Source organism: Mycobacterium paragordonae, from assembly GCF_003614435.1.
GTDB classification, from domain to species: Bacteria; Actinomycetota; Actinomycetes; order Mycobacteriales; family Mycobacteriaceae; genus Mycobacterium; species Mycobacterium paragordonae.
The window spans coordinates 972610-1028633 of record NZ_CP025546.1 but is presented as its reverse complement, the minus strand read 5'-3'; the positions used below and the strand labels follow the sequence as shown (position 1 = coordinate 1028633).

Genomic DNA, 56024 nt, shown 5'->3' with positions numbered 1-56024 from the left:
CGCTTCAACCGGTCCAGGCTGATTTCGGCGCCTTCCTCGAGGTGGGCATCGAAGGGCACCACCCGGACCGCCCGGCACCGCCGCGCGAAGTGGTCGATCACCTTGTCCATGTCGACCTTGCCGGAGCGCGACCGCACCGCGTTGATCACCGCGACGGAGTTGCGCACCAGGTCTTCGTAGCCGTGGGCTTCCAACCAGTCCAGAGTCGCCGAGGCGCTGCGGGCACCGTCGATGGAGCCGGAGGCGACCACGATCAGCACGTCGGACTTCGCCAGGACGGCCGACATCGTCGAATGGAGCAGGCCCGTGCCGCAGTCGGTGAGGACCAGGCCGTAGAACCGCTCGAGGATGTCGAGGGCCCGGGTGTAGTCGTCGCCGTTGAAGGCCTCCGATACGGCCGGGTCGCTTTCGGAGGCCAGGATTTCCAGGCCGTCCGCGTTCTGCGAGGTGTAGCTGCGAACGTCGCTGTACCGGTCGATGCTGTCCGCGTCGCGCAGCAGGTGCCGCACCGTCGCCGGCGTCTCGAGCGGAACCTTCTGGCTCAGCGTTCCGCGGTCCGGGTTGGCGTCCACCGCGACCACCCGGTCACCCCGCACGGACGCAAAGGTGGACCCTAGTGACGCGGTGATGGTCGTCTTGCCGACCCCGCCCTTCAGCGACAGCACCGCGATGCGGTAGCAGCCGCGCAACGGCCGGTTGATCTGGGCGACCAGGTTGTTGTGCCGCATCGCGCGCGGGCCCTCACCCAGGTTGATCAGCTGACCCGACATCACGTAGAGGGCCCGGCGCCAGCCCTCCGATGGCGGCGGCTTGACCGGGCGCAGCAGCACGGTCGTGGACAGCTCGGGGTACGGCGCGTGCGGTAACGGTTCCGGACGGAACTGGGGCCGCTCCGGGGTGCTGGGGGTTTCCGGTGGCCCGGGGTAGTACGCGCCGTAGGCGGTCGGGTCCACTCGGGTGACACCGGTCACCGGACCGGTCGTCGGGCCGGCATCCCACTGGGGACGCTCCAGCTCGGCGGTCTGGTGCGGTGCCGGGCCGGGCTCGGCGGGGGTGTTACGCCGCTCGGTGCGGAACCCGCTGAACGCCCGGGTGGGCGCCTCGCCGACGGCGTCGGCGGCCGGCTTGAACTCCGTGGTCGGCTGATCCGGACTGACGTTCGGGCTGCCCGTGCCTTCTCCATTGCCCGGGTGAACCCGCGGCGCCCCCGCGCCCGGCGTCGGATGCTCTGACACTCCACTCCCCCTCTCTCGCGTGGCCTGTCTCGCGTGGGTCAGCCAACGCCCGCGTAGGAGTGCAGGCCGACCGTCACCAGGTTAACGAAGAACAGGTTGAAGACCATGGCGACGAATCCCACGACGTTGATCCAGGCGGCCTTGCGATCCCGCCAACCCGCGGTTGACCTGGCATGGAGGTAGGCGGCGTACACCACCCATGCGATGAAGGACACGGTTTCCTTGGGGTCCCATCCCCAGTAGCGGCCCCACGCCTCCTCCGCCCAGATCGCCCCGAAGATGACCCCGAATCCGAACACCGGGAAGGCGAAGATCGTGGTGCGGTACGCGATCCGGTCCAGCGTCTGGGCATCCGGGAACCGCTGCACCAGCCGCGGTAGCCGGCCTCGGGCGTCCGGCTCGCCGAACCGCGACGTGCGCAGCAGGAACAGGATGCTGGCGATACCGGCGACCATGAAGACCCCCGAGCCGAGACTGACCACCGACACGTGGATGGGCAGCCAGTAGGACTGCAGGGCCGGCATCACCGGCGCGGCGTTGGCGTAGAGCCAGCGGCCGGAGACGGTCAGCAGGATGAGGATCGGCAGCAATAGGAATACCCACAGCGGCCGGTACTGCGGGCGGCGCAGCACGACCGCGCCGGCGATCAACCCGGACATGCAGGTCAGGTTGATGAACTCGTACATGTTGCCCCAGGGCACCCGCATGGTGGCCAGTCCCCGCAACACGATGCAGGCGAACAGCAGACCGATGCCGAGGTAGAGCACGGCCAGGCCGGCCCGGCCGACACGTTCGTCGAGCGGCCGCTGCTGCGTCTCGGCCACGATCCCGGGCGCGACGCTGTCGGTGGTCACCGTCCCGGCGGCCACGGCCACCGGTTCGAGCTTGCGCGCGCGGACGTAGGCGAGCTCGTAGGCCAGCAGCAGCAGTGCCACCACCAGCGCCACCACCGCCGACGTGAACGCCCAGTCGGAGTACCGGGCCAGGCCGATGTTGATGTGCTGGGTGTTCATGTGACGTCCACTTTCGTTTCGGCTTGCTCGGGGACTTTGCCGAACCCGGCCACCAACCGCTCGGTCAGCCGTTCGAACTCGTCGCCCCATCCGGAGTTGTCGGTGCGCGCCAGACCGCCCAATTCGACGTCAACCGTAGCTGGAGTACCGGTTGTGGGCGTCAGGCGAACCCAGACCCGGCGCCGGCGCACCAGCAGTGACACCAACAGCCCCGCCATCATCGAGATCGCGAACACCAGCACCCAGATCTGCCCGGGGTCGTGCGAGACCTGCAGGTTGACGAACGGCACCGCGCCGTCGAAGCGGACCGTCGTGCCGGCCGCGGGACCCTGGTCGATACGCACCTGGTCGCCGACGCGCAGATTGACCCGCTTCTCCTTGGTCAGCCGGCCCTGTTCGATCAGCCGCGGATCGAGGTTGAACAGCGACTGGGGCCGTCCGGTGTCCAGGCCGGTGTCGCCGCGGTAGATGTCGATGGCCACGGCCGGGTCGTTGAGCGCCGGGAACTGCGACGACAGCAGGGTGCCGTCGAGTTGCTCGGTGGGCGCCAGCAGGCCCTGGATGGCGATCTCGTGTTGCCGGCGCTCCTCGGCGGTGGGGTAGCTCCCGGCCGGCGGGTCGATGCGCGCCACGCCGGAGGACAGCAGCGTCTGCGGATTGTCGGGCCGCCACTGCACGGTCGAGGTGCGGGTCTGGCCGTTGGGGAACGTGACGGTGAAGGTGGGGGCATAGCCGTGCCCCTGTAGGTACACCCGGTTGCCGCCGATGCGCAGCGGGTGGTTGACCTCCAGCCGGTAGGGCCGCCAGGTGTTGGACGTCAGGTCGTCCCCGGCCTGGTAGGCGATGTCGGCGGCGAACGAGGTGGCCTGTCCCGAGGGCAGGTAGTTGGCCTGGAAGTTGTTGACCCGCAAGCAGATCGGGTGCAACGACGTGCCGTCGACGGTGTTGCCGGCGCGGAACGAGTCGAACACCGCCGGCGACGCCGAGCAGAATCCCGGTCCGCCGTCGGCGATGACGATGACGTTGCCCTCGTAGCCGAACAGCTTGCCGGCGGCGACGGCGACCAGCAAACCCAGCAGCGAGAAGTGGAAGACGAGGTTGCCGAACTCCCGCAGGTAGCCCTTCTCGGCAGAGACCTCGACGGTGTCGCCGGTGCGACGGGTGGTGGTGCGCCAGCCCCGCAGCCGGTCGGTGACGGTGGTGGCCAGGGCCTCGGCGTCGCCGGTCGCCCGGGCTTCGGCGTGCTTGGGCAGCCTGGACAGGTTGCGCGGCGCGGCCACCGGCTTGGCCCGCAGGCTGCGGGCGTGCTCGAAGATCCGCGGGGTCAGGCAGCCGACCAGCGACACGAACAGCAGCACGTAGATGGCGGTGAACCAGAAGCTGGAGAAGACGTCGAAGGCCTGCAGCTCGTTGAGCCACGGCCCGATCATCGGGTGGGTGTGCAGGTATTCGTCGACCTTGCCGGCGTTGAGGCTGCGCTGCGGCAACAGTGCGCCGGGAATCGCGCCGAGCGCCAGCAGGAACAGCAGCACCAGCGCGGTGCCCATGGACGTCAGCGACCGCCAGGTGTTGCGCACCCTCCCCGCGAGCGCTCTGGGCGCGAGCAGACGCAAAATCGCATCAAAACCCCCGGTTTTGTGCGATTTTGCGTCTGCTCGCCCCATCAGATCGGCAGCCTGACATCGGAGACGAAGGCATCACGCAGCCAAGACACGAAGTCGTTCCACACCCCGGTGACCAGCGCGGTGCCGACCGCGATCAAGAGCACACCGCCGAACACCTGGATCGCCCGGGTATGCCGGCGCAACCAGCCCAATCCCGCCATCGCACTGGCCGAGCCGAACGCCAGCAACACGAACGGAATGCCCAGCCCCAGGCAGTACGCGATCACCAGCGCGATCCCGCGGGCCACGTTCGCGCCGTCGGTGGCCGAGGCCACCGTGATCACCCCGGTCAGCGTCGGCCCCAGGCACGGAGTCCAGCCCAGCGCGAACACCGCACCCAACAGCGGGGCCCCGGCGACCGAGGTCCATTGCCGGGGACTGAACCGGGCCTGGCGCTGCAGCGCCGGGACGAGCCCGACGAACACCAGTCCCATGACGATGGTCAGCACACCGCCGACTCGCTGCAGCAGCAGCTGGTTGGTGATCAGCGTGGTCGTCATGCCGAGCACGACCACGGTGCCCAGCACGAACACCGCGGTGAACCCGGCGACGAACAGCGCCGCCGATCCGGCGATCCGCCAGCGCGCGGCGGGCGGCGCCTTCAGGGTCCCGGCGCCGTTTCCGGCCGGCTCGCCCTCCTCGACGCCCACCACCGCCGCCAGATAGGACAGGTAACCGGGCACCAGCGGCACCACACACGGCGACGCGAACGACACCAGCCCGGCCAGCAGACACACCCCGAGCGCCACCACCAGTGGCCCGGCGGAGGCGATGTGGGCGAAACCGGTCACTGCGACCCCGAACTCGCTTTGGCCGGGGACTCCGCGGCGACCCGCTGAACCACCGGTTGCAGGTCCTCGGCGAGCAGTTCACGCAGGAACACCGCGGCCACCCGGTGTTGCCGGTCCAGCACCAGCGTCGACGGAATGACGGTGGTCGGATACTTGCCGCCGAAGGCGATCAGGGTGCGCATCGGCGGGTCGTAGATCGACGGAAACGTCACGTGCCGGTCGTTGACGAAGTCCTGGGCCGCTTCGCGGCTGTTGTCCCGGACGTCGATCCCGAGGAACGAGACGCCGGAATCGCGGGTCGCGTCATACACCCGCTGCAACTGCCCGATCTCGGCCCGGCACGGGCCGCACCACTGGCCCCACACATTGATGACGACGACCTGACTGGCGAAGTCGTTCAGCGACAGGGTCCGCGCCGGGTCGGTCAGACTCGGCCCCGACAGCGGGCCGGGGCGACCTCGGCTGTCCGGCGGGTCGTAGAAGATGTCGGTCTTGCCCCCCGGGGAGACGAACTCGAAGGTGCCGCCCTGCGCAACAGCGTCGCGCCCGGAGCAGCCCGTCAACAGCCCCGTCACCACCGCCGCGGCGAGCACCCAGCGCCGAACCGTCATCCGGCCGCCGGTTCTGCATATTCGACCGTGACCAACCGATCGTCCTCGTAGACCAGCGAGGTCACCGACGCCAACCCACACTCTCGCCGCCGCGGGTCGTGCCAGAGCCGGCGGCCCGTCACGTGCATGCGCAGCGTCCACACCGGCAGCTGGTGACTGACGCACACCACCTCGTGGCCGGCGGCACGCGCCCGGGCCTTGTCTGCCGCCGCCGCCATCCGGGCGGCGATCTCGCTGTACGGCTCGCCCCAGGACGGGGTGAACGGATTACGCAGCTGCCACCACACCCGCGGGTCGCGCCAGGCGCCGTCACCCGGACCCACCTTGCGGCCTTCGAAGAAGTTGGCCGACTCGATCAGGTCGGGATCGGTGTCCACCGGCAGGTTGTGCCGGGCGGCGATGGGGGCGGCGGTCTCCTGTGCCCGCTGCAACGGCGATGCGACCACCGCCACGATGTCGCGGTCCGCGAGAAAGTCAGCGACGGCGGCGGCCTGCGCGGCGCCGTTCTCCGACAGGCGGAAACCGGGCAGCCGGCCGTAGAGGACGCCGCCGGGGTTGTGCACCTCGCCGTGCCGAATCACGTGCACCCGGGTTTGTTCGGCCATCAGGGTCGTTCCTCCTGTGCCGCGGCGGCCGCGGCGGGTAGCGCGTCAGCGATCCGTTCGAAGGCGCTGTCGTCGAGAGCGGCCGAGACGAACCACGCCTCGAACGCGCTGCACGGCGGGTAGACGCCGGCGTCGAGCAGGGCATGAAAGAACGGCGCGTAACGCCAGGTCTGGCTGGCCCGCGCGGACGCGAAGTCGGTCACCGGTGTGTCGGTGAAGAACACGCTGAACATGTTGCCGGCGCGCGGAATCTGATGCGCCACACCGGCCTTCGTCAAAGCGTCGGTCAACAGCGCAGTCAGCCGGTCGGCGTTGGCGTCCAGCGCGCCGTACACGGAGTCGTCCGCGGCCCGCAGGGTGGCCAGCCCGGCCGCCATCGCCACCGGGTTACCCGACAGCGTGCCGGCCTGATAAACCGGTCCGAGCGGGGCCAGTCGCTCCATCACCTCGACCCGGCCGCCGAACGCCGCGGCGGGCAGGCCGCCGCTCATCACCTTGCCGAAGGTGAACAGGTCCGCGTCGACGGGATCGATTCCGTACCAACCACTTCGGCTCACCCGGAACCCGGTCATCACCTCGTCGGAGATCAGCAGCGCACCGTGTTCGGCGGTGATCGACCGCAGTCCCGCGTTGTAACCCGGCGCCGGCGGGACGACACCCATGTTGCCGGGGCTGGCCTCGGTGATCACCGCCGCGATCTGTTCACCGAACCGGGCGAACGTCTCCCGGACAGCGTCGATGTCGTTGTAGGGCAGCACAATCGTGTCGGCCGCAGCCGCGCCGGTGACGCCGGGCGAGGACGGCAGCCCCAGGGTGGCCACCCCCGAGCCCGCGTCCGCGAGCAGCGCGTCCGCGTGCCCGTGATAGCACCCGGAGAACTTGACGATCTTGGACCGGCCGGTGAACCCGCGCGCCAGCCGGATCGCGCTCATGGTGGCTTCGGTGCCGGAGTTCACCAGCCGGATCCGCTCGACGGGTGCGACCCGCCCGATGATTTCGGTGGCCAGTTCGGTCTCGGCGGGCGTCGGGGCTCCGAACGACAGTCCGTGGGCCGCCGCCCTGCTGACGGCGTCGACGACGGCCGGGTGTGCATGACCCAGGATCATCGGGCCCCAGGAGCAGACCAGGTCGACGTAGGTGTTGCCGTCGGCGTCGGTGAGCCGGCAGCCATGGGCCTCGGTGATGAACCGCGGAGTGCCGCCCACCGCGGTGAACGCCCGCACCGGCGAGTTCACCCCACCGGGTATCACCTCGCAGGCATCGGAGAACAGCTGCGCCGAGGCGCGCACCTGCGCGGTTGCCTGGTCGATCCCCATGCCGACCAGTGTCCCAGCCGTGCCGACAGGTTCAACTACAGGGTGTAAGAGTTACGTCATGCAACTCCCCCAATGGCTGGCGCGGTTCAACCGCTATGTCACCAATCCCATCCAGCGTGTGTGGGCAGGCTGGATCCCGTTGCACGGCATCCTCGCGCACGTCGGGCGCCGCTCCGGCAAGCCGTACCGCACTCCGCTGGTCGTGTTCACCGCTGTTGACGACGGACGGCCGGGGGTGGTGATCATGCTGACCTACGGGCCCGACCGGGACTGGCTGAAGAACCTCAAAGCGGCCGGTGGTGGCCGTCTGCAGCGTTACGGCAGGACCTTCGGCGTCACCGACCCGCGGGTGATGACCAAGAAGGAAGCGGTGCCCTACGTCACCCGGGGGTTGCGTCCGCTGTTCGCCAACCTGCCGTTCGAACAAGCAGTGCTGCTGCGGAAAAGCGAGTGACGCAACTCACCGAGATCCGGGAGCGGGCGGTCGCGTTGCAGGGCGCTGCCGGCAAAACGCCGGCAAATTCCCGGGTCAATTTCGCCGGCCACACCGTCTCGCTGGTGGCGCTGGTCGGCGTCCGAAACGGCAGGCGCGTGACCGGTGTCGCCTTCGATTCGATCGGCAGGTTCGCCCAGAGCGGGATTCTGCGGGACCGAATGATTCCCCGGGTGCTTGCCGCGGATCCGGACACGCTGCTGGACGACTCGGGACGGCTCGATCCGGCGGCCTTGCTGGCCTGCGCGTTGCGCGACGAGAAACCGGGCGGACACGGCGACCGGGCCGCCGCGGCCGCCGCGCTGGAACTGGCGTGCTGGGATCTGAACGCCAAACTCGACGACGAACCCGCCTACGAGACGATCGCACGCCGGTTCGGGCGTGAGCCCCTGGGTTCGGTTCCGGTGTACGCCGCCGGCGGGTACTACTACCCGGGCGCCGGCCTGGACACATTGCGCGATGAGATGAAGTCCTACCTCGACCTGGGCTACGGCGCGGTCAAGATGAAGATCGGCGGGGCGCCGATGCCGGAGGATCTGGCCCGGGTGGAGGCCGTCATCGACGTGGTCGGCGAGGGCGGCCGCGTCGCGGTGGACGCCAACGGCAGGTTCGACCGATCGGCGGCTGTCGAGTGGGCCCGGGCGCTGGCCGGGCATCGGCTGCGCTGGTACGAGGAACCGGGCGACCCGCTGGATTTCGAATTGAACCACGCGGTGGCGGACTGCTACGACGGCGCGATCGCCACCGGGGAGAACCTGTTCTCGGTGCCCGACGTCGTCAACCTGGTCCGGTACGGCGGCATGCGGCCAGACCGCGACATCTTCCAGATGGACGCCGGACTGAGCTACGGACTGGTTGAATACGCTCGCATGCTCGAGGTGCTCGAATCACATGGCTTCGACCGCCGCTTCGCCTTCCCGCACGGCGGGCATCTGATCAACCTGCACATCGCGGCCGGACTGGGCTTGGGTGGCTGCGAGTCCTACCCCGGCGTCTTTCAGCCGTTCGGGGGGTATTCCGACGGCTGCGCACTGTCCGATGGCAGGATCGCGCCGACGGACGCACCGGGCTTCGGGCTGGAGCGCAAGAGCGGCCTGGCCGAGGCGATCGTCGACCTGACGGCTTAGGAGTGTAGCGATGAAGATTGCCGTAATCGGTTGTGGCGCGATGGGTTCCATTTATGCCGCGCGGCTGGCCGGTGCGGGCAACGAGGTGCTGGTGGTCGACCGGTACCAGCCCGGCATCGACCAGATTGCGCGGCACGGGCTGCGGGTCAGCGGGCCGGGCTACGACCAGACGGTGCAGCTTCGGGCCGACACCGTCGCACCGGCCGAGACCATGGATCTGATCGTGCTGGCCGTCAAGGCCGCTGACGTGAGCGCCGCTGCGCAGCAAGCACTTCCGATGCTGGGCGAGGGCACCTCGGTGCTGACTATCCAGAACGGCCTGGGCTCCGCGGAGACTGTTGCCGGCATCGTCGGCGACGAGCGGCTCGCCGTCGGCATCGCGAGCGGGTTCGGCGCTGCCCGCCTGGCGCCCGGACATGTCCACCACAACGCCATGCGCGCCATGCGTTTCGGCGCCTATTCGGAGCTGGACCGGTCGACGGTCGAGTCGATCGCGCAAGTGTGGGCCGATGCCGGCTTCGACGCCGCGGCGGTGCCCGACATCGCCGCCATGCAGTGGGAGAAACTGATCTGCAACGTCGCCTACAGCGCGCCGTGCGCGCTGACCGGGATGACGGTCGGCCAGGTGATGGACGACCCGGACATGGGCCCGGTCAGCCGGGCCGCGGCCAAGGAAGCGTGGCGGGTGGCCTTCGCCTCCGACATCAACATCGATGTCCCCGATCCGGTCGAACACGTGCGCGCCTTCGGCGCCGGAATGCCGGACGCCAAACCATCGGCGCTACTGGATCACGAAGCCCGACGCGTCAGCGAGATCGACGTCATCAACGGCGCCGTACCGCGCCAGGGCGCTCGCGTGGGCGTGGACGCCCCGGTGAACGCCACGCTCACCGCGTTGGTCAAGGCTATCGAAAACCGTTGGGAAACAACGTCTTGACCTACAGAATCGGCCGCCCCCCGGTGACTGCGACCCGCGCGCCGGAGATGTAACTGGCGTCGTCGGAGGCCAGCAGCACGTACACCGGAGCCAGTTCGGCCGGCTGCCCGGCTCGGCCCAGCGGTACGTTGTCGCCGAACGACTTCACCTTCTCGGCGGGCATGGTCGCGGGAATCAGCGGCGTCCAGATCGGGCCGGGCGCCACACTGTTGACCCGGATACCTTTGGGCCCCAACATCTGGGCGAGGCTGGCGGACAGGTTGGCGATGGCCGCCTTAGTTGCCGCATAGGGTGCCAGAGTCGGATTCGGCGAGTCGGAGTTGACTGACGAACTCCCGATGATCGAGGAGCCGGAACCCATATGCGGCAGAGCGGCTTTGGCCAGGTAGAAGTAAGCCCCCACGTTGAGCCGGAAGGTGTGGTCCCACTCCTCGTCGGAGATCTCTTCGAGGGTCTCGTGTGTCATCTGATAGGCGGCGTTGTTCACCAGCACGTCGATGCGACCGAACTCCGAGACGGCCCGGTCCACGACAGCGCGACAATGCTGCGGGTCGGACAGATCGCCGGACACCAGCACGCATTTACGTCCCGCGTCCTCGACGTAGCGGGCGGTGTCCCGCGCGTCTTCGTCCTCGCTCAGATACGCCAGCAACACGTCCGCGCCCTCGCGGGCGAACGCGATCGCGACGGCGCGACCGATCCCGCTGTCTCCTCCGGTGATGATCGCTCTCTTGCCGGTCAGCTTCCCGGAACCGGAGTAGCTGTTCTCGCCGCAGTCGGGTACGGGATCCATCTGCCCTTGAACGCCCGGCACCGGTTGTTGTTGTTCGGCAAATCCCACGAAAGGTTCCTCTCTCGAACGCACTACAGGCGTGGCTGGGTAGCCGGTCCCGGCAGCGATAAACCCACCGACGTCGTCCGTTTGACCCGGAGGCTCGCGGGTATCCGCAGTCCGCGCGTTCTTCAACCAACAGGAACGGGTTTCCGCGCCTCGTCGACGCCTTCCTCGAAGCATGGTCCGTCGAACCGGTGCATAGCTCGACAACCATGGAGGAACGTCATTGCTGCGTGTCGCCTCGGTACCGGCATCCCACGTCTACGTCCGCCATCTGGCCGATCCGGACGGCGATTGCGTTGTGCGCCTGGATGATCCGATCCCGGCCGACGGCCGCATCGTGCCGGGGGGCTGGTGGCCGCCGCTGATGCTGGAGCCGGGTTGGGTCTCCGCCCACCACACCGAATTCGAGGTTTTCCACCTTCATTTCGGTTTCGACGCGATCGGGCCCGAGGCGTTGAGCGACGTGGTCCAGGAACTGAAGATGCATGACAAGCCGCTCGTCTACACCGTGCACGACCTGCGCAATCCACATCACCCCGAGCCGGAGGACCACGCAGGCCAACAGGAGGTCCTGGTCGCCGCGGCCGTTGAGCTGATCACCTTGACCCCCGGTGCCGCGCAGGCGATCTGGCGGCGCTGGCAACGACACACTCACGTGTTGCCACATCCCCATGTCCTCGGCAGGGACCTCATCGAACGCCCGCGCGAGGACGAACACTTCGTGGTCGGTGTGCACGCGAAGAGCCTGCGCGCCAACATGGATCCGTTGCCCGTAGTAGAGGCGCTCACCGAGATCTCGGCCTCGCTGCCCGGCGCGGTGCTGCAGATTGACTTCCACGACGAGATCTTCGATCCCGCAAACCACTGGTTCGCACCCGAGACTGCCGTGGCGTTGCTGGAATACGAGCGCTACCAGCACGTCGACGTCAGGGCCCATCCGTACTTCTCAGATGACCAACTCTGGGACTACCTGGCGTCGCTCACCGTGTCGGTGCTGCCCTATCGCTTCGGCACCCACTCCGGTTGGCTCGAAGCCTGTTTCGACCTGGGCACCGCGGTGGTGGCGCCGGGCTGCGGCTACTACGGGCAGCAACGTCCCTGCGAGAGCTTCGGCTTCGACGAAGACGGATTCGACGAGGAGTCGCTGGCCACCGCGCTGCGTCGGGCCTACGAGCGTTGGGCGGCAGGGGATCCCGCTCCGCGGGCGCGATGGGAACACCGACTCGATGAGCGACGGGCGATAGCCGCGGCGCATCGGCAGATCTACCACAAGGCGCTGGCATGACCGGTGAACTGCGGGTGGCACTCATCGCCTCGAACCGGTATCCCATCCGCGAACCCTTCGCGGGCGGCTTGGAAGCGCACGTGTGGCACCTCGCCCGCGCACTAGCCTCCCAGGGACATCGAGTCTCGCTCTTCGCCGCCGCGGGCTCCACACCCGGACCGCGATGTCAGCCGCTGGTGGTCCGGTACCTCAACCTGTCGGAATCGGCCCGGCGCGACGTGTCCATGCCCGCAGCGGATTTCATGGCTGACCACCACGCGTATCTGTCGCTGATGCTCTGGCTTGGCGGGCCGGGAGCTGATCAGTTCGACGTCATCCACAATCACAGCCTGCATTACCTTCCAGTGGCGATGGCTCCGATGCTGTCGACGCCGATGCTCACGACGGTGCACACGCCGCCGACGCCGTGGCTGGAGTCGGCCGTCGATGCCTCCGGCGGCGCAGGCACCCGATTCAGCGCCGTCTCGGAGCACACCGCTGCCGCGTGGCGGCAGGTGGCGGGCGGAATCACGGTGGTGCGCAACGGGGTGGACACCACGGCGTGGCCGCCGGGTCCGGGCGGAAATGCCCTGGTGTGGTTCGGCCGGATGACTCCGGAAAAGGCGCCACACCTGGCGATCGCGGCGGCCCGGCGAGCCGGCAGAGCACTGATTCTCGCCGGGCCCATCTCCGATGAGCGTTACTTCGCCGAGCACGTGTCACCGGAGTTGGACGACGCCATCCGCTATGCGGGACATCTCGATCAGACCCAGCTGGCCCGACTGGTGGGGGCGTCCGGTGTTGCGCTGGTCACCCCGACATGGGACGAGCCTTACGGTCTGGTTGTCGCCGAGGCGATGTCGTGCGGCACACCTGTGGTCGCCTTCGCCCGAGGCGGCATCCCTGAGCTCGTCGACGACGCCGCAGGACGGCTGGTGCCTGCCGGCGATGTCGCCGGCATGGCCGACGCTATCCCCGCCGCGACCCGGCTGCCGCGAGACGCGGTGCGCGAAAACGCGATACGGCGCTGCTCGGCGGCGGCGATGCTCACCGCCTATTCCGGCTTGTACCGGCAAATGGCCGACGATGTGACGGACAGGACAGATGATCGGTTACTACATTCACCACCACGGCTTCGGGCACCTGGCCCGCGCCGCCACCGTCTGCGCACGGATGCACCGGCCCGTAACGGCGTTGACTTCACTGGACATCCCTGACCCCCATCCATTTTCGGCAGTGGTCACACTGCCGCGTGACGATCAGGGACCACGCGCTGCCGAGCCGACCGCGCACGGCGCGCTGCATTGGGCGCCGCACCACGACCCGGGCCTGAGCGCCCGGATGAGCCGGATCGCGGACTGGGTCCGCGATGCCGAACCGGAAGCTTTCGTCGTCGATGTCTCAGTGGAAGTCGCTCTGTTCGTTCGGCTGCTCGGCATACCGGTGATAGTTGTCGCGTTGCCCGGAAGGCGGATCGACGCGCCACATCTCCTGGTGCACCGCACCGCCGACCATATTGTGGCGGCATGGCCGAAGGCGTTGTGCGTACCCACGTGGCTCCGGCGATACGATCACAAGACCAGCTACGTCGGGGGCATCAGCCGCTTCGAGGGCAGGCACCGTACCGACCGTCACACCGGCGGCGCCAACCAGGTACTCGTGCTGAGCGGCTCCGACGGTGCGTTCGGCGCCGAGATCACGCCTGAGATCAGCCTCTGTGCCACAGACGATTCCGGGCCCAACTGGATGACACTGGGGGGTGCCGGTTCGTGGCAGGCAGATCCCTGGGCTCAGATCTGCGGTGCGGACGTCGTCGTCACGCACGCGGGACAAGGCTGCATCGCCGATGTGGCTGCGGCGCAACGGCCCGCGATCGTGATCCCGCAGCCTCGCCCGTTCGGTGAGCAGACAGCGACCGGGTTGATGCTCCGGCAGCATCGGCTGGCCATCGTCGCGCAGGACTGGCCGGATCAGCGCGCCTGGCCGGCTTTGTTGGCCCACGCCGACGCTTTCGATCCACAGCGTTGGCAACGATGGGCCGTGGACGGGGCTGCCCGGCGCGCCGCCGAAGCGATCGAAGCGACCGCGCGGCTGTGCCGGGGAGGCGCATCGTGAAGACAGCAGTGATCACCACCGTGCACGGGCGACACACCCACTTGGTCCGCCAACTCCGGGGCCTGACCGAAGGCACCCAGATGCCCGACGTGCACATCGTGGTCGCGCTCGGTGACCCGGCCGTGGCCGACGCGGTAGCTGGTCACCAATCGACGGTGCTGCACCATCCGGCGTCACAGCCGCTACCGGTCGCGCAGGGACGAAACCTGGGGGCGGCTGCCGCCCTGCGAAAGTCGGCCGAGCTGTTGGTCTTTCTAGACGTCGACTGCATCCCGGGCACCGACCTGATCGAGCGCTACCACACTGTGGCGGGTCAGGCTGCACACCGCGATGCGCTGTTGTGCGGTCCGGTCACCTACCTCCCGCCGCCCGGTCCGGACGGCTACGTTCTGTCCGAATTGCCGATCAATCCGCATCCCGCCCGGCCCGCGCCGGCGCCCGGGACGGTCATCGGTACCGCGGACTATGCCCTGTTCTGGTCGTTGTCTTTCGCCGTCCGCGCCGAAACGTGGCGCCGGATCGGCGGATTCTGCGAGGAATACCGCGGTTACGGCGGCGAGGACACCGACTTCGCGCAATGCGCTGCGGCAGTTGAGGTTCCGATGCGCTGGGTCGGTGGCGCCGACGCGTTTCACCAGTACCACCCGGTGGCCGACCCGCCGGTCGGACATCTGGAGGACATCGTGCGCAACGCCGGGATCTTTCACCGGCGCTGGGGTTGGTGGCCGATGGAGGGTTGGCTGACGTCTTTCGAGACCGCGGGACTCATCTACCGCGAGGCCGGCGGGCGTCCCGTCCGGACGGAGATCACTTAGACCGGGTCAGGTCCGTGGTGGCCGGCCCCTCCAGCAGCGTCCCGTCCGGCGCGAACCGCGACGCATGCAGCGGGCACTCCCATGCCTTGTCCGCGTCGTTCCAGTTGACGATGCCGCCCAGGTGGGTGCACACCGGCGACACCACGTGCTCGACTCCGTCGACCACGCACCGCGCCTGCAGGTCCCACGGCGGCCCACTTACCACTCCGCCCTCGTCGGGCTTCGGGTCACGCCGCCCAATTCGCGTTGCGGGCGTGACCCAACCGCGTGCCAGGTTGAAGCCGACCTCCATGTTGGCAGTCAGAGCGGTTGTCACGCCGGACAATTCGTGCGGACTCCAGCTGGCGAAAGCCCCGGCCCAATCCATCCGGCCGCCCAGGATGCGACTGGACAGCGCCAGCGCCGCGGCCGGGCCGTTGGTCATTCCCCACTTGTTGAAACCCGTTGCCACGAAGATCTTTTCGTTGTTCGGCAGGATCGGTCCCACATACGGCAACTGATCGATCGGTGTGTAGTCCTGCGCCGACCAGTAGTGTGTCCGCTCCGCACCGGGAAAGTGCTCGCGTGTCCACTCGTCAAGCTCGGCGAGCGCTTTCGAGGGACTTTTCTTGCGACCCACCGGATGTCCCGCGCCGCCGACGATCAGAAGTTCCCCGTCGTCGGTGGGGACATAGCGCACGGATCGGGTCGGCGAGTCGGTGGAGATCATCATCGCCCGGGTGATCGGACCCGGCACCCGGTAAGCCATGCAGTAGGAGCGACTCGGTTTCAGCCTGGCGAAATAGCCGCCGCGGTCCAGAATCGGGATGCCCGTCGCCAGCACCAGTTGCCGTGCGGAGACCTCGGAGTCGGCCTCGGTGCCGTCCGCCGCCTGTTCTCCCCCACCGGTGTTGACGTGCAACCGCAGGCCGTCTCCGTCGCCGGCCACCTTGCGGACCCGCGCGCCCTCGACGAGCCGGCCGCCGCGATCGAGTAATTCGACCACCAGGCTGTCCAGGAAGGGGACCGGATCGAACTGCGCCTGATCGGGCAGCCGCACCCCGCCATGGAACGAGAACGGCACGTCGGCGCGGTTATCCCACGTCACGGGCAGTCCGACGGCGCTGCACGCCAACCATTCCGCCCGCGCCGACGGCACCCCCCTGGCCGATTGCGCGTAGGTGTAGGCGTCTTCGCGCTGTACGTCGATGCCGTGCGTGTCGCAGTGGTGCAGCACCCACTCCATCCCCTCGCGGTTGCCCTCGACGTACGCCCGGGCCGTGCTTCTGCCGTGTCGCGCAAGGATTTTGCTCAGGTGGGTGCTCTGCAACAGGCTCAGTTTCGCGGTCGTGTTCCCGCTGGCTCCGGCGCCCACCGTTCGGGCCTCCAGAACTAGTACGTCCTTGCCCGCGCGCGCGAGCAGCACCGCGGTGATCAAGCCGGTGATTCCCGCCCCGACCACCACCACATCGGCAGACCCGTCGACGCTCCCGGAGGTTCTGCCGGCCCACGGCGTTGTGCCGCGGTCGTCCAACCACAGTGACACCATGGCATACGACATACCCAGACACCCTGGAACGAAACGGCCACCGAAGCCTCCTAGAGAGCATGACCGGTGGTCGGTTATTTCACAGTGCGGCATTGCTTTTCGCAGTCGGTCGAATTCGAGTCGCAAAAGGTTTTGCCGCCGAATGCCCGGGTACAGATGCACCGCGGCGCCGGAGTCACTCCGCGTCGTCATCCGAAAGAACTAGATCAAACTGGTTCGAATCCGCTTCCGGTCGTTCGCGGCCGAAAGGAGTAACACTATGCGTAACACCATCGCTGCCGGCTGCGCCGCCACTGCACTGCTCTTCGGTGGGGCAGGCGTCGCAAACGCCGCCGTCGACCAGGCTCCGGTTCCGTCCTCGACGACCACCACGCTCGCCGACACCGACAACAACAGCAACCACGAGAGTGACAACACTGGGCTGTGGGGACTCGCCGGTCTCCTGGGTCTGGCCGGGCTCGCAGGCCTGAAGCGTCGCAACGCCAACGACGCCACCGTTGCGCCGGCCGCCACCCGCCGGCCGCCGACCGCGTAGCGCAGGTCTCAAACGCCCCTGTCAGCGGCCTCCGCTGACGGGGGCGTTTGACCCTCCGGCCGCAGACCGCGAATCCTGCTGCGCCGCACAGCTTTCCGCCGAATCGTCGTTTCGCCTGAGCCGACGCGGGTACTCGCAGCTGATTGCCACAGACGAAAGGCCATCACATGGATGCATTGACATTTCTTCGCCAGGACCACAAGAGCGTGCTGGGCATGCTGGAAGTGCTGGACGGGGCGCCCGAATCCGACGGCGCGCAACTGAGCGGCCTCGAGACGATGGTGAACAACCTGATCATCTCCGAGTCACAGCACGAAGCGGTCGAAGAGCAGTTCTTCTGGCCGGCGGTCCGGCGCGCCGTCGAAGGCGGTGACGAGCTGGCCGATCAAGCGATCGCACAGGAAGGGTCCGGCAAGAAGTTGCTGCAACGCCTCCAGGACAGTGCACCGGGCGACCCGGACTATCACGAGGCGCTCAAGGAGTTCGTCAAAGCCGGCCGCGAGCACATCATGTTCGAGCAGGACGTCGTGTGGCCGCGCTTTTCCGCGGCGGTCGATCAGCAAGAACTCGAACAGCTCGGCGGAAAGCTGGAGACCGCGAAAAAGGTTGCGGTGACCCGGCCCCATCCGAAGACGCCGTCCGACTCGTTGACCCAGAAGACGATGGGCTTGGGCGCTGCCGTGGTTGACCACGTCCGTGACGCGGTCACCGGCCGGGCGGCCGACAACCCGCCCGATCCCCAGATGCACTGAGCGGCAAGATAGAAAAGCCTGGCGCCCTCGATGGCGCCAGGCTTTTCCGGCTTCGGAGACACCCCGAGACGACCCGAGATGACTTGAGACGGCCGACCTAAGTGGTGGGCGTCCGCTGTTCGTGCGTGAACGGCTTGTCACTCGGAACAGCCGGCGAGCCTTCAGGATTGGTGGCGGCGCCGGTGTTCTGCCGCAGGGTGCTGCCGAGCCATTCAGTGGTCGGCTCCTCCACGTACTGCCATTCGGTGCCCTCTGGCCACGGACCCTGTCCCTGGTTCCACGGCCCGCGCACCGAGCCTTTGCCGTTCGACATATTGAAGGCCACGTTCTGGAACCGTTCGTCGCCTGCCAGAGTGCCGGGCGGGAAGTTCACCGGCAGCTCATTGAGAGCGGCGGTGAACTGCTGATAGTGGGCGACTTCGCGAGTCATGAGGAATGTCAGGGTTTCCTGTACGCCCGGGTCGTCGGTGAACTGCTTCAAGTACTCGTAGACGACTTTCGCTCGTGACTCGGCGGCGAGATTATTGCGGAGGTCCACCGTCGGGTCGCCGTTGGCATCGATGAACGCCCCGGTCCAGTTGTTGCCCGCGGAATCTTTCGCATCCGGCCCACCGCCGCTGAGCACCAGGAACATCGGATTGACGGCGACCTGGTGGATGGCCTGCTGACGACCATCTCGACTGGCCACCAACGGCATCCAGTCGCAGCGGTCATTGGCCAGCTTGAGATCATCGTTCAGCCCGTCCAGCAGCATGGTGATCATCGACCCGACCATCTCCAGATGGCTCAGTTCCTCCGTGGCGATATCCATGAATAGGTCGTACATTTTGGGATTCTTCTCCCGCAGCACGAAGGCCTGAATGAAGTACTGGAGCGCGGCGGTCAGTTCGCCGTTGGCCCCACCGAACTGCTCCATCAACAGCGAGGCGAACCGGGGGTCCGGCTGGCTGACACGCACCTCGAACTGCAGGTCCTTATTGTGAATGAACATATTTCTCCCACGACTGTCACGACTGTTGCGTATGTGTCTCGACCCGATCTGGCCGGTTACCCGCGCAACAGTGACCCAAACGGCCGTCTCAGGGGTTTTCGCGAATCCGACTGCGCGTCAGCGCATTTCGTCGGAAGTACGGCGTGACAAAGTACACCGCCACCACCACGGCCCAGGACAGCAGACTCAGCCACAGCTGGCTTCGAGTGGCGTGATCGAAGGCCATCTGCACAAGGACCGCAACGATTCCCACCGCTGTCAGGATCGAAAGCACTGGGAAAAGCCACATTTTGACCCGCAACTGCTCCGCGGATGTCCTGCGCCGCAGACGAATCTGCGATACCGCGATGAGCAGGTAGACGAACAAGATGACGGCGCCGGAAGAGTTGAGCAGAAAGAGAAACACGGTATTGGGCGATAGCCAGGCCATCAACACACAGAGAAAGCCCACCAGCGAAGAACACACGATAGCGGCCGCCGGCACACCGCGACTGCTGAGTCGGACCAGTCGCTGCGGCGCCTCGCGGCGACCCGCAAGGACGAACAACATCCGGGACGCGGTGTACAGGCCCGAATTCAGACACGACAGCACCGCGGTGAGCACTACCGCGTTCATGATCTGATCGGCGCCGCGCAGACCCATGTGCCGCAACGCGGCCACGTACGGCGAGGCACCGAGTTCCACCGAGTTCCACGGCATGATGATCACCAGGAGCAGGACCGAACCGACGAAGAAGATGACGATGCGGACGACCACCGACCTCGTCGCCTTGGCGATCGCGCGCGCTGGATCGCGGCTCTCGGCGGCGGCGATGGTGACGACTTCGGCCCCCACCATGGAAAAGATCACCACCACAATCGCGGCGAATACCGCCGCCACTCCCTTGGGGAAGAAGCCGCCGTGGGAGGTCAGGTTGGAGAAATCCAGCTGACGGCCGGGCAGCAGCCCGAAAACGAAAGCCGTTCCCACACCGAGGAAGATCACGATTGTCGCGACTTTGATTCCGGCGAACCAGAATTCGAATTCGCCGAAGGACGACACCGAGAACAGGTTGGTGGCGGTCATCAGCAACATCAGGCACAACGCGGACAGCCACAGCGGCGCCGGGAACCAGTAGTTCAGCACCTTCCCGCCGGCGACCGCTTCGAAGCCGACGACGATGACCCAGAAGTACCAGTACAGCCATCCCACCGAGAACCCGGCCCAACCACCCAGCGCCGCACCGGCGTAATCGGCGAAGGACCCGGTTGACGGATTCGCCGCCGCCATCTCACCCAGCATCCGCATCACCAGGACGATCAGCAGCCCGCAAATCGCATAGGTCAGAAACGCGGCCGGACCGGTCTCCTGGATCACGACGCCCGAGCCGACGAACAGTCCGGCGCCGATCACCCCGCCGATGGCGATCATGCTGAGTTGCCGCTGCGAAAGTCCTTGCTTCAGCGCGGCTTTTTCGTCTTCTTGGCCGTCTTCCCGGTCGTCCGGCATCACCGGACGCTAGCAGTTGAGCCGGCTCTGGATCACGCCGTCGTTACGAGTCCCTTGCGATACGGCGTGGCAGGGGCGTCAAACCGCCTTCAGCGCGGCATTATTGACGATCGTGGCCGACCTGACCCGCCGCTCGGTGCTGCGCATGGGTGCCGGCGCCAGTGCCGGAGCGGCCGGCGTCTGGGCGCTCAGCGCTCTGATCGACCCGCTCACCACCCTGGCCGCGCCCGCGGCGCCCGCGCCGTTCGACCCGCCGACCGCGGGCAAGACGCTGCCGACCAAACTGACCGGCTCGTTCGTCTCCGCGGCCCGTGGCGGCATCAAGACCAACTGGGTGATCGCCATGCCGCCCGGCCAGACCAAAATGCTGCGACCCGTCATCGCGCTGCACGGCAAGGACGGCGACGCGAACATGATGCTGGACTGCGGAGTGGAGGACGCGCTCGCGCAACTGGTGAGCGAGGGCAAGCCACCGTTCGCCGTGGTCGGGGTGGACGGCGGCCCCGACAGCTACTGGCACCGGCGGGCCAACGGCCAGGACTCCGGCACCATGGTGCTCGAAGAGCTGCTGCCGATGCTGACGTCGATGGGCATGGACACCTCGCGCGTCGGATTCCTCGGCTGGTCCATGGGCGGCTACGGCGCGCTGCTGCTGGGGGCCCGGCTGGGACCGGCCCGCACCGCCGGCATCTGCGCGATCAGCCCGGCGCTGTACATGTCCTACATCGGCAGCGCCCCGGGCGCATTCGACAGCATCGACGACTGGAACCGCAACACCGTCTTCGGCCTACCGGTGCTGAACTCCATCCCCATCCGGGTCGACTGCGGCATCGGCGACCGCTTCTTCTTCGCCTCAAGCCAATTCGTCAGCCAGCTGAAGAAGAAGCCGGCCGGCAGCTTCTCGCCGGGCGGGCACGACGCCGACTATTGGCGCGCGCAGTTGCCCGGTGAACTCGCCTGGATGGCGACCTGACCCGTGACCCAGCAGGACCGCGCCCCGTTCCGTCCGGACATCGAGGGGCTACGCGCCGTCGCGGTCGTCGCCGTCGTTCTCTATCACGCGGGTATTCCCGGGATTGCCGGTGGCTACATCGGGGTGGACGTCTTCTTCGTCATCTCCGGCTTCCTGATCACCGGCCTGCTGTGGCGTGAGGTACAGGCCACCAAAACCGTTGCGCTGGGCCGTTTCTACGCCGCCCGCGCCCGCCGCCTGCTGCCGGCGGCCGCGACCGTCGGAGTCGTCACGGCGCTGGTCGCGGCGGCGGTGCTGCCGCCGTTGCAAGCCCGGCGGGTGTTCATCGACGGCATCGCCAGCATGCTCTACGTCGGCAATTACCGGTTCGCCGCCCAAAACACCGACTACATGATCTCCGACCTCCCCCCGTCGCCGTTCCAGCACTACTGGTCGCTGGGCGTGGAGGAACAGTTCTATCTGGTGTGGCCGGCCCTGATCATCGGCACGGCGTGGCTGGCACGGCGTATCGCCCGCGGCGACACACCGCGCAACGCGCCGTACCTGGTGGTCGTGACGCTCGTCGGCGCGGCATCACTGGCGGCGGCCGTGATCTGGACCCACACCTCGCCACCGTGGGCGTTCTTCTCGCTGCCCACCCGGGCCTGGGAACTGGCCGCCGGTGCCCTGGTCGCCCTCACGATTGACCAATGGAAGCGACTACCCCTGCTTCCGGCCACCGTGGCGGGCTGGGGCGGTTTGGCGCTGATCCTGCTGACCTGCACCCAGCTGGGACCCCACACGCCCTACCCCGGCACCTCGGCGCTGCTCCCGGTGCTGGGCACCGCCCTGGTGATCGGCGCCGGTTCCGTCACCGGCGGCATGGGCGTCGGGCGGGTGCTGTGCCCGCCGGTGATGCGGGCGATCGGCCGGGTGTCCTACTCCTGGTACCTGTGGCACTGGCCGGTGCTGCTGCTGCTGCCGCCGCTGCTCGGCGATCCCGGCGGGCTGCCGGGCCGGCTGGCGGCGACGACGGTGTCCGCGGGTCTCGCCGTGATCACGATGCACGCCGTCGAGAACCCCGGCCGCTTCGCCGCGGGGCTGCGCCGTTCGGCGAAGGCGAGTCTGGCCGTCGCCGGCGCCGCCAGCGGAGTTGCGGCATGCGCGTGCGCGGTTCTGCTGACGGCCGTGCCGGCCCCGGTGGGACACGGTGCCGCCGCCCCGCAGGCCAGGATCGTCGCGCTGCCACCCGCACCCGACCCGCAGGTCAGTCCGCAGGAAGCGGCGGTGCGCCAGGCGTTCAGCCAGGCGCGGGAGATGCTTGCCGCGGCCGCCGGACAGCACGCCGTACCGTCCAACCTGAACCCGTCCCTGGCGGCCGCGCCGGCTGACAAGGCGGCGGTGTTCGTCAACGGTTGCATGCGGTCCTGGCGCGACGTCGGTCAAAGCGAGTGCGCTTCCGTGAAAGGGGACTTGAAAGACGGGGAGACCCCCACCACCGTGGCGCTGATCGGCGATTCCCACGCCGCGGTGTGGGACCCGGCCCTGCAGCAGGTCGCCCAGCAGCGGCACTGGCGGCTCGAGACCATGGCCAAGGTCACCTGCCCGTTCCTGGACATCCCGATCGTCAGCCCCTACCTGGGCCGCAAGTACACCGAGTGCGAACAGTGGCGCGGGGAGATCGTCAGCCGGCTGGCGGCGGAACGGCCGCGGCTGGTGGTGCTGAGCATGAGCCGGCGCTATCACGCCGACTTCAGCTTCGCCTCCTACGATCCGGCGTGGATCCACGCCCTGGCCACGGTGGTGGCCCAGCTGCGCGGCATGGGCTCGCGGGTTCTGGTGCTCGGTCCGGTGGCCGACCCGCAGTCCTCAGCTCCGACCTGCCTGTCGGCCCACCTGGACGACGCCGACGCCTGCGCGCCGGCTCGGTCAGCGGCGGTCAACGGTGACGGCATCGCGGCCGAACAGCAGGTGACCACCGCAGCCGGCGGCTCGTATGCCGATCTGACCGATCTGTTCTGCAGCCCGCAGCGCTGCCCGTTGATCGTCGGAGACACCCTGGTGTTCCGCGACGACAACCACGTGACCACCGAGTACGCGCAGCTCCTGGCGCCCGTCATCGGCGCATTGGCCGATCGAGCCATAACAAATGAATGACACGACGGTGGATTATCAGCGAATGAACCATGCGATGACCGCGAACGTGATACCAATAGAAGGGTTTTGGAGGTTTGAAATGAGTCCGATGCTGGTGGTCCTGCTCTCAGCAGCCGCGCCGGTCGCCGGGCTTGGTCTACTGCAATTGCAAGCGCGCCTTGAACGTTGGGATTACGAAAGGCACGCAGAAGACTGAAGCTGCGGCGGCGCAACTGAATACGTTCGAGCGGCGAGAGCGCCCAAGCGTCTCAGCTCGAATCACCTAGACAGTTGCCAGCGAATCAGCGGCACCATCTTCTCCGATATGTACGCATGCCCCGCGTCGTTGGGGTGCACGCCGTCGGACCCGATCAGATCTGGCCGGTCCACGAACCAGCGGTCCCCGATCGGGTCGACGAAATCCGCTCTCGCGGCCCAGGCCGCTGCGGCCAGGACGTCGCGAATCACCAGCACCGGCACCGGCACATCGGCTGTCGGCCACGGCGGTCCGATCACCAGGAATCGCGCCGACGGCGCGAGCCGGCGGGCCAGCGTGAACGTGGCGTGGACGCGTTGCGCAAGCAGCACCGGGTCGACGTCCTGGTCGTTGCGGGAACCGAAGAACACCACCAGTACGTCTTCCGGCTTGACCGCTTTGGCGGTCAGGTCCTGGAAGATGTCGCCGTGGTCGCCGATCGCCCCGTATCCGGCTCTGCCCTCGGCAGCCACGTCACTGGCGATACGCAGCCCGGGTGCGGTCAGGCTCCGCCAGGTCCGGGCGGTCCAGGAGTTGGATCCCAGCCCGCCCTCGTTGGTGCCGGTGGTGTACGAATCGCCGATCACGGCGACGGGTTTGAGCCGCAGATCCAGCGTCAGTGCCCGGTACGGCCGCTGTTGAGCCGGATGGACCAGGCCCGACGAAGCCACGCCCACCAGCACGGCAAGGCTGATGGCGAAGGCGGCCAGCCGGGTCACTGCGACCTCCTGAAATGGATCTACCTGAAATCGTACGAGGCGCCCAACCGAATCATCGGTCAACTCGCTTGCGGCCCCGGCTTTTCCGGGCCCGCCTCACCCCGGCGCCCTCAACCAGCCCGCCCCTCACCCCGCCCGCGAGGAAACCTCGGACAGCGCGCCGTCGATCGGATGCCGTTTAGTGATGGGCGAGTCATCGGGCTGGGTGCCCGCCGGCGCGGCCCGAGCGCCGATCATCCGGCGCATCCACCGACGGGCCGGCTCCTCGACGAAGTGATACATGAGGCTCGAGAGCAGCAGCGCGATCACGATCAGCCCGATGACATTCCATTTCCACGGGTTGTCCTGCGGCGTGAGCTCGAACTGCAGCACCGCCCAGCCCCACGTGGTGTGCACCAGCTCGTGAACCATGTACAGGCAGAACGAGATCTCCCCGCCGTACACCATCAGCCGCGTCGACAGCACCCACGGCAGACTGCCCAGGCCGATCGCCAGCGTGATCACCACCGGCACGAACAGCACGTCCACCACACCGCCGCTGTCCACGACGCCGCTGATCGGGTGCGCGTCGAACCAGTAGAGGATGCCCACCATCGCGACCACGAGCAGTAGCGAGACATACCCGGCGACATGACGCGCGCGGGTGCTCAGCCGCAACCTGCGCACCGCGGCGCACGCCAGCGCGCCGGCGATGAACTGGGTGACGATGCGCGGCAGCCAGCTCCACGGCGTGTAGAAATAGCCGCTGGCCAACAGCAACACCACCGGCGGTAGGCAGGCCGCGAAGGACAGCACCATCAGGCTGCGCGCCCGGGTGGTGCGTTCCAGCCGCAGAATCACCAGCACGATCAGGCCGAACAGCAGATAGGCCAACCATTCCGCGCTGATCGACCAGGCCGGCCCGTCCCAGCTGGTGTTGTCGAAGAACGGCTCGAACCACAACTGGACCAGCAGGACCTGGCGCACGTAGCTGATCGCGGTGAGATCCCTGACCTCGGGTAGCGGCACGTGCCCGACGTGCAGGCTGAGGATGACGATCAGGGCGGCCAGGTGCATGGTCAGCAGGTAGACCGGCCAGACTCTGGCCAGCCGCAGCCACAGGAAGTGCACGGTGGCGCGCGTCGACCATTCCCCGCCCATCCGGTCGAGGTAGTTCCAGGTCAGCACGAACCCGCTGAGAATGAAGAACAGGTCGACGCCCTGGGCGCCGCAATTGAGCACCGGTGCCAGGTTCTCGCGGAACTCGGGCGACACATCGGTGAGCATCGGGCGGAAGTGGAACAACACCACCCACAGCGCCGCGATGATGCGCAGTCCGGTGAGGGCCTTGATCTCCCCGCGGATCGCAGCCTTCATCTCTACGCTGGGCACGAGCTTCTTCCCGCCTGGACTCTTGCTGTCTGCTGTTCGTTGCGTCAATTCACCGGCCAACCGAAGCGTTCTCGCCCGCTCACAAGCCCCCCGACTAGCACCGGCAGCCTAACAGCGCAGCCATCGGGACGGGCGACGAGCCGCTTCTTAGCAAAGAGTTAGTCGCGGCTACCCGTCCCCTTAGGTTTAGCGGGCACTTTAGAGTGCAGGGTTTGGTCGGCCCGCTCGTCGACTAACCAAGGGGAAATGGGGCTCTTTGATGACTACCGCGATCACACGACGCGTTTCGAGCGCCGCCGACCTTTCGGGTGCAATCGACCTCAGTGGTGCCCAGATCCGGGCCCACTGCCGGCACCTGGCCACCGTGGTGACCATCCGTGGGGAGATCGACGCCGTCAACGTCGACCAGGTCGGCGAGCACGTGCGCCGTTTCGTTCTGCGCGACAATCCCGTGGTGCTCGACCTGAGCGCGGTCACCCATTTCTCCTCCGCCGGAGTCGGGCTGTTCTGCGTGCTGGACGAAGAATGCCGCGCCGCCGGCGTGGAGTGGATGATCGTCGCCAACCCTGTCGTCAACGCGCTGCTCGGCGACAGCAGTGACCCCGCCGAGACCCTGTTCCCGGTGACCCGTTCGGTCCACGAGGCGCTGCGCTACCTGGCCGAGGGCATCAACTGGCGCCGCCAGCTGGTTCTGCCGCTGGTCAAGAAGTCTGCTTAGCCCGCCGGATCCTGACCACGCCAAGCACGGCGAAAATTCCGGCGACCGTCGCCAACATCAGCGTCAGCACCAGCTGCTGCGGGTCGTAGACCACCGACATGGTGGCCGGCTGCCCGTCGGCGACGGGGGCCACCGCGACCGTCGAACGGGTCTGCAACCAGCTGAACGCCATCGCCACCAGCGCGGCGGCGGCCAGCGCCAACTCCACTATCGCGCGGGCGGTCACCGGATCGACTCGTTGTCGTCGTCGAACGGGTCCATGTCGTCGGCGACCTCGGCGACATAGGGGCCCATCCGCCGCTCCACCAACGGGGTCAGGGCATCACGCAGGTGACGATGACGGCGAGCCCAGGCCTGCGCGGTGCGCCCACCGGTGAGCTTCAGCCCGATGCCGTACCGGCCTCGGGGAACTCCCACCAATTCGCCCAGCGCCCGCGCCGACTGCCACCGGGCCAGCGGCTTGTCGGACTTCACCGAGTTCTCGGCTTCGGGGAACACCTTCACGATCTCGCGCACCAGGATGGTCTCGGTGCCCTGGCGCAGCGCATCTTCGGTCAGCTCGACCGAGGTGTGAATCCGCGCCGCCTTGACCTGCAATGCCACGAACGCCGACACCAGCACCAGGAAGACCGATGGCACCAGATATGAAATCGGGACGTGGTTGACGTGCTGGATGTAGATCAGCGACACCGCCGACAGCGGGCCCGCCAGCACCCAGTACCAGCTCGCCCCGGATTCGTAGAACAGTCGCTTGTCGGCGGGCGTGTCCGGCCGCTCGTCTGCAGATCCCATGTGAGCCTCCGTCACGCAAGCCACCCCGCCGCCTCGGCGGCCCAGTACGTCAGCACGAAATCTGCCCCCGCACGCCGGATACTGGTCAACGACTCCATTGCCGCGGCCCGTTCGTCGATCCAGTTGTTGGCCGCCGCCGCACAAATCATCGCGTACTCACCCGAAACTTGATAGGCCGCCACCGGAACCGGGGAGATGTCGGCTGCCGCCGCCAGCACGTCCAGATACCCCAGTGCGGGCTTGACCATCACGATGTCGGCGCCCTCATCGAGGTCCAGCTGAACCTCGCGCATCGCCTCGCGGGCGTTGCCCGGCTCCTGCTGGTAGGTGCGCCGGTCACTGGACAGGCTCGAGGCCACCGCCTCGCGAAAGGGGCCGTAGAACGCCGAGGCGAACTTGGCGGCATAGGCGAGGATCGCGACGTCGGCATAGCCAGCCGCGTCCAGACCGTCCCGGATCGCACCCACCTGGCCATCCATCATGCCGCTGGGGCCCACCACGTGCGCACCCGATTCCGCTTGCGCCACAGCCAGTTCCACGTAACGGTCCAGGGTGGCATCGTTGTCCACCCGGCCGCGCTCGTCGACGACTCCGCAGTGCCCGTGGTCGGTGAACTCGTCCAGACACGTATCGGCCATCAGCACCGTGGCGTCGCCGAGATCCTTTGCCAGATCGCGCAATGCCACGTTGAGGATGCCGTCGGGATCGGTGCCGGCCGAGCCGGCCGGGTCCTTGTCCTGCTCGCGCGGGACGCCGAAGATCATCAGCCCGCCGACACCCGCGGCGACCGCGTCGGCAGCGGCACTGCGCAACGAGTCCCGGGTATGTTGCACCACGCCCGGCATCGAAGAGATGGGCCTCGATGCCGATATACCGTCAGCAACGAACATCGGCAGCACCAAATGCCTTGGCTCCAAGGATGTTTCACCTACCAGGCGACGCATCGCCGGGGTGGAGCGGAGCCGGCGCGGCCGCTGCCTCATTCTTGGCCGGTGACTCTGCGTTGCGGGCGAAGGTCACTCGCACATTTGCGCCACTCACGCAGAGTCAACGCAAGACAGGTCATCGCCGGCGGCTCTTCTTGCGCGGCGGGGGCAACGCGCCTTCGGCGCGCAACCGGGCGGCGTGTTCGGCCAGCGCGTCGACCAACGGACCCACCGCGGCGGTCTCCGGCTGGACATCCACCCGCAGGCCGAACTCGGCCGCGGTCTCGGCGGTCTTCGGGCCGATGCAGGCGATGATGGTGCGCGCGTGCGGCTTTCCGGCAATACCGACCAGATTCCGGACGGTCGAGCTGGAGGTGAAGCACACCGCGTCGAAGCCACCGGTCTTGATCATCTCCCGGGTGGACGCCGGCGGCGGGGCGGCCCGCACGGTCCGGTAGGCGGTGACGTCCTCGATCTCCCACCCACGTTCACGCAGGCCCTCGGCCAGCGTCTCGGTGGCGATGTCCGCGCGTGGCAGCAGCACCCGGTTCACCGGGTCGAAAATGCTGTCGTAGGGCGGGAATTCGTCCAGCAGACCCATCGACGACTGCTCGCCGGACGGCACCAGTTCGGGGCTGATCCCGAACGCCCGCACCCGGTCCGCCGTCGCCTCGCCGACGCAGGCGATCTTCACCCCGGAGAACGCCCGGGCGTCCAGACCGAACTCGCCGAACTTCTCCCACACCGCACGCACGGCGTTGGTCGAGGTGAACACCACCCACTGGAAACGGCCGTCCACCAGACCCTTGACCGCGCGTTCCATCTGCGCGGGGCTGCGCGGCGGCTCGACGGCGATGGTCGGCACCTCGATCGGCAGCGCGCCGTAGGACGTCAGCCGCTCGCTCATCTCGCCGGCCTGGTCCTTGGTGCGGGGCACCAACACGGTCCAGCCGTACAGCGCCCGGCTCTCCCACCAGTTCAGCTTCGCCCGGCTGGCCACCGTCTTGCCGATGGTGACCACCAGCGGGCCAGTCAACGGGCCGGCCGGGTCGGTGCCGCCGCCCAGGACGGCGGGGTCGGTCAGACCCTGCAGCGTGGTCTCCACCGACCGTTGCTGGCAGGTGGTGCCCTGCGCGGTCACCACGCAAGGGGTGCTGTCGGACAGCTCGTGGTCGATCAGGGTGCGCGCGGCGTCCGCCAGGTGCGACGCCGTGGCCTGCAGGATCAGCGGCCCCGGTGCGGCGGCCAGCGCCTCCCAGTCGACGTCACCACGCACGTCGGCGACGGTGTGCGAGGAACCCAGCGGCAACCCGGCGTAGGTCGGGACCGCGCTGCTGGCGGCCAGGCCGGGCACGATCTCGACATGCAGGTGCGCCCGGGCGACGGCGTTCACCTCGGTGATCACCGCGTCCACCGAGAGCGGGTCGCCGGCCACCAACCGCACCACGTCGACGCCCGAGCGGGCCTCTGCCGTCAGCGTTTTAGCGACCTCGGCGGGATCGCCGAGCGCGGGACGAACGTCGGGGCCTGCCGAAATCACCGCGGCGACGGTTTCCGGGCTCGACGAACTGGCGGCGGTATCGGAGCTGGCCGGCGCAGATTCAGCGGGGGCCGGACCGGAAACCGGCGGCAGATCCTTGCCGATCAGCGCCAGCACCGCCTCGGGCACGTCGGGGTCGGTGAATACCAGGGCCGCATTCGCCAGCACCGTGGCGGCCCGAGTGGTCAGTAGACCGGGGTCACCTGGACCAGAACCCACAAAAGTGATGCGGCCCGGTGTCGGCTTACGCCCTCGCGTCATCGTTGTCGCTCCCAAGTCTCTTTCAACTTCCTCGAACGGGGTCTTCCCGCGCTCCCCACATCAATTCTGCGGCGCCCAGTTCGAACAACTCCGCGGCAACCGAGAGGCCCAACTCCCGTGCCCGATCGGAGGTGCCGATTCCGGACGCGCGGATCACATCGGATCCGTCGAGTGCCGCCACGCAGCCGCGCAACGACAGCTCTTCGAAGACCCGCCCCTCCTCATCGATGGACTCGACCACTTCCGCGATCGCGCCCACCGGTGCCGAGCAACCGGCCTCCAGTTCGGCGAGCAGAGCACGCTCCGCGGTGACCGCCGCACGTGTGTCGGCGTCGTCCAGTTCCGCCAACACCGCCGCCAGGCGACTGTCGTCGGCCCGGCATTCGACTGCGAGAGCGCCCTGAGCAGGTGCTGGCAACATCTGCACCGGCTCTAGCGTCTCGGTGACGTCGTCGAGACGGCCCAGTCGGGCCAACCCGGCCCGGGCCACCACCACGGCGTCTAGATCACCACTACTCACCCTGTTCAACCTGGTATCTAGGTTGCCTCGTAGGGGGCGGATTTCCAAACCGAGACCCAATGCTCTAAGCTGTGCGGCCCGTCGCGGCGAGGAGGTTCCCACCAGCGAACCGGCCGGCAACTCCCCGAGCACCAACCCGTCGCGGGCCACCAGTGCGTCGCGGGGGTCGTTGCGTGGCGGTATCGCCGCGATGGTGAACCGCGGGTCGACCGCCGTCGGCAAATCCTTGTGCGAGTGCACGGCCGCGTCCACGCGGCCCTGCTCCATCGCCTCCCGAAGGGCCGTGGTGAAGACGCCCACACCGAGCTCTTCGATGGGTGCCGAGGATCGATCGCCCACGGTGCTGATCGTCACCAACTCGGCGGGATGGCCGTTGGCGATCAGAGCGTCCCTGACGGTCGCGGCCTGGGTGGTGGCCAGCAGGCTGCCCCGAGTGCCTATCCGGATCACGTGCGCCAATCGGTCACTCGGCCGAAGGGTTGTCGAATTCCGTTGCCAGAACCTGTAACTCGCCAGCCGTGGCAACGGCGTCGACCGCGGTTTGTTCCAGTTCGAAAAGCTCGCGCAGGGCTTCGGCGTAACTGTCGCCGCCCGGGGCACTGGCCAGTTGCTTGATCCGCACCGTGGGTGCGTGCAGCAGCTTGTCGACCACGCGCCGCACCGTGCGGGCCACCTCTTCGCGCTCGGCTGAGTCCAGACCGGGCAGCCGATTGTCCAGGCGCAGCAACTCCGCCTCGACGACGTCGGCGGCGCGCTGGCGCAGCGCGGTGACGGTCGGGGTGACCTCGGCCATCCGCTGTCCGGTCAGGTAGGCCGCGACCTCGGCGGCGACGATGTGACGCGCCGCATCGACGTCGGCGGCCGCCGCGTGCGCCGACGGTTCGTGTTGGACCCGGTCCACGTCGACCACCAACACACCGGGCAGCCCCGCCACCGCCGGGTCGACGTCGCGCGGCATGCCGAGATCGCAGATGATCAATGGCTTCGCGGCCTCGTCCCGCCGGGCGTTGACCAGCGCGTGGTGCACGTCGGCCAGCGAGATCACCGGGCTGACCGCACCGGTGCAGCTGACCACCACGTCGGCGTCGGCCAGCGCGTCGGCCAGCCGGTCCAGTGTCAGCGCCTCGGCGGGGATGCCCGACGCCTCGATCCGGTCCGCCAGCCGGGCGGCCCGGCCCAGCGACCTGTTCAGCACGTGCACCCGGCCGATTCCCGCGCGGGTCAGGTGGGCCGCGGCGAGGGCACCCATCGACCCGGCGCCGACCACCGCGGCGGTCTTGCCCTCCAGGCTGCCCAGCTTGCGGTCGGCGATGTCGAGGGCGACCGAGACCACCGAGGCGCCGGCGGCGTCGATCGCGGTTTCGGAATGCACCCGCTTGCCCACCGACAGCGCACGCTGCGCCAGCTCGTGCAGCACCCGGCCGACCGCGCTGTTGGCTTCGGCGGAGGCGTAGGCGCGGCGCACCTGCCCCAGCACCTGCTGCTCCCCGACCACCGCCGAATCCAGGCCGCTGGCCACCGCGAACAGGTGCTCGACGGCGGCCTCGCTGTAGCGGACATAGGCGTGCTTGGTCAGATCGCCCATCGGCAGACCGGAGTATTCGGCCAGCACCTGGCCGATCACCGACAGGCCGCCGTGGAACGCCTCAACGACGGCGTAGACCTCGACGCGGTTGCACGTCGACAGCACCATGGCTTCGCTCACCAGGGGCGACTGCAGCACGGAGTCCACGATCTTGATCTGATCGGACTCGTCGATACTGAGTTGTTCCAGCACGGAGACCGGCGCACTGCGGTGCGAAACCCCGAAGAGCAGGATGCTCACGGCAGCATCTCCTGGCCCGCTCCCTTACAGCGTCGGAAAGTGAACTACTACCTACGGTAGACGGTTGTCAGGTGGGCTACCAAATATCCAGCGCTTACGGTCACCGGGCCGACAGGTCGGCCCGCAACCGCGGCTCGTCGACCTCCCAGTAACTGTGCTCCCGACCGTCCAGCAGCACCACCGGCAGCCGATCCCCGAATTCGGCCCGCAGCTGCGGATTTCCGGCCTGCGCCGCAACGTCCACGTCGGTGCTGACCAGATCGAAGTCCAGCTCGCCGGCCAGTTCGGCCAGCTGCGCGTGCACCCGGTCACAGATCGCGCAACCGGCGCGAGTCAGCAGTTGCACCTGGGGTCGGATTGCGGACGTGACCATGGCCACCAGTCTGGCATTCGCCCGGCTGCGGCCGGATAGGGCCGGATAGGGTTGGTGTCGGCTCGGCAGCTACCAGCGACTTGGAGGTTTGGCGCATGTCTTCCATGGCTTCCTCTGAACCCGTGAGCGGTCGTGTCGACCTCGAGGCGCTGGCCGCCGACGCCAGCGCCGAGCGGGCCCTGAGCGACCTGCACGCCAGCGCCGAAAGCGAGCGTCCGCAGCCGCCCATCGACCTGACCGCCGCCGCGTTCTTCGATGTGGACAACACGCTCGTGCAGGGCTCCTCCGCCGTGCACTTCGGCCGCGGACTGGCCGCCCGGGATTACTTCACCTACCGGGACGTACTCGGATTCGTCTACGCGCAGGCCAAGTTTCAGGTGCTCGGCAAGGAGAACAGCGACGACGTGGCGGCCGGCCGGCGCAAGGCGCTGGCCTTCATCGAGGGCCGGTCGGTCGAGGAACTGGTGCGGCTCGGCGACGAGATCTACGACGAGATCATCGCCGACAAGATCTGGCCCGGCACCCGTGAACTCACCCAGATGCACCTCGACGCCGGCCAGCAGGTGTGGCTGATCACCGCCACTCCCTACGAGCTGGCGTCGACAATCGCCCGTCGCCTGGGCCTCACCGGCGCCCTGGGCACCGTGGCCGAATCCGTCGACGGAATCTTCACCGGCCGCCTGGTCGGAGACATCCTGCACGGACCCGGCAAGGCCCACGCCGTGCGCTCGCTGGCGATCCGGGAGGGCCTCAACCTCAAGCGCTGCACCGCCTACTCCGACAGCTACAACGACGTGCCCATGCTGTCCCTGGTGGGCACCGCGGTCGCGATCAACCCGGACGCCCGCCTGCGCAGCCTGGCCCGCGAGCGGGGCTGGGAGATCCGCGACTTCCGCACCGCCCGCAAGGCCGCTCGCATCGGCGTGCCGTCCGCGCTGGCGCTGGGAGCGGCGGGCGGCGCGCTTGCGGCGTTGGCGTCCCGGCGTCAATCACGCTGATAAGCTGCGCCGCTGAGCTAACTCTTCGATCGGAAAGCAGCGTCATGACAGTTCCCCAGGGAGCCGAAGGAATCATCGGTAAGCACTACCGGCAGGAAGACCACTTCGTGGTCGGACGCGAAAAGATCCGTGAATTCGCACTTTCGGTCAAAGACGACAACCCGATCCACCACGACGAAGCCGTCGCCGCCGAGGCCGGCTACGACGCCCTGCCTGCCCCGCTGACGTTCCTGGCCATCGCCGGACGACGCGTCCAGCTCGAGATCTTCACCAAGTTCAGCATCCCGATCAACATCGCCCGAGTCATGCACCGCGACCAGAAGTTCAAGTTTCACCGCCCGATCGTGGTCGGTGACGAGCTGCATTTCGACACCTACCTCGACTCGGTGATCCAGTCTCACGGCACGGTCTTGGCCGAAATCCGCAGCGAGGTGACGGACGGCGAAGGTAAGCCGGTGATCACCAGTGTCGTCACCATGTTGGGTGAAGCGGCGCAGCACGATGCGGACACCGAGGCGACCGTGGCTGCAATTGCATCCATCGGATAGCGGCAGGTAGCGTCGGATTAATGACATCAGAAGGCACAACGGGTGGTACCCAGTTGCAGCCGCCAGTCGAGGCGGTGCAATCGCATTACGACCGTTCCAACGAATTCTTCAAGCTGTGGCTCGACCCGTCGATGACCTACAGCTGCGCGTACTTCGATGAAAACCCGGACATCGATGCGCCGCAGACCAAGACCCTCGAGGAGGCGCAGTTCGCCAAGCGCAAGTTGGCGCTGGACAAGCTGAACCTCGAGCCCGGTATGACGCTGCTCGACATCGGCAGTGGCTGGGGTTCGACCATGCGGCACGCCGTCGAGCACTACGACGTCAACGTCATCGGCCTGACGCTCAGCGAGAACCAGCTCGCCCACTGCCGGCAGAAGTTCGACGAGATGGACAGCCCGCGCCGCAAAGAGGTTCGGCTGCAGGGCTGGGAGCTGTTCGACGAACCCGTCGACCGCATCGTGTCGCTGGGCGCGTTCGAGCACTTCGCCGACGGAGCCGGCGACGCGGGCTACGAGCGGTACGCCACCTTCTTCAAGAAGTACTACAGCCTGCTGCCCGACGACGGCCGATTCTTGCTGCACTCCATCGTGGTGCCCACCGCCGAAGAGGGCAGGGCGATGGGGCTGAAGACGACGATGACCCTGCTGCGCTTCATCAGCTTCATCCTCCGGGAGATCTACCCCGGCGGTAAGTTGCCGCAGGTGGAGCAGGTCGACCGTTACTCGACCGAGGCCGGTTTCAAGATCGAGCGCCACCACTTCATCGGCAAGAACTACGTGCCCACCCTGAACACCTGGGCCGACGCGCTGGAAGCCAACAAGGAGAAGGCCATCGAGCTCAAGGGCGAGCAGGAGTACGAGACCTTCATCAAGTACCTGCGCGGCTGCTCGGACCTGTTCCGCGACGGCTACACCAACGTGTGTCAGTTCACCCTGGTCAAATAACCAGCGGACGCGAAAGCCCCGATTTCACAAGGAAATCGGGGCTTTTCGCTGAGCCCGGCCGAAAAGATCTAGCCGAAGAAGATGTTGCGCCGGCCGGCCAGCAGCCGGTACAGCGTCTGCTGGATCGTCTCGCGCACCTGATCGGTCAACTCGAAGGTGACCATCGGGTCCTCGGCGTCGCTGGGCGCGTAGTCGGCGGTCTGGATCGGCTCGCCGAACGCGATCCGCCACTTGGACGGCAGCGGCACCAGGCCCGCGGGACCGGCCAACGGGAACAGTGGCGTCACCGGGAAGTAGGGCAGCCCGAACAGCCGCGCCAGCAACTTCACGTCGGTCAGCATCGGGTAGATCTCTTCGGAGCCGATGATCGAGCAGGGCACGATCGGCGCCTTGGTGCGCAGCGCGGCAGAGACGAAGCCACCCCGCCCGAACCGCTGCAGCCGGTAGCGATCCTCGAAGCGCTTACCCAGACCCTTGTAGCCTTCCGGGAACACCGCGGTGAGCTCGCCGGAAGCGAGCAACCGGTGCGCGTCGGTCGTGCAGGCCATGGTGTGTCCCGCTTTGCGGGCCGCCGACCCCACCACCGGCAGGTCGAAGACCATGTCGGCGGCCAGCAGGCGCAGGTCGCGCTCCGCGGGGTGCTCGTCGTGCACGGCGACCGAGAGCATCAAACCGTCGAACGGCAGCACACCGGCGTGATTGGCCACGACCAGGGCCGCGCCATCGCTGGGGATGTTCTCGATGCCGCTGACTTCGACCCGGAACCAGGAGTTGAAGAAGAATCTCAGCAAAGGCCGAACGATCGCGTCGTTGAAGTGCGGATCGAATCCGAATTCGTCGACGCTGTAATCACCGAGCAGTCTTTGGCGGAAAAATCCGGCGACAGCGGCGACGCGCTGCGCGACATCGTTGAGTGGCGCTTCACCGGTGGACGACCCGCCGGCCGCGCGGCGGTGCTCGTCGATCTCGCGGACGACGGCGGCGATCTCTTCGGCCGACGCGCGGCCGCTCGGATCGGAGAGGAGCGAGGGGTGCTGACGCGAGGCGTCCGTGCGTTGATCGGCACGGCGGCGCGCCGCTACGCGACCCCGATTACTGTGCAGTGGAATAACATTCGCTCTGGTTTCACCCGCCACGTTATCTACCCAAATCTATCTACGACCCCGCCCACGGAATGGGATTTCGGCTACCCCAGCGCTGCGCCACCGCTATGGCACGACCCTCCCAGGAGCGTACCCGATGTGGGTCGATTATGGGAGTCAGGTTGCGCCCGCGGACGTAGTCGTCGAAAGCCTCTGCGGTGGACCATTTCGGCTGGTAGCCGAGCTCCGAACGCATTCTGGTGGTATCCATTACGCGGCCATAGCTGAGGTACGCGAACTGATCGCGGCTGATCTCGTTATAACGGTTGGCACGGCGCAGCGAATCGAGGGCCCACACCCCAAATCCGGGGACAGGCAAGGGAATTCGTCCGGAACGACGAATTGCCTGGGACAACATGATGATTCCGTCGGCGCCGATGTTGAAGGTGCCGGCCCGGCCGGCCATCGCGGCGCGTTCCAGCGCGCCAAGCGCATCCTGCTCGTGCAGCAGCTGCAGCCGCGCGTCGCGGCCGAACATCGTCGGCACCAGAGGCCCCGCCAGATAGCGCGACAGCGAGGTGTCCATCGCGGGGCCGATCATGTTGGCCAGCCGCAGGATGGTCACCGAGATATCGGGGCGCCGCCGGCCCAGCCCCCGCACGTAGCCCTCGATGTCCAGACTGTCCTTGGCAAACCCGTCGCGGAAGGGCCGGCGGCTGCTGCTGTCCTCGGTGAACATCACCGGGTCGTGCGGGCTGGACCCGTACACCTCCGACGTCGACTTCAACACGACGCGGCGAACCGACGGCGCCTTCTGGCACGCGGCGAACAGCTGCATCCCGCCCATCACGTTGAGTTCCTTCAACGCGGCGGTGCCGCCCGAGCGCGGCGCGTACGACGCGGCCGCCGCGTGCACCACCGTGTCGACGTCGCCGTTCCGGATGACCTTCGCAATGAAGGGGTTCCGGATGTCGGCGCGGACGAACTCGGCGCGGCCCATGCGGCGCAGCATGTCCTTGCTCGGCGCGATCGCGTCCACCGCGATGACGCGGTTGATCAGCGGGTTCTGCACCAGACGAGCGGTCAGATAGCCGCCCAGGAACCGGCAGGCGCCGGTGACCAACACCACTTTCGGGTAGTGCACCGGGTCTGCGTTCGGCTGCTGGCCGCCGGGTCCCCCACCGTCCTGGCCGTTCGACGAATCCACCTTGACAGCCTAGCGACGAGGAGAAACGGAGGCGTTACGGACGGGTGACGGTACCCGCGGGCTCGACTTACTTGCCAAGTTTTCTGCGCTGCACCCGGGTGCGACGCAGCAGCTTGCGGTGCTTCTTCTTCGACATACGCTTGCGCCGCTTCTTGATTACTGAACCCATGAACTCCGCTATCTCACCGGCCGTCTAAGACCCCAAAAGGACCCCGCCACCTTACCGAACCCGGCACCCGCAACACCAAACCGGCTGGGTGGCCCGCGCCCGGCGCAGCCCGTCGAGCCTGCGAAACGGCAGGGGCCTACGTACATTTCCGCTGCAGGAAACAGGCTGGGCGGCGCCACGCCGTCATCGAGAGGCGAGTCGCCGGGACGCCTGGCCCGGGCCGCCTACCCAGCGTTCTTACCCGGCGTCTTAACCGGCGTCGAAGTACGACGTCTCCAGCATGTCGTGGACCGCCTTGGCGTGAACCCGGAAGGACCGGCCGACCCGAACCGCGGGCAACTCGCCGTTGTGCACCAACCGGTACACCGTCATCTTGGACACCCGCATCAAAGCCGCCACCTCGGCGACGGTGAGGAATTGTGTCCGGGACTGCGCGGCGTCGGCCGATCCGGCCGCCTTACCTGCAGAATCCCGTGCCGACGGCCCATTCGTTGACGTCATCGCAACCCAATCGTGTCAGGCCCGCGCAATGCCAGCGGCTTCCCCTCCGCTGGCACCCACACGTGCATACAAAGAGGAGAATAGCGGGACTAGTGGGGTTACTGGTACTGGTGAGAGACAATCAGTCCAAATTTCTTGAATTATTCCGATGTAATTCTCAGCTGCTCAGAGCGGCTTTTCGCGGCTTGCACCGCCGCGTCGACGGCAACCCGGAATCCGCCTCGTTCCAGCGCGCGCAGCCCGGCCGCGGTGGTGCCCCCGGGCGAGGTGACCGACGCCCGCAGCTGGGCCGGCGAGGTATCGACCCGCAGGCCGATCGGCTCGCCGTCGGCCGGCCGGCGACCTTCGTCCATCCGCTCCAGCAGCATGGCCGCCGATCCGGCCATCGTCTGCGCGGCCAGCTCGGTGGCCACCTGTCGGCTCAACCCCACCGCCACACCGGCGTCCACCAGGGCCTCGACCAGCAGGAGGAAGTACGCCGGACCCGATCCGGAGACCGCGGTCACCGCGTCGAGGTGTTGCTCGGACACCGTGAGCACCCCGCCCACCGCGTCGAAGAGCTCGGACACCTCGTCCATTTGCCCGGAACTGACGAACCGGCCCTTCGCCAGCGCGGTCACCCCGGCTCCGACCAGCGCCGCCGCGTTGGGCATCGCCCGGATCACCGGTGTCCCGGCCGGCAGCTTGGACTCGAAATAGGTGATGGTGACGCCTGCGGCCACCGTCACGAACACCTGCTCGGCGCTGTCGTGCTCGGCCGCGGCCGCCGCGCCGGCGAGATCGTCGATCACCGCCTCGACGTCCGCGGGCTTGACCGCGACCACCACGAACGTCGCGTTCTCGGCCGCATCCTTGACCGACGGCACCACCAGCACGCCGTAGGTATTCGACAGGTACTTGGCCCGATCGGGCATCCGTTCGGCCACCACCAGGTCTTTGACCTGGCGGCCTGCCCGCAACAGCCCGGACAACAGGGCCTCACCGATGCTGCCGCCGCCGATGATCGCGATTCTTGCCATGCCGGAGAGCATTCCAGACACAGCCCCCGCGTTACCGGGCAGGCGGCCGGGGGGGTACGAGGGCCAGTTGGCGGGCCTGCACCACCAGGCGGCCCAGCCGGTCGACGACGATGTGGTCCTCGTCGAACCAGTCGTGCCCGATCTCGAGGCAGGTGGCGACGATGCGCAGCCAGCCGTCGGCGGGCAGGGACCGGAGCAGCGCGGTGAGCTGAACGGTGGGAGCCCAGCCCGTCCGGTCCACGGCGAAGGTCACGGGTGCCGACAGGTCGCCGCACATGAGCGCGAACAGCCCGTCGGGGGCTACGTCACGCGGACGCGCCCACATCTGCAGCAGCGGCGGCCGCCCGTCACCGGTCGGCTCCATCGTCGACAGCACGGGGCGGATGTCGCAGCCCGCGCCGAGATGCACCAACCCGGCCAGCCGGTGGCCGGGCCCGATCGGCGCCAGATCGTCCGGCGGTTCGGGAGGCATCAGATCCAGCACCGGGTTCGCCGACAGCAGCGGCTCGCTCTCACCCGGCAGGTGGTGTTCGGGCTCACCCAGTGTCACCACGGCGTGCACCGCGGTGCGCCCGCCCTGAACCAGCTCCACATCAGCCACGGTGATCCGGCGGCCGCGCTTGCGTGCGGCGGTGATCAGCTGCACCGGGCCCGGATCGGGGGCCGACAGGAAGTTCGCGGACACCGCCACCGGGTGCAGGTTGCCCCCGCCGTACGCGGTCCGCGCGGCATTGGCGCACAGCGCGACCATGACACCACCGTGCACCTTGGGCCCGATGGTCCACTGCTCGTCCAGGGCACCCTCGAACAGCAGACCATCGGGGCCCGAGCCGGCTTCGCGCAGCGCCATGGCCGCGGTGAACAGTGCGCTCATATCACCGCAACAAGTTGGTTCGGGCGAACTGCAGGGACTCGACCAGCATGGCTTCGCGCTCCGCGGCCGACCGCGCTCCCGAGGTGGACACTTCGAGGACCACATGACCGGTGAAATCACTCGCGGCAAGCATCTGGCACACCTCGGCCGTGGGCTGGGTGCCGCGGCCGGGCACCAGGTGCTCATCGGCCGGCAACCCGCTGCCGTCACACAGGTGCAGATGGGTCAGCCCCGCCCCCATCCGTCGCGCCATCTCCAACGAGTCGGTGCCGGCGGTGGAGGTGTGCGAAAGATCCAGCGTGTAGTGCGCGTGGTTGCCGTCCAGCGGGTCGTAGGACGGCGCGAACGCCGAGATCGCCGGGCCGGGTCCGCCCCCGCGCCGGCGCATCCGCTCGCGGCTCTGATCGCTGCCGAAGAACCGGTCGGCGCGGAACGGAAACATGTTTTCGACGGCCACCATGACGCTGCCGGATTCTTCCAGGGCCTTGACCTGTTCGCCGAATCCCTCGGCATAGCGCCGCTGCCACCGGAACGGCGGGTGTACGACGACGGTCTGCGCACCCAGCTGTTCGGCGGCACGCACACTGCGGTCCAGCTTCACGATCGGGTTCGCGCCCCACACCCGCTGGGAGATCAGCAGGCAGGGCGCGTGCACGGACAGCACCGGCACCCCGTAGCGCCGGGACAGCCGGCCGATGGCGTCTATGTCCTGGCTGACCGCCTCACCCCAGACCATCAGCTCGACGCCGTCGTAGCCGAGTCGGGCCGCATACTCGAACGCGGCCTCGGTTCGCAGGGGATATACCGAGGCCGTCGACAAGCCGACTTTGATTGCTGGGCGCACTGGGGGTCTGGTGCGCCTATCCGGTTTGCAGCAGGGCCATCGGTCCGAGGGTGATCAGCGCACCCACCGCAACCGCGATCAACGTGCTGGCGATGTCCTCGGTCTTGCGGACCACCCGGACGCCGACCACCAGGCCGAGGATCACCAGCACCGAGAGCACCAGCGCCACGATGGAGTTCCAGCGCCACAGCTGGTCGAAGGCGATGAACAGGCCGGCGCCGAACGCGACGGCCAGGATGGACTGCAACACGGTCAGCGCGGCACGGCCCAGTGCCGCCGCGGTGCTTCCCGAGCGACGTTGCGGCGCTTGCACATCGGAGTCGAGGTCGTCCTCGTCGACCGGCGGGCGCTCGCTGCGCCGCCGCGCTACCTCGTCGGCGATCGACTGTCCGCCGAACAGCGTGTGCTCGGCGCCGCCGTCCGACTCCTGCAGGTACGAACGCACGTAGGCGGAGTCCTCGACCGGCTCTTCCACCTCGCTGATCTCGCTGTCGAGGACGTCGACGGAGGCGTCGGTGTAGTGACCCACCGGATCCGGGCTCATGCTGTCGGCGCCGGACTGCTGTCCGCCGGACTCGCTGACCTCGTCCAGGTGGCGCACGGGCCGCGGGTATTCGCTGCGCTCGGGCCCGGTGCTGCGGGTGGTTATCGGTTCCGACCTGGGCCAGCGCGGCTCGGGCTCGGCCCAGTACGGGGTCTTGCGTTCGGGCTCCGCGGCGGTGACTGTGCCCTGTTTCGGGGCCGGTTCGGGAGCGGGTTCGGGAGCCGGTTCGGGAATCTTTTGAATGACGGGTTCAGGCGGCGGGGCCGGTTCGGCGGCCTGGACTTCCCGCTCGACCCGGGGCGGCGCGGGCGGCGCCACCGGGGGCGGCGCGGGCCGGTCGTCGCGGATGATCGGGATCTCACCCGTCAGCTCGGCGACGGTAACCGAGTCGTCACCGCGCCGGCGTCGGCGCCGGCGCGTGACCGCGGGAGCACCGATGGTCCCGTTCCTGGCCAGCAGTTCGGCCACCGAGATCTGCTTGGTGTCCTCGGCGTCTGGTTCGGTCATGGCTTGCCTCTCGATCGGTTAGGCGAGTTCCGATCAACTAACTGACGTCCAGCATCCCGCACCGAGGTTTCCACGAGTGCCGTTCCGTCGGCTTCGGAGTCGAGTTTGCGCAAGATGAGACCCTCCCGTAGCGCCCACGGGCAGATGTCCACCTGTTCTATAGACAGCGCTCGCATGCTCGCCTCCGCCACCAGGGCACCCGCGACGATCTGCGGCGCCCGCTCGGCGCTGACTCCTTCCAGTTCTGCCCGGTCAGCGGTCGTCATCCTAGAGATGAAAGATATGAGTTGTCTGAGGCCGTTTGCTGTGAGCGTTCGCTTCACCCGCGGGCCGGCCGCCGACGGGGCGGCGCCGGTGAGGCGTGCCAGCGACCGGAACGTCTTGGAAGTCGCCACGGCGAGGTCGGGCGCGCCGGCGTCAAGGACGGTGGCGCCGGCCTCGGACAGCTCGGCGTCCAGCCAGTCGCGCAGCATCGCGACCCGGCGCCGACCGGGCGGATCATCGGGCAGCCACTCGCGGGTCAACCGTCCCGCACCCAGCGGCAGCGACATCGCGACCTCGGGCTCCTCGTCCACCCCGCTGGACACCTCCAGCGAGCCGCCACCGATGTCGAGGTTGACGATGCGTCCGGCGCTCCATCCGAACCAGCGCCGCACCGCCAGAAAGGTCAGCCGCGACTCGTCGACCCCGCGCAGCACCTGCAGCTCGACACCGGTCTCCTTGCGTACCCGGGCCAGCACGTCGTCGGAGTTCTCGGCATCCCGGACCGCGGACGTCGCGAAGGCCATCAACTCGGCGCAGCCGGAGCTGACGCCGATCTTGGCGAACTCATCGATGGTGGAAACCAGCTTGTCGGCACCGCGCTTGGTGATCTTGCCCGAGCTGTCGGTGGCCTCGGCCAGGCGCAGGGTGGCCTTCGTCGAGCTCATCGGGGTCGGATGCCCACCGCGGTGCGCGTCGACCACCAGCAAGTGGACGGTGTTACTGCCCACGTCCAACACACCCAATCGCACGGATTCAACCTAGTCGGGATGACGACGCGCCCGTATCGCGACCCGCTGCGCAGCGCCCCGCCGACGACACCGACGGCGTCCCGGTGGTCGCCGGAATCGTGGACTAACGTTGCACCCGTGGCGAACTGGCGGCCCGGACAAGAGGTCGATATGGATTTCACCCGCGAATGGGTGGAGTTCTACGACCCCGACAATCCCGAACACCTCATCGCGGCCGATATGACCTGGCTGCTGTCCCGGTGGACCTGTGTGTTCGGCACCCCGGCGTGCCAGGGCACCGTGGCCGGCCGCCCGGACGACGGCTGCTGCTCCCACGGCGCGTTCCTGTCCGACGACGACGACCGTGCCCGGCTGGACGACGCGGTGCAGAAACTGACCAAGGACGACTGGCAGTTTCGCGACAAGGGCCTGAGCCGCAAGGGCTACCTTGAACTCGACGAGAACGACGGTGAGCCGCAGTACCGCACCCGCAAACACAAGAACGCCTGCATCTTCCTGAACCGCCCCGGTTTTCCCGGCGGCGTCGGCTGCGCGCTGCACAGCAAAGCCCTCAAGCTGGAGGTGCCGCCGCTGACGATGAAACCCGATGTGTGCTGGCAGTTGCCGATCCGGCGCAGTCAGGACTGGGTGACCCGGCCCGATGGCACGGAGATCCTCAAGACCACCGTCACCGAGTACGACCGCCGCGGTTGGGGTTCCGGTGGTGCGGACCTGCACTGGTACTGCACCGGCGACCCGGCCGCCCATGTCGGCGCGCAGCAAGTCTGGCAGAGCCTCGCCGACGAACTCGCCGAACTGCTCGGCGAGAAGGCCTATGCCGAGCTGGCCGCAATGTGCAAGCGCCGCAGCCAATTAGGACTGGTCGCGGTGCATCCGGCCACCCGGGCAGCCGAGTGATCTAGCCCTCGTCCCGCACGTTGGTGCCCTCGTCCCGCACGTTGGTGCCCTCGTCCCGCACGTTGGTGTAGGCGAGCACCATTCGCATCGCGCTGGCGTTCAGGTATGCCTCGACAGCTGCTGCGGCTGCCGCCGGATCGCCGGCGGCCACCGCATCGGTGATCGCTTGCAGGTCGGCCACCACGGGAGCCGCGTCGTCGTAGGCGCGGGTTAGTTCGTGTTCCCGGCCGCCGAAGGCGTCTTCCACCCAGCGGTAGAGCAAACCCAGCGCTCGGTTGCGGGTGCTGTGAATGAGGACGTGGAAGTAGGCCAGGTCAGCCGCCTGCCGCGCGGTCGCCGTGTCCGCGGCCCGCAACTCGGCCACCGCTGCCGCCAGCGCGTCGTGATCCTCCGGCTCAGCGCGTTGCGCGGCCAGCCGGCCGATCACCGGCCCCAATCCGGCCCGGACCTCGAGCAACTCGACCAAGAACTCCGGACCCAACTTGCGCACCAGGGCTTCCACCACTGCCGGATGGGTCAGTCCCGCCGGATCACGCACCACGCTGCCGCTGCCCTGCCGGACCTCGATCAGCCCCATCTGCTGCAGGCGCGCCAGGCCCTGGCGCAGTGAGGTGCGGTTGACGCCGAGCTGATCGGCCAGTTCCCGCTCGGGCGGCAGCGTCGATCCCGGCGGGAACACGCCGTCGAGGATGGCGTCGGCGATCGACGCGGCGATCTGCTCATCGACGCGCTGTCGGTCGGGCGGCGGTATCGGAAGTGATTGGTTCATTGGCTCAACCAATATAGTATGGTGGCGACTGAGCAGGCACAACCCCGTGCGCATGTCCCAACGGAGGTAACGCAGTGGACGACGAGATGCGATCGGCCGCGGCCCCACGCTGGCGGGGCGCCCCGGGACGCCTGGAGGTCTGGTACGCCACGCTCTCCGACCCGGTCACGCGCGCGGGCCTCTGGGTGCACTGCGAGACGGTGGCGCCGACGGACGGCGAACCCTATGAGCACGGCTGGGTCACCTGGTTTCCAGCCCAGGGATCGCCCCGGACCGAGCGCTTCGGCCCCGAACCCGTCCAACCGGCAACCGGCACAACGTGGTTCGACGCGGCCGGCGCAGTGGCGGGTCCCGAACGGCTGACCGGCAGCGCCCGGTCGCTGACCTGGGACCTGTCCTGGAAGGACACCGGCGCTCCGCTGTGGACATTTCCCCGCCTGGCCTGGGAACGCGAAGTGCTGCCCGGCGCCCAGGTGGTGCTGGCCCCCACGGCCGACTTCACCGGCACATTGACCGTCGACGGCACCAAGATCCCCGTCGACCGTTGGCGCGGCAACGTCGCCCACATCTACGGGCACGGCAACGCCAAGCAATGGGGCTGGATCCACGCCGACCTCGGTGACGGCGACGTGCTGGAGGCGGTCACCGCGGTATCGCACAAGCCCGGCCTCAACCGGCTCGCGCCACTGGCGTTCATCCGGTTCCGGATCGACGGAAAGGACTGGCCCGCAACGATTCTGCCGTCACTGCGGATGCGGACGACGCTCGGTCTGCAGCACTGGCAGATGGAAGGCCGCATCGGCCGGCGCGAGGTGTTGATCCGGGTCGACCAGCCGAACGAGCGTTGCGTGAGCCTGGAATACACCGATCCCGACGGCGGCAAGTGCGTGTGCACCAACACCGAACAGGCCGACGTCCACATCGAGATCAGCCGCCGGGTCGGCGGCGCCAGGGTTGTCGAGCGCAGCTGGTCGGTGACCGGCACCGGACACACCGAAGTGGGCCTGCGCGGACAGCAGGCCCCGCCCGTCAATGAAAGGACCCCGTCATGAGTTTCGCCCTCGACCCCCCACTGTTGTTCGCTTCCGGGTTGCTCATCGAGCGGCGCCTGCCGCCCGAGCGCCGCGATGTCGCCGAGGCCGCGGTCCTGGGCGTCTTCTTCGCCGGGTCGTTCGGCCTGTACAACAACGTGCCCGGACTGGGCTTCCTGTGGCGGCCGTTCCGCGCCCAGAACGGCCGCGACTTCATGTGGAACTCAGGCGCTTTCGCCCTCGACACCGCTGAGCTGGACTGGCCCGCGCACGCCGCGGCCGGCGGCATCTTCGCCACCTACCCGTTCTTTCTCAAGCTCGGACGGGCACTCGGCCGGCGAGTGGCCGCACGCTCATGAGCCGGCTGACCGACCGCGTCGGCCGGTCCTCGATAGCCTCCTTCGGCACCGCCCTGCTCCCGCCGGAGCACGGCGGCCCGACCGCGACGGAGTTCACCCAACGCGTCGACCGGTACCTGAAGCGGATGCCCGCCACCGCGCGGATGGCGGTGCGGGCCGGCATGGTCTCCCTGGCCGCGGCGAGCTACCTCACCACGGGCCGGCCCCTGGCGCGGCTCGGCCCGGCCGAACGCGAACAGGTGCTGCGCCGCATCGCGGCACTCAACGTCGACGCCGGCGTTGCCGTCGAAGGCATGAAGGTGATCGGCCTATTGGCTAACGGCGCCGATACCTTTGCGGCGGAACTACTTTCGCGCGCCCAGGACGAAGACGTGGTGCGCCCGGACGCGGCACTCGACGTCACCCCGTCGTCCGAGAGCGCCTCGGTGATCACCACGGACGTGGTGATCGTCGGCTCCGGTGCCGGCGGCGCGATGGCAGCCCGAACTCTGGCCCGGGCCGGCCTCGATACCGTCGTGCTCGAGGAGGGGCGGCGGTGGACAGTGCAGGAGTTCCGCACCACCCACCCCATCGACCGCTACGCCGGTCTGTACCGGGGCGCCGGGGCGACCGTCGCCTTGGGCCGCCCGGCGGTGGTACTGCCGATGGGCCGCGCCGTCGGCGGCACCACAGTCGTGAACTCGGGCACCTGCTTCCGCCCGCCGGATGCCGTGCAGCGCCGCTGGCGCGATGAATTCGGCCTGGACTTCGCCGGCCCGGACCGGTTCCGAACCCACCTGGACGAGGTGGAGCGCACACTGCGGGTCGCGCCGGTGCCACTGGATGTGATGGGCCGCAACGGCAATCTGCTGCTCGACGCCGCCGGCTCGCTGGGCTGGCAGGCGGCACCCATCCCGCGCAACGCACCGGGCTGCGAAGGCTGTTGCCAATGCGCGCTCGGCTGCCCGCACAACGCCAAGTTCGGGGTGCACCTCAACGCACTGCCGCAGGCGTGCGCGGCCGGCGCGCGCATCATCTCCGAAGCACGCGTGCAGCGGGTGCTGGTGGAGGGCGGTCGCGCCCGCGGCGTCCGGGCCCGCCGGCCCGACGGCACCGCGATCGACATCCTCGCCGGCACGGTGATCATCGCAGCCGGCGCGACCGAGACCCCGATGTTGTTGCGGCGCAGCGGTATCGGTCAGCATCCGCGACTGGGCCGCAACCTCGCGCTGCATCCGGCCTCGGTCCTGGCGGGCCGGTTCGAGGAGGACGTGTACGCGTGGCGCGGCGTGCTGCAGAGCGCGGCCGTCCACGAATTCCACGAGTCCGACGGCGTGCTGATCGAGGCGACGTCCACGCCACCGGGCATGGGGTCGATGGTTTTTCCGGGCTATGGCGCGGAGTTGCTGCGCTGGCTCGACCAGGCGCCGCAGGTGGCGACGTTCGGCGCAATGGTGGCCGATCAGGGTGTCGGGTCGGTGCATTCGGTGCGCGGCGAGACGGTGGTCCGCTACGACATCGCGCCGGCCGACGTCGCCAAGCTGCGGGTCGCGCTGGCGGCCATGGGCAAGTTGTTGTTCGCCGCCGGTGCGGTCGAGGTGCTCACCGGTCTCCCCGGCGGGACCACGGTGAAGTCGGAGGCCGAACTTCAGGACGTGCTGGCCCGCACCAACCCGCGGAGCCTGCACCTGGCCGCCTTTCACCCGACCGGGACGGCGGCCGCCGGCGGCGACGAGCAGGTATGTCCCGTCGATCCGGCCGGCCGCCTGCGCGGCGTGGACGGGGTGTGGGTCGCCGACGCTTCGATCCTGCCCAGCTGCCCGGAGGTCAACCCGCAGGTCGCGATCATGGCCATGGCTCTCGCGGTCGCCGACGAGGTGGTCGCGGCGGGCTAACCCTCCAGCTTGTAACCCAGCCCCCGCACCGTCACCAGGTGCACCGGGTTGGCCGGGTCCGCCTCAATCTTGGAGCGCAGGCGCTTGACGTGGACGTCGAGCGTCTTGGTGTCGCCGACGTAGTCCGCACCCCAGACCCGATCGATCAGCTGTCCCCGCGTCAGCACCCGCCCGCTGTTGCGCATCAGATATTCGAGCAGGTCGAACTCCTTGAGCGGCAACGTGATTGCGTCACCGTTCACCGAGACGACGTGCCGCTCGACATCCATCCGCACCGGACCCGACTCGAGAACGCCGTCGCTGATCTCGGAGTCGTCGTCGCCGCCGCGGCGCAGCACCGCCCGAATACGGGCGATCAGCTCCCGGGCCGAATACGGCTTGGTCACATAGTCGTCGGCGCCCAACTCCAGGCCGACGACCTTGTCGATCTCGCTGTCCCGGGCGGTGACCATGATCACCGGAACGCCGGAGCGGGCACGCAACTGCTTGCACACGTCGGTTCCCGACATGCCGGGCAGCATCAGATCCAGCAGCACGATGTCGGCGCCGGACCGGTCGAACTCGGCCAGCGCCGAGGGGCCGTCGGTCACCACGGTGGCCTCAAAGCCCTCCTTGCGCAGGAGAAACGCCAGCGGATCGGCCAGCGACTCCTCGTCTTCCACAATCAGTACGCTCGTCATCAGCGACTCAGTTCTTCCTCTCGTTGTTGCCTGGGCCTGATTTCGCGGCCCAGCAATTGCTCAGGTTCTTGGTTGATGTCATCCGGCGAAGACGCCGAACCGAACGCCGGGATGGACAACGTGAACGTCGATCCGGTGCCCGGCTTGCTCCACACGCCGATACTGCCGCCGTGGTTGGCCGCGACGTGCTTCACGATGGCCAGGCCCAGCCCGCTGCCCCCGGTGGCGCGCGACCGCGCCTTGTCACCGCGGAAGAAGCGCTCGAACACCCGCTCCTGGTCCTCCAGGGCGATGCCGATCCCCCGGTCGGTGACCGCGATCTCGATGTTGTCGCCGCGCCGGCGCCGGCTGATCGACACCAGGGACCCGCGCGGGGAATAGGCGATCGCGTTGGACACCAGGTTGGCCAGCGCCGTCACCAGCAGTGTCTGGTCGCCGAGCACCCGCAGACCGCTGGGCGCGTCGGTACGTATCTCGATGTTGGCGTTTTCCGCCGCCACCTTGTGGCGTGCAATCGCTTCCGACACGACGACGTCGACGTCGACGTCGGTCACGTTGGACAACCGCTCGGCGCCCTGCAGGCGCGACAGTTCGATCAGCTCGGCGACCATGTCGCCCAGCCGGTTGGCTTCGATCAGCACCTTTTCGGCGAAACGCCGCACCGTCTCGGTGTCATCGGCGGAGGCCAACAGGGCCTCGGCGAGCAGGGTCATGGCGCCGACGGGCGTCTTGAGCTCGTGGCTGACATTGGCCACGAAGTCACGCCTGGTCGCCTCCATGCGCGCGAAGTCGGACTGGTCGTGGACGAAGACCACGGCGAACCGGCGGTCGTCCTCGCTCAGCAACCGGGCATGGCCGTGCACCGACAGTCCGGTCCTACCACCCGGACGCTTGACCGGTGCCAGGTCGAACTCCACATCGTCGCCGGCCAGCGCCGCCTGCGCGGCCCTCCAGGCGGCGTCGTCAAGCTGCCGGTCGCGCACCAGGCCGAGTTCCTTGGCGCGATCGTTGAGATAGACGACGTCACGGTGGGTATCGACGACCGCGGCGCCCATGGGCATCAGGGCGACGATTCGTTGCAGCATCTGCGCGACGGTGATACCCGTCCAGTCGGTGGCGGCACGTTGGCGGTTTTGGCCCGCCTGCCGCGACAGCCGGGCGCCCACCACAATGCCTACGGCCAGTGCCAGTCCGGATAAGACCCCGGCCAGCAACAGTGCCGAGAACACAGTCACAACAAAATCCTACAAATCGGGTGAACGCTGCCCTAGCGGAGCGCGGCTAAAATCGGACAAGTCACACGCCGCGGTACAGGTGTTCCGCTGCCGTTAACGCGGTGTTCAGCCTACGGTCCTTCGTGGGCCGCAATCAGCCTTTTGCCGCACCCTGGCTGGCCACGGCCGCGGCTCCCGCGGCAGCCGCCTCGGGGTCCAGATAAGTCCCGCCGGGGACCTTCGGGCGCAGGTCAGCGTCCAGGTCATAGCGCAGCGGAATGCCGGTCGGAATGTTCAGCCCCACGACGTCGTCGTCGGACATCTGGTCCAGGTACTTCACCAGCGCGCGCAGGGAGTTGCCATGCGCCGCGATCAGCACCGTCTTCCCGGTGCGCAGGTCCGGGACGATGACGTCGGTGTAGTACGGCAGGAACCGCGCCACCACGTCAGCCAGGCATTCGGTGAGCGGGCCACCGTCGATGTTGGTGTACCGGGGGTCGGCGTCCTGGCTGAACTCGCTGCCCTTCTCGATGGCCGGCGGCGGCGTGTCATAGCTGCGCCGCCAGGCCATGAACTGCTCTTCGCCGTAGCGTTCCTTCGTCTCCGCCTTGTCCAGGCCCTGCAAGGCGCCGTAGTGGCGCTCGTTGAGTCGCCAGCTGCGGTGCACCGGAATCCACAACCGGTCGGCGGCGTCCAGGGCCAGATGGGCGGTGCTGATCGCGCGCCGCAGCAACGAGGTGTAGAGCACGTCAGGCAGCAGACCCTGCTCGGCCAACAGCTCACCGCCGCGCACCGCCTCGGCGCGGCCCTTCTCGGTCAGTCCGACGTCGACCCAGCCGGTGAAGAGATTGAGGGCGTTCCATTCGCTCTCGCCGTGGCGCAGCAGGACCAGCGTGGCAGTGTCTCCCATGCCGGCCAGTCTCTCACGCAGTCTCGTCGTCTTCGTCTATCAGGTGCGCGAACGCTTCCAGGTTCTTCAGCGACTCACCGCGGGAGACCCGCCACTCCCATTCCTTCTGGATCGAAGTGCGAAAACCCAACTCCAGCAACGTATTGAAGTCCGAATCCACCGCCTCGAGCACCTGACCCAGCACGCGGTCGATCTCCTCGGCGTCGACCGAGGCCAGCGACATTCGCCCCACGAGATAGATGTCGCCGACCTTGTCCAGGGTGTAGGCGACCCCGTAAAGCCGGCGGTTGCGTTTGAGCAGGAACCGGTACACGCCCTCGTGGTTCTCGTCGGGCTTGCGGCACACGAACGCCTCGACCCGCACCGAATGCTCGCCGACGCTCAGGATCGTGTTCGTCTTGAGCCTGCGCTCGCCGGGCAGCTCGACGATGATTCCCGCCAGCCCGCCGCGCGCGCCGGGGTGTTTGGAGTAGTTCAGCTCGCTGGCCCGCAGCGCATCCTCGATCACCTGCTCCACGCTCACGCGCCCACCCCCCGCCGGGCCGACCAGCGCCTCGGCTTGCGCTTGGCGACCAGGTCACGCACCCGGCGCTGGCGTCCGGCGCTGAAGTCGTCGATCGCGCGACGGTAGCTGGTCAGCAGCGCGTCGGTGGTGTTCTCCCAGGAGAACGTGGCGGCATGCTGGGCCGCGGCCCGGCTCATCGCCCAGCCCTGGGGGCCGGCGTTGACCCGCAACAGGTGGTCGATGGCGTCGGCCCACTGCCCGACCTCGTGCCCGGAGACCAGCGTGCCGGTGATGCCGTCGCGCACCGCCACCGGAAGCCCGCCCACCGCAGCTGCCACCACCGGCGTTCCGCAGGCCTGTGCTTCCACCGCGACCAGGCCGAACGACTCCGAATAGCTCGGCACCGCAACCAGGTCGGCGGCGTGGAACAAGGTGGCCAGATCTTCGCGGGACTGCGGCGGCAGGAAGGTCACCCGCGAGGCGATGCCGAGTTCACCGGCAAGCCGGGACAGGCCGTCCGGGGATGCCAGGCCGCTTCCGGAGGGGCCACCGGCCACGACGATGCGCACACCCGGCAGTCGCGCCGCCGCCCGCAGCACGATGTCGGGCGCCTTGAGCGGCTGGATGCGCCCGACGAAGGCCACCACCGGCTCGTCGGGCGCCAGCCCCAACTTTGCCCGCGCGGCCGCCCGGTCGCCCGGCCGGAAAACCTCCAAATCCACACCGGGGTGCACTACATCGATGCGGGCCGGATCCGCGTGGTGCAACAAAATTAATTGTCGCGCTTCGTCTTCGGTGTTGACGATGAGCCGGTCCGCCTCGTCGACGACCTGCTGCTCGCCGACCGTGCGCAACGGCGGCTCCGCGGTGTCACCGTCGGCCAGCGCCGCGTTCTTCACCGCGGCCAGCGTGTGCGCGGTATGCACCAACGGCACCGCCCACCGATCGCGGGCCAGCCAGCCGACCTGCCCGGACAGCCAGTAGTGGGAGTGCACGATGTCGTAGTAACCCGGCTCGTGCGCGGCTTCGGCGCGCAGCACCCCGGCGGCGAAGGCGCACAACTGCGTCGGCAGGTCGTACTTGTCGAGGCCCTCGAACGGCCCGGCGACCACGTTGCGAACCAGCACGCCGGGTGCGGCGCGCACCACCGGCGGGTCGGCTGATGCGGTGGCCCGGGTGAAGATCTCCACCTCGATGCCCCGCTTGGCCAGGTGCAATGCGCTCTGCAGCACATAGACGTTCATGCCGCCGGCATCACCGGTGCCGGGCTGTGCCAGCGGCGACGTGTGTACCGCGAGCAGGGCTACCCGGCGTGGCTCGTCGTCGTAACGCACACTGTCATCTTTACAGGACGCCCCGCAGCGTAAGCCCGGGCGCATGGCTTGGATCGACGGCTGAGCAGGTCAGAACCCTACTTGGCGATAGCAGTGGGCTCGGTGTCGACGAGGCGGTCGCTCAGTGCTCCCGATCGGCGCATCGCTCCCAACGGGTCGGCATAGAGTCCGTCCAGCGACACGATGCCGGCTCCGGCCTCCTGCACGCGGTTGCCGAAGGCGGTGACGCGGATGTCGCGCGGAGCCAGCACCGAACGCTCGGCGAAGGCGGCCTCCACGTCCGCCATCCCTTCCGGATACTCGGTGAACGCCTGGCCGCCGACCACTACTTCGTCTGGGTTGAGCATGTCGCGCAGCAGCGCGACGGCCCCGCCGAGCACCCGCGCCCGCTCCGACAGCAGCTCTCTGGCCTGCTCGTTGCCCGACCGTGCCACTCGCAGCAGGTCGGTCATCGCGGTCGTCGACGCACCGGGACGGGTGGCGGGGGCCACTCCGGGCAGGATCCGGAGCCGACGGGCGGCCGCCAGTACGGCCTCGTCACTCACGGTGGATTCCAGTTGCCCGGACCCGCCGAGCAACTCCGATTGCACCGGCAGGGGTGCGATGGTGCCCGGCCCGCTGGCCGGGCAGTGCACCCGCCCGCCGATCACCAGGGCATAGCCCACGGTCTCGCGCGCATACACGTACAAGCTGGTCGAGGTGCCGGGCGCGAACCGCCGCATGCCCAGCAGCAGTTCCGCCCCGGCCATCGCGTCCACGTGCGAAGCCACCGAAACGGGCAAGCCCAGCGCGTCGGCCAGCACCGGTCCGACCGGAGCCTGCCGCCAACCCAGTCGGGGGTGGTCCACCAGGCCGGTTGTGCTGTCGACGGTGCCGCCGATCGCCACGCCGGCCCACAGCGCGCGCCGCCGGTGCCAGCGTCGCAGGTAGCGGCTGGCGCTGTGGGACAGCGCCGTCAGGGCGGGACCCGCGGCGCTGAGCGGCGTCGGGGTCTCCACCGTGTCCAGCGTGCGGCCGAACAGGTCGGTAGCCACGATGCTCGTGGTGCGGGCGCCGATGTGGATGCCGAGCGTGACGAAGGGCTCGTGGTTGACCTCCACCGGAACCCTCGGGCGTCCGATCGCCCCGGAAACCGCCAGGTCGGCGCGTTCACGGAGCAGTCCGGCATCGAGCAACGCGATGACCTGACGGTTCACCGTGGCGATGCTCAAAGAGGTGACACTGGCGATGACGTCGCGGCCCACGGGGCCGCGTAACCGCACGGCGCGGAAGACCGACGCCGCCGCGGAGTCCGACAGGTGCAACGCCGGGGGCACGACCTGGCGGTATGCCCGCAACTGTGCGTTATGCCCGGTGCGGCTGTGCGATTGGTGGGTGAGAGTAGTCGAGTGCACTGGCAGTCCTTTTACGAGTTCCGATGGCCGGGTCCCTGGCCACACCCGCGACTTGCGTCAGTTCAGGCGCGGCAAAGTGCGCGACAACAACACGCGCCCGCGTAAAGACACGCGGTCGTCGTGCGGAACATGGCACTGCAGTACACACCGAAAATTTAGCACGTTTATTAGAGTTGTCCCGATGAGTTCCCCCGACCCGAAGAAGCCAGTCGCCGTGGTGACCGGAGCCAGTTCCGGGATCGGCGAGGCGACCACGAAAGTGCTTGCCGCACAAGGATTTCACGTGGTTGCAGTGGCACGGCGGGCCGATCGGATCAATGCGCTGGCCGCCGAGGTCGGCGGCACCGGGGTTGTGGCCGACGTCACAAAAGACGAGGACGTGGCCGCGCTGGCCCGCCGGCTGGACCGGGTCGACGTGCTGATCAACAACGCCGGCGGCGCGAAGGGCCTGGCGCCGGTGGCGGATGCCGACATGGAGCATTGGCGCTGGATGTGGGAGACCAATGTGCTGGGCACGCTGCGGGTGACCCGGGCATTGCTGCCCAAGCTGATCGAGTCCGGCGACGGTCTGATCGTCACCGTGACTTCGATTGCGGCCCTTGAGATTTACGACGGCGGCGCCGGCTACACGGCGGCCAAGCACGCTCAGGGCGCACTGCACCGCACGCTGCGCGGCGAACTACTGGGGAAGCCGGTGCGTTTGACCGAGATAGCCCCCGGCGCGGTGGAGACCGAGTTCTCGCTGGTTCGGTTCGACGGCGATGAGCAACGTGCGGACGCCGTCTACACGGGGATGACGCCGCTGGTGGCCGCCGACGTCGCTGAGGTCATCGGGTTCGTCGCGTCGCGTCCCTCGCACGTGAACCTGGACCAGATCATCATCCGGCCCCGCGATCAGGCGTCAGCGACGCGGAAGTTCAACCACCTGGCCCAGAACTAGGCCCGGTCGTGGCGGTGGTCGTCGTGGCGGTGGTCGTCGTCGTCGTGGTCGTCGGAGTGCCCGACAGGCTGGGTGCGTTCGACGGCGTCGCCGGTGCGGTGACCGGGATCTGAGTGCCCGGGGGGCGCCCGGACGGCGCGGGCAGCGCCGACATCGCGACCCAGGTGTCCCAGTCCACCGCCCAGTCCCAGATGTCGCCGTCGGAGTAGGAGAGCTGGATAGAGCTGCCGGTCACCTCGACCGGGTCGCCGTACATCGCCGTCGGGAAGTACTCGGCCGCGTCGGAAGTGGACAGGTTGATGCAGCCGTTGGTGACGTTGCTGTTGCCCTGGGCGCCGGCGCTGGACGGGTTCGCGTGGATGAACTCGCCGTTGTTGGAGATCCGGACCGCCCACCGCTCGTGCACGTTGCTGTAGCCGGCGGCCGGGTTGGACATGTAGAAGTCGGCGTATTTCTCGGTGACCACGTGAATGCCGTTGCGCGTCACATTGCGGGCTTTATCGGCCTCGCCGTAGCTGCAGGGGAAGTCCATGATCACACCGGCGTCGGTGACCACTTGGATGCGGTGGGAGGAGACCTCGGCCTTGACGACCTGCCGCCGGCCGATCTGGATGTTCAGGGACATGTCCTGCAGACCGTAGGCCCCGTCGCCGAACGGCAGCCCGTAGAACTTGGCGTCGACGTTGACGGTGGTGCCCGCCGGGTAGTACTCCCTGGGCCGGTAGTGGATGCGGGCGCCCTGCGATTCGTCAGGCAACCATGCCCAGCTGCCCTCGACGGGCGGGTTGGTCTTGATGGTCAACGCCCGCTCGACCGCGGCTTTGTCGCTGATCGGGGCGTCGAACTGGATGATGATCGGGGCCGCGATTCCTACGGTTTGACCGTCAGCCAGTTGGAACCCGCCATCGATCTTCTTCTTCGGCGTAACGGTGATGAATTTGCCGGCCACCGGAACTGCCTTGCCGTCGTGACCGACGGCCGACCCGCTCCAGTTGTAGGTGGTGTCGTAGCCCAGCGGCTCGGTGGTCATGAAGACGGTGCGGTCCTGGTTGAACGTGCCGGCGACGGGCTTGCCGGCCGAGTTCGTCAGCGCGACCTTCTGGAACCAGCCGTCGGTGACGCTGACGCTGATCGGCGCGATCGGCACCACGTCTTCGGTGGCGTTCGCCGGCTGGTAGCTCAGCTTGGGCGCGGCCGGCGGCTTCTTCTCGGATTGCGGGGTGATCTTGCCGCCTGCACACGCGGCCAGGACGCTCGGCGCGAAAACGCCCAGGCCGATAGCCGCCAGAGCCGCGCGCCGATTGATCGGCCCTTGGCTCGAGGGGGTGCGGGAGGTGGTCACAAACGTCAAAGATA

Annotated in this window: 58 protein-coding genes (2 of these 58 only partly in view); 21 read left to right on the top strand and 37 right to left on the bottom strand. The window is 68.1% G+C overall.

The genetic code is table 11. The features are described from left to right. The 7 genes from C0J29_RS04755 to hemL form a co-directional block, all read right to left on the bottom strand. A protein-coding gene (locus C0J29_RS04755) for a MinD/ParA family ATP-binding protein (RefSeq protein ID WP_065162634.1) crosses the window boundary here: on the bottom strand, positions 1–1235 show its 5' portion. Its footprint begins 91 nt before the window's first position; the window shows 1235 of its 1326 coding nt (coding positions 1–1235); its start codon is at positions 1233–1235; its stop codon lies off the left edge, out of view. Between the two features lie 38 nt (positions 1236–1273). Continuing rightward, positions 1274–2248: a c-type cytochrome biogenesis protein CcsB gene (ccsB, locus tag C0J29_RS04750; protein ID WP_065162635.1), complete on the bottom strand. Its 975-nt coding sequence runs from the start codon at positions 2246–2248 to the stop codon at positions 1274–1276. Beyond that, the gene (locus C0J29_RS04745; protein WP_162951601.1) at positions 2245–3795 is read right to left on the bottom strand and encodes a cytochrome c biogenesis protein ResB; all 1551 of its coding nucleotides are present in this window, start codon (positions 3793–3795) and stop codon (positions 2245–2247) included. Before C0J29_RS04745 ends, ccsB begins: the two co-directional genes overlap by 4 nt. A 116-nt stretch (positions 3796–3911) precedes the next feature. Continuing rightward, positions 3912–4703 (bottom strand): cytochrome c biogenesis CcdA family protein, encoded by a 792-nt coding sequence (locus C0J29_RS04740; RefSeq protein ID WP_065044588.1) that lies wholly within the window; start codon positions 4701–4703, stop codon positions 3912–3914. Further along, positions 4700–5314 carry a TlpA disulfide reductase family protein gene (locus tag C0J29_RS04735; protein ID WP_120791668.1) on the bottom strand — a complete coding sequence of 205 codons (615 nt, stop codon included), beginning with the start codon at positions 5312–5314 and terminating at the stop codon, positions 4700–4702. Before C0J29_RS04735 ends, C0J29_RS04740 begins: the two co-directional genes overlap by 4 nt. Next, entirely contained in the window at positions 5311–5919 is a 609-nt protein-coding gene (locus C0J29_RS04730; RefSeq protein ID WP_065044586.1) for a histidine phosphatase family protein, read from the bottom strand. Before C0J29_RS04730 ends, C0J29_RS04735 begins: the two co-directional genes overlap by 4 nt. Continuing rightward, the gene (gene hemL / locus C0J29_RS04725) at positions 5919–7235 is read right to left on the bottom strand and encodes a glutamate-1-semialdehyde 2,1-aminomutase (RefSeq protein WP_120791667.1); all 1317 of its coding nucleotides are present in this window, start codon (positions 7233–7235) and stop codon (positions 5919–5921) included. Before hemL ends, C0J29_RS04730 begins: the two co-directional genes overlap by 1 nt. Positions 7236–7293: 58 nt before the next feature. Between hemL and C0J29_RS04720 the strand changes: the two genes are divergently transcribed. From C0J29_RS04720 to C0J29_RS04710, 3 genes are read left to right on the top strand one after another with little or no spacing between them, the layout of a single operon-like run. Beyond that, positions 7294–7689 carry a nitroreductase family deazaflavin-dependent oxidoreductase gene (locus C0J29_RS04720; RefSeq protein ID WP_120791666.1) on the top strand — a complete coding sequence of 132 codons (396 nt, stop codon included), beginning with the start codon at positions 7294–7296 and terminating at the stop codon, positions 7687–7689. Next, the gene (locus C0J29_RS04715; RefSeq protein ID WP_120791665.1) at positions 7686–8855 is read left to right on the top strand and encodes an enolase C-terminal domain-like protein; all 1170 of its coding nucleotides are present in this window, start codon (positions 7686–7688) and stop codon (positions 8853–8855) included. The genes C0J29_RS04720 and C0J29_RS04715 overlap by 4 nt, the downstream gene beginning before the upstream one ends. 10 nt (positions 8856–8865) lie before the next feature. After that, positions 8866–9792, top strand: coding sequence for a ketopantoate reductase family protein (locus C0J29_RS04710; RefSeq protein WP_120791664.1), 927 nt, complete (start codon positions 8866–8868; stop codon positions 9790–9792). Position 9793: 1 nt separating this feature from the next. Here the strand turns inward: C0J29_RS04710 and C0J29_RS04705 are convergent, their stop codons facing one another. After that, on the bottom strand, positions 9794–10633 hold the full coding sequence (locus C0J29_RS04705; RefSeq protein ID WP_120791663.1) for a glucose 1-dehydrogenase: 840 nt from the start codon (positions 10631–10633) through the stop codon (positions 9794–9796). 220 nt (positions 10634–10853) lie between these two features. Between C0J29_RS04705 and C0J29_RS04700 the strand changes: the two genes are divergently transcribed. The 4 genes from C0J29_RS04700 to C0J29_RS04685 are packed head-to-tail and all read left to right on the top strand — an operon-like array spanning position 10854 to position 14824. After that, positions 10854–11915 (top strand): glycosyltransferase family protein, encoded by a 1062-nt coding sequence (locus tag C0J29_RS04700; protein WP_120791662.1) that lies wholly within the window; start codon positions 10854–10856, stop codon positions 11913–11915. Further along, complete coding sequence (locus C0J29_RS04695) at positions 11912–13111, top strand: glycosyltransferase (RefSeq protein WP_120791661.1); 1200 nt, start codon at positions 11912–11914, stop codon at positions 13109–13111. Before C0J29_RS04700 ends, C0J29_RS04695 begins: the two co-directional genes overlap by 4 nt. After that, positions 12999–14009: a glycosyltransferase gene (locus C0J29_RS04690; protein WP_120791660.1), complete on the top strand. Its 1011-nt coding sequence runs from the start codon at positions 12999–13001 to the stop codon at positions 14007–14009. Before C0J29_RS04695 ends, C0J29_RS04690 begins: the two co-directional genes overlap by 113 nt. Further along, a complete protein-coding gene (locus C0J29_RS04685; protein WP_120791659.1) occupies positions 14006–14824 on the top strand; it encodes a glycosyltransferase family 2 protein in 819 nt (272 codons plus the stop codon). Before C0J29_RS04690 ends, C0J29_RS04685 begins: the two co-directional genes overlap by 4 nt. On the opposite strand, the gene C0J29_RS04680 is transcribed toward C0J29_RS04685, so the two are convergent. Next, complete coding sequence (locus C0J29_RS04680) at positions 14817–16352, bottom strand: FAD-dependent oxidoreductase (RefSeq protein ID WP_120794552.1); 1536 nt, start codon at positions 16350–16352, stop codon at positions 14817–14819. The two genes, C0J29_RS04685 and C0J29_RS04680, sit on opposite strands and share 8 nt — an antisense overlap. Positions 16353–16611: 259 nt before the next feature. Here C0J29_RS04680 and C0J29_RS04675 point away from each other — a divergent pair, with 259 nt between their 5' ends. Then, positions 16612–16887 carry a WGxxGxxG family protein gene (locus tag C0J29_RS04675; RefSeq protein WP_120791658.1) on the top strand — a complete coding sequence of 92 codons (276 nt, stop codon included), beginning with the start codon at positions 16612–16614 and terminating at the stop codon, positions 16885–16887. A 167-nt stretch (positions 16888–17054) separates the two neighbouring features. Beyond that, a complete protein-coding gene (locus C0J29_RS04670) occupies positions 17055–17639 on the top strand; it encodes a hemerythrin domain-containing protein (protein WP_120791657.1) in 585 nt (194 codons plus the stop codon). A 97-nt stretch (positions 17640–17736) separates the two neighbouring features. Here C0J29_RS04670 and C0J29_RS04665 read toward each other — a convergent pair whose 3' ends face one another. Both C0J29_RS04665 and C0J29_RS04660 read right to left on the bottom strand, forming a co-directional pair. After that, positions 17737–18630, bottom strand: a complete 894-nt coding sequence (locus C0J29_RS04665; protein WP_120791656.1) for a manganese catalase family protein — start codon at positions 18628–18630, stop codon at positions 17737–17739. Positions 18631–18718: 88 nt separating this feature from the next. Then, on the bottom strand, positions 18719–20119 hold the full coding sequence (locus C0J29_RS04660) for an amino acid permease (protein ID WP_120791655.1): 1401 nt from the start codon (positions 20117–20119) through the stop codon (positions 18719–18721). 145 nt (positions 20120–20264) lie between these two features. Here C0J29_RS04660 and C0J29_RS04655 point away from each other — a divergent pair, with 145 nt between their 5' ends. Genes C0J29_RS04655 through C0J29_RS04645 form a run of 3 tightly spaced genes read left to right on the top strand, consistent with a single transcriptional unit; the run spans position 20265 to position 23424 of the window. After that, positions 20265–21092, top strand: a complete 828-nt coding sequence (locus tag C0J29_RS04655; protein ID WP_120794551.1) for an alpha/beta hydrolase — start codon at positions 20265–20267, stop codon at positions 21090–21092. Positions 21093–21095: 3 nt separating this feature from the next. After that, positions 21096–23228, top strand: coding sequence for an acyltransferase family protein (locus tag C0J29_RS04650; RefSeq protein ID WP_120791654.1), 2133 nt, complete (start codon positions 21096–21098; stop codon positions 23226–23228). Further along, positions 23221–23424, top strand: coding sequence for a hypothetical protein (locus C0J29_RS04645; RefSeq protein WP_065165533.1), 204 nt, complete (start codon positions 23221–23223; stop codon positions 23422–23424). The genes C0J29_RS04650 and C0J29_RS04645 overlap by 8 nt, the downstream gene beginning before the upstream one ends. 62 nt (positions 23425–23486) lie before the next feature. Here C0J29_RS04645 and C0J29_RS04640 read toward each other — a convergent pair whose 3' ends face one another. Together C0J29_RS04640 and C0J29_RS04635 are read right to left on the bottom strand one after the other, a co-directional pair. Then, complete coding sequence (locus tag C0J29_RS04640) at positions 23487–24182, bottom strand: Rv0518 family GDSL lipase (protein ID WP_120791653.1); 696 nt, start codon at positions 24180–24182, stop codon at positions 23487–23489. A gap of 126 nt (positions 24183–24308) precedes the next feature. After that, positions 24309–25538, bottom strand: a complete 1230-nt coding sequence (locus C0J29_RS04635; RefSeq protein WP_120791652.1) for an acyltransferase family protein — start codon at positions 25536–25538, stop codon at positions 24309–24311. 274 nt (positions 25539–25812) lie between these two features. Here C0J29_RS04635 and C0J29_RS04630 point away from each other — a divergent pair, with 274 nt between their 5' ends. Further along, on the top strand, positions 25813–26271 hold the full coding sequence (locus tag C0J29_RS04630; RefSeq protein WP_065165528.1) for an STAS domain-containing protein: 459 nt from the start codon (positions 25813–25815) through the stop codon (positions 26269–26271). Here C0J29_RS04630 and C0J29_RS04625 read toward each other — a convergent pair. The 7 genes from C0J29_RS04625 to C0J29_RS04595 all read right to left on the bottom strand — a co-directional run bounded on the left by C0J29_RS04625 (position 26255) and on the right by C0J29_RS04595 (position 32508). Then, a complete protein-coding gene (locus C0J29_RS04625) occupies positions 26255–26443 on the bottom strand; it encodes a hypothetical protein (protein WP_120794550.1) in 189 nt (62 codons plus the stop codon). The two genes, C0J29_RS04630 and C0J29_RS04625, sit on opposite strands and share 17 nt — an antisense overlap. 50 nt (positions 26444–26493) lie before the next feature. Then, complete coding sequence (locus C0J29_RS04620; RefSeq protein WP_065044568.1) at positions 26494–27063, bottom strand: DUF3093 domain-containing protein; 570 nt, start codon at positions 27061–27063, stop codon at positions 26494–26496. A gap of 11 nt (positions 27064–27074) precedes the next feature. Next, on the bottom strand, positions 27075–28046 hold the full coding sequence (gene hemB / locus C0J29_RS04615) for a porphobilinogen synthase (RefSeq protein ID WP_120791651.1): 972 nt from the start codon (positions 28044–28046) through the stop codon (positions 27075–27077). A gap of 79 nt (positions 28047–28125) precedes the next feature. Then, positions 28126–29790 (bottom strand): bifunctional uroporphyrinogen-III C-methyltransferase/uroporphyrinogen-III synthase, encoded by a 1665-nt coding sequence (locus tag C0J29_RS04610; RefSeq protein WP_082977951.1) that lies wholly within the window; start codon positions 29788–29790, stop codon positions 28126–28128. A 22-nt stretch (positions 29791–29812) separates the two neighbouring features. Then, entirely contained in the window at positions 29813–30760 is a 948-nt protein-coding gene (gene hemC, locus C0J29_RS04605; RefSeq protein WP_065044566.1) for a hydroxymethylbilane synthase, read from the bottom strand. A gap of 13 nt (positions 30761–30773) precedes the next feature. Next, positions 30774–32135 carry a glutamyl-tRNA reductase gene (locus tag C0J29_RS04600; RefSeq protein ID WP_120791650.1) on the bottom strand — a complete coding sequence of 454 codons (1362 nt, stop codon included), beginning with the start codon at positions 32133–32135 and terminating at the stop codon, positions 30774–30776. Between the two features lie 100 nt (positions 32136–32235). Beyond that, complete coding sequence (locus tag C0J29_RS04595; RefSeq protein ID WP_120791649.1) at positions 32236–32508, bottom strand: glutaredoxin family protein; 273 nt, start codon at positions 32506–32508, stop codon at positions 32236–32238. Positions 32509–32612: 104 nt separating this feature from the next. Between C0J29_RS04595 and C0J29_RS04590 the strand changes: the two genes are divergently transcribed. The 3 genes from C0J29_RS04590 to C0J29_RS04580 are packed head-to-tail and all read left to right on the top strand — an operon-like array spanning position 32613 to position 35001. Further along, on the top strand, positions 32613–33506 hold the full coding sequence (locus C0J29_RS04590) for an HAD family hydrolase (RefSeq protein ID WP_120791648.1): 894 nt from the start codon (positions 32613–32615) through the stop codon (positions 33504–33506). A gap of 44 nt (positions 33507–33550) precedes the next feature. Then, positions 33551–34054: an FAS1-like dehydratase domain-containing protein gene (locus C0J29_RS04585; protein WP_065165515.1), complete on the top strand. Its 504-nt coding sequence runs from the start codon at positions 33551–33553 to the stop codon at positions 34052–34054. A 20-nt stretch (positions 34055–34074) separates the two neighbouring features. Beyond that, the gene (locus C0J29_RS04580) at positions 34075–35001 is read left to right on the top strand and encodes a cyclopropane mycolic acid synthase family methyltransferase (protein ID WP_120791647.1); all 927 of its coding nucleotides are present in this window, start codon (positions 34075–34077) and stop codon (positions 34999–35001) included. A gap of 68 nt (positions 35002–35069) precedes the next feature. Here the strand turns inward: C0J29_RS04580 and C0J29_RS04575 are convergent, their stop codons facing one another. The 9 genes from C0J29_RS04575 to C0J29_RS04535 form a co-directional block, all read right to left on the bottom strand. Beyond that, positions 35070–36152, bottom strand: coding sequence for a lysophospholipid acyltransferase family protein (locus C0J29_RS04575; protein ID WP_120791646.1), 1083 nt, complete (start codon positions 36150–36152; stop codon positions 35070–35072). Between the two features lie 4 nt (positions 36153–36156). Next, positions 36157–37290: an SDR family oxidoreductase gene (locus tag C0J29_RS04570; protein ID WP_065165511.1), complete on the bottom strand. Its 1134-nt coding sequence runs from the start codon at positions 37288–37290 to the stop codon at positions 36157–36159. A gap of 67 nt (positions 37291–37357) precedes the next feature. Then, positions 37358–37459 carry a 30S ribosomal protein bS22 gene (locus tag C0J29_RS04565; RefSeq protein WP_003402602.1) on the bottom strand — a complete coding sequence of 34 codons (102 nt, stop codon included), beginning with the start codon at positions 37457–37459 and terminating at the stop codon, positions 37358–37360. A 249-nt stretch (positions 37460–37708) separates the two neighbouring features. Continuing rightward, positions 37709–37960 (bottom strand): cell division/environmental response transcriptional regulator, encoded by a 252-nt coding sequence (locus C0J29_RS04560; RefSeq protein WP_065044559.1) that lies wholly within the window; start codon positions 37958–37960, stop codon positions 37709–37711. Between the two features lie 140 nt (positions 37961–38100). Then, positions 38101–38979, bottom strand: a complete 879-nt coding sequence (gene proC, locus C0J29_RS04555; RefSeq protein WP_174814819.1) for a pyrroline-5-carboxylate reductase — start codon at positions 38977–38979, stop codon at positions 38101–38103. A gap of 31 nt (positions 38980–39010) precedes the next feature. Beyond that, positions 39011–39853 carry a thioesterase family protein gene (locus C0J29_RS04550; RefSeq protein ID WP_120791644.1) on the bottom strand — a complete coding sequence of 281 codons (843 nt, stop codon included), beginning with the start codon at positions 39851–39853 and terminating at the stop codon, positions 39011–39013. Between the two features lies 1 nt (position 39854). After that, positions 39855–40697: a sugar phosphate isomerase/epimerase family protein gene (locus C0J29_RS04545; RefSeq protein WP_065044556.1), complete on the bottom strand. Its 843-nt coding sequence runs from the start codon at positions 40695–40697 to the stop codon at positions 39855–39857. Between the two features lie 16 nt (positions 40698–40713). Further along, positions 40714–41748 carry a hypothetical protein gene (locus C0J29_RS04540; protein ID WP_120791643.1) on the bottom strand — a complete coding sequence of 345 codons (1035 nt, stop codon included), beginning with the start codon at positions 41746–41748 and terminating at the stop codon, positions 40714–40716. Beyond that, positions 41745–42761: a Ppx/GppA family phosphatase gene (locus C0J29_RS04535; protein WP_065044554.1), complete on the bottom strand. Its 1017-nt coding sequence runs from the start codon at positions 42759–42761 to the stop codon at positions 41745–41747. The genes C0J29_RS04540 and C0J29_RS04535 overlap by 4 nt, the downstream gene beginning before the upstream one ends. Before the next feature lie 150 nt (positions 42762–42911). Between C0J29_RS04535 and C0J29_RS04530 the strand changes: the two genes are divergently transcribed. Then, positions 42912–43658: a DUF3109 family protein gene (locus tag C0J29_RS04530; RefSeq protein WP_120791642.1), complete on the top strand. Its 747-nt coding sequence runs from the start codon at positions 42912–42914 to the stop codon at positions 43656–43658. 1 nt (position 43659) lies between these two features. On the opposite strand, the gene C0J29_RS04525 is transcribed toward C0J29_RS04530, so the two are convergent. Continuing rightward, positions 43660–44427 (bottom strand): FadR/GntR family transcriptional regulator, encoded by a 768-nt coding sequence (locus C0J29_RS04525; RefSeq protein WP_197748185.1) that lies wholly within the window; start codon positions 44425–44427, stop codon positions 43660–43662. Positions 44428–44501: 74 nt separating this feature from the next. Between C0J29_RS04525 and C0J29_RS04520 the strand changes: the two genes are divergently transcribed. From C0J29_RS04520 to C0J29_RS04510, 3 genes are read left to right on the top strand one after another with little or no spacing between them, the layout of a single operon-like run. Continuing rightward, positions 44502–45479: a hypothetical protein gene (locus C0J29_RS04520; RefSeq protein WP_197748184.1), complete on the top strand. Its 978-nt coding sequence runs from the start codon at positions 44502–44504 to the stop codon at positions 45477–45479. Beyond that, the gene (locus tag C0J29_RS04515) at positions 45476–45817 is read left to right on the top strand and encodes a hypothetical protein (protein ID WP_065044550.1); all 342 of its coding nucleotides are present in this window, start codon (positions 45476–45478) and stop codon (positions 45815–45817) included. The genes C0J29_RS04520 and C0J29_RS04515 overlap by 4 nt, the downstream gene beginning before the upstream one ends. After that, on the top strand, positions 45814–47691 hold the full coding sequence (locus tag C0J29_RS04510; RefSeq protein WP_120791640.1) for a GMC family oxidoreductase N-terminal domain-containing protein: 1878 nt from the start codon (positions 45814–45816) through the stop codon (positions 47689–47691). Before C0J29_RS04515 ends, C0J29_RS04510 begins: the two co-directional genes overlap by 4 nt. On the opposite strand, the gene regX is transcribed toward C0J29_RS04510, so the two are convergent. The 6 genes from regX to C0J29_RS04480 all read right to left on the bottom strand — a co-directional run bounded on the left by regX (position 47688) and on the right by C0J29_RS04480 (position 53728). After that, on the bottom strand, positions 47688–48371 hold the full coding sequence (regX, locus tag C0J29_RS04505; RefSeq protein ID WP_055578713.1) for a two-component sensory transduction protein RegX: 684 nt from the start codon (positions 48369–48371) through the stop codon (positions 47688–47690). The two genes, C0J29_RS04510 and regX, sit on opposite strands and share 4 nt — an antisense overlap. Further along, entirely contained in the window at positions 48371–49606 is a 1236-nt protein-coding gene (locus C0J29_RS04500) for a sensor histidine kinase (RefSeq protein ID WP_120791639.1), read from the bottom strand. The genes regX and C0J29_RS04500 overlap by 1 nt, the downstream gene beginning before the upstream one ends. Positions 49607–49739: 133 nt before the next feature. Beyond that, positions 49740–50495, bottom strand: coding sequence for a phosphoglyceromutase (locus C0J29_RS04495; RefSeq protein ID WP_120791638.1), 756 nt, complete (start codon positions 50493–50495; stop codon positions 49740–49742). 13 nt (positions 50496–50508) lie between these two features. Then, positions 50509–51018 (bottom strand): type III secretion system chaperone family protein, encoded by a 510-nt coding sequence (locus C0J29_RS04490; protein WP_174814818.1) that lies wholly within the window; start codon positions 51016–51018, stop codon positions 50509–50511. Further along, the gene (gene mshA, locus C0J29_RS04485) at positions 51015–52334 is read right to left on the bottom strand and encodes a D-inositol-3-phosphate glycosyltransferase (protein ID WP_420872770.1); all 1320 of its coding nucleotides are present in this window, start codon (positions 52332–52334) and stop codon (positions 51015–51017) included. Before mshA ends, C0J29_RS04490 begins: the two co-directional genes overlap by 4 nt. A 77-nt stretch (positions 52335–52411) precedes the next feature. Next, the gene (locus C0J29_RS04480) at positions 52412–53728 is read right to left on the bottom strand and encodes an ROK family transcriptional regulator (protein ID WP_120791636.1); all 1317 of its coding nucleotides are present in this window, start codon (positions 53726–53728) and stop codon (positions 52412–52414) included. Between the two features lie 181 nt (positions 53729–53909). Between C0J29_RS04480 and C0J29_RS04475 the strand changes: the two genes are divergently transcribed. Then, positions 53910–54668 (top strand): SDR family oxidoreductase, encoded by a 759-nt coding sequence (locus C0J29_RS04475; protein WP_120791635.1) that lies wholly within the window; start codon positions 53910–53912, stop codon positions 54666–54668. Here C0J29_RS04475 and C0J29_RS04470 read toward each other — a convergent pair. Continuing rightward, positions 54646–56024, bottom strand: partial view of a L,D-transpeptidase gene (locus tag C0J29_RS04470; RefSeq protein ID WP_174814817.1) — the 3' portion only. It continues 25 nt past the right edge of the window; 1379 of the gene's 1404 nt are visible here — the last part of the coding sequence; the start codon falls outside the window, past its right edge; it ends in the stop codon at positions 54646–54648. The genes C0J29_RS04475 and C0J29_RS04470 overlap by 23 nt on opposite strands.

Coding starts and splice junctions, on each gene's coding strand:
- ccsB (WP_065162635.1), bottom strand. CDS start 2,248: ATGAACACCCAGCACATCAACATCGGCCTGGCCCGGTACTCCGACTGG.
- C0J29_RS04745 (WP_162951601.1), bottom strand. CDS start 3,795: ATGGGCACCGCGCTGGTGCTGCTGTTCCTGCTGGCGCTCGGCGCGATT.
- C0J29_RS04735 (WP_120791668.1), bottom strand. CDS start 5,314: ATGACGGTTCGGCGCTGGGTGCTCGCCGCGGCGGTGGTGACGGGGCTG.
- C0J29_RS04730 (WP_065044586.1), bottom strand. CDS start 5,919: ATGGCCGAACAAACCCGGGTGCACGTGATTCGGCACGGCGAGGTGCAC.
- hemL (WP_120791667.1), bottom strand. CDS start 7,235: ATGGGGATCGACCAGGCAACCGCGCAGGTGCGCGCCTCGGCGCAGCTG.
- C0J29_RS04720 (WP_120791666.1), top strand. CDS start 7,294: ATGCAACTCCCCCAATGGCTGGCGCGGTTCAACCGCTATGTCACCAAT.
- C0J29_RS04710 (WP_120791664.1), top strand. CDS start 8,866: ATGAAGATTGCCGTAATCGGTTGTGGCGCGATGGGTTCCATTTATGCC.
- C0J29_RS04695 (WP_120791661.1), top strand. CDS start 11,912: ATGACCGGTGAACTGCGGGTGGCACTCATCGCCTCGAACCGGTATCCC.
- C0J29_RS04690 (WP_120791660.1), top strand. CDS start 12,999: ATGATCGGTTACTACATTCACCACCACGGCTTCGGGCACCTGGCCCGC.
- C0J29_RS04680 (WP_120794552.1), bottom strand. CDS start 16,352: ATGGTGTCACTGTGGTTGGACGACCGCGGCACAACGCCGTGGGCCGGC.
- C0J29_RS04675 (WP_120791658.1), top strand. CDS start 16,612: ATGCGTAACACCATCGCTGCCGGCTGCGCCGCCACTGCACTGCTCTTC.
- C0J29_RS04670 (WP_120791657.1), top strand. CDS start 17,055: ATGGATGCATTGACATTTCTTCGCCAGGACCACAAGAGCGTGCTGGGC.
- C0J29_RS04665 (WP_120791656.1), bottom strand. CDS start 18,630: ATGTTCATTCACAATAAGGACCTGCAGTTCGAGGTGCGTGTCAGCCAG.
- C0J29_RS04660 (WP_120791655.1), bottom strand. CDS start 20,119: ATGCCGGACGACCGGGAAGACGGCCAAGAAGACGAAAAAGCCGCGCTG.
- C0J29_RS04655 (WP_120794551.1), top strand. CDS start 20,265: ATGGGTGCCGGCGCCAGTGCCGGAGCGGCCGGCGTCTGGGCGCTCAGC.
- C0J29_RS04645 (WP_065165533.1), top strand. CDS start 23,221: ATGAATGACACGACGGTGGATTATCAGCGAATGAACCATGCGATGACC.
- C0J29_RS04635 (WP_120791652.1), bottom strand. CDS start 25,538: ATGAAGGCTGCGATCCGCGGGGAGATCAAGGCCCTCACCGGACTGCGC.
- C0J29_RS04630 (WP_065165528.1), top strand. CDS start 25,813: ATGACTACCGCGATCACACGACGCGTTTCGAGCGCCGCCGACCTTTCG.
- C0J29_RS04625 (WP_120794550.1), bottom strand. CDS start 26,443: ATGGCGTTCAGCTGGTTGCAGACCCGTTCGACGGTCGCGGTGGCCCCC.
- C0J29_RS04620 (WP_065044568.1), bottom strand. CDS start 27,063: ATGGGATCTGCAGACGAGCGGCCGGACACGCCCGCCGACAAGCGACTG.
- hemB (WP_120791651.1), bottom strand. CDS start 28,046: ATGAGGCAGCGGCCGCGCCGGCTCCGCTCCACCCCGGCGATGCGTCGC.
- C0J29_RS04610 (WP_082977951.1), bottom strand. CDS start 29,790: ATGACGCGAGGGCGTAAGCCGACACCGGGCCGCATCACTTTTGTGGGT.
- C0J29_RS04595 (WP_120791649.1), bottom strand. CDS start 32,508: ATGGTCACGTCCGCAATCCGACCCCAGGTGCAACTGCTGACTCGCGCC.
- C0J29_RS04590 (WP_120791648.1), top strand. CDS start 32,613: ATGGCTTCCTCTGAACCCGTGAGCGGTCGTGTCGACCTCGAGGCGCTG.
- C0J29_RS04585 (WP_065165515.1), top strand. CDS start 33,551: ATGACAGTTCCCCAGGGAGCCGAAGGAATCATCGGTAAGCACTACCGG.
- C0J29_RS04580 (WP_120791647.1), top strand. CDS start 34,075: ATGACATCAGAAGGCACAACGGGTGGTACCCAGTTGCAGCCGCCAGTC.
- C0J29_RS04565 (WP_003402602.1), bottom strand. CDS start 37,459: ATGGGTTCAGTAATCAAGAAGCGGCGCAAGCGTATGTCGAAGAAGAAG.
- C0J29_RS04560 (WP_065044559.1), bottom strand. CDS start 37,960: ATGACGTCAACGAATGGGCCGTCGGCACGGGATTCTGCAGGTAAGGCG.
- proC (WP_174814819.1), bottom strand. CDS start 38,979: ATGGCAAGAATCGCGATCATCGGCGGCGGCAGCATCGGTGAGGCCCTG.
- C0J29_RS04550 (WP_120791644.1), bottom strand. CDS start 39,853: ATGAGCGCACTGTTCACCGCGGCCATGGCGCTGCGCGAAGCCGGCTCG.
- C0J29_RS04540 (WP_120791643.1), bottom strand. CDS start 41,748: ATGACCGAACCAGACGCCGAGGACACCAAGCAGATCTCGGTGGCCGAA.
- C0J29_RS04530 (WP_120791642.1), top strand. CDS start 42,912: ATGGATTTCACCCGCGAATGGGTGGAGTTCTACGACCCCGACAATCCC.
- C0J29_RS04525 (WP_197748185.1), bottom strand. CDS start 44,427: ATGAACCAATCACTTCCGATACCGCCGCCCGACCGACAGCGCGTCGAT.
- C0J29_RS04515 (WP_065044550.1), top strand. CDS start 45,476: ATGAGTTTCGCCCTCGACCCCCCACTGTTGTTCGCTTCCGGGTTGCTC.
- C0J29_RS04510 (WP_120791640.1), top strand. CDS start 45,814: ATGAGCCGGCTGACCGACCGCGTCGGCCGGTCCTCGATAGCCTCCTTC.
- regX (WP_055578713.1), bottom strand. CDS start 48,371: ATGACGAGCGTACTGATTGTGGAAGACGAGGAGTCGCTGGCCGATCCG.
- C0J29_RS04495 (WP_120791638.1), bottom strand. CDS start 50,495: ATGGGAGACACTGCCACGCTGGTCCTGCTGCGCCACGGCGAGAGCGAA.
- C0J29_RS04475 (WP_120791635.1), top strand. CDS start 53,910: ATGAGTTCCCCCGACCCGAAGAAGCCAGTCGCCGTGGTGACCGGAGCC.